Here is a 57313-nt window from a genome sequence, read left to right as displayed (position 1 = left end):
GCGAAGACGGGGCGAAGCGACGCAACATCAGCTACCTGCGCGCCAACCTGCTCGCGAAGCGATGGAACCTGCCGGACGCGCAGGCCAACGTCTTCGTGTGGGGCGGCCTCGGGCGCGCGACGGGCAACGATTTCGAAGGACCCGAGCTGTCGCGCAACGTCGGCGTCCAGGCCGACTACGAAACGCGGCGCGTGTATTCGTCGTTCCGGTCCGACCTGCACGATAGCGACCGGTTTTCCCACCGCATCGACACCGTGCAACTCGGGTGGGCGCCGTACGCGCACGATTACGACAAGCTGGCCACGTGGTTCGTCGTCCAGGGGCGCCGCTATACCGGCGGCATCTCCGAAGGCACCGAAACCGCCTTGCTCGTCCGCTTCTTCAAGGGCGGCACGTGGGTGGAATTCGGCGCCACGACCGACGGCAAGGTGCAAGCCATGGCCATGTTCAATTTCTGATTTCCAAGGACAAAGCACACATGAAGATTTTCAAAGCCCTGTTCTTCGCCGCGCTCATCGGCATTGCGCCGGGCGTGTTCGCGAAGACGATCGAGATGGACGTCAACGGCCTGGTGTGCGCGTTCTGCGCGCAGGGGATCGAGAAGACGCTGAAGGAATTCCCGGCCACGTCGCACGTGTTCGTCAGCCTCGAGCACCGCATCGTCGCCGTCGAACTCAAGGGCGGGCAGGACATCGACGACGCCGCGTTGAAGAAGGCGATCACCGATGCCGGCTACAAGCTCGTCACGATCCGCCGCACCGACGAACCGATCTCGGCGATCCGCGCGCGCGTGTCGAACGAGAAGGCGCAGCCGAAGGCCGATCCGGCGAAGCACCACCACGACGGCGCCATGCAGGACATGCCGGGCATGGGCACGCATGAGTGACGTCGTCGCGAACGCACCGCTCAAGCGCAACGTCGGTGTCGCCGCGCTGGCGTTGCTCGCCAGCACCGGCACGCTCGTGTGCTGCGTGCTGCCCGCCGTCATGGTGGCGCTGGGCGCGGGTGCGGCGCTGGCGGGGCTTGTCACCGCGGTGCCGCAACTCATCTGGTTGTCGGAGCACAAGGCGCTCGTGTTCGGCACCGCAACGGTGATGCTCGCCCTGTCCGGTGCGATGACGTGGCGCGCGCGATCGTTGCCGTGTCCCGCCGATCCGGCGGCCGCGGCGGCGTGCCGTCGCCTGCGCGCGGTCAGTGCGGTGCTGTGGTGGTTCGCGCTCGTCGCGGTCGCCACGGGCGCGGCCTTCGCGTTCGTGCTGCCGAAATTGATGGCCTGATCCAACGGCGCAGGGGAGGAGAATCGCTTCCCCTAGCGCGCGACGTGGTTCGACAATCTTCTCGCGAACTCCGCGATCGCCTCGAGGATCGGCGCCGTCTCGCCCAGCCACCACCAATGCGCGGTGCCGGGCCATTCGCGCCACTGTGCGCCGGGAATGGCGGTTGCGAGTTGGCGGCCGGCGCCGACGCGCACCGCGCGGTCGCCCGTGCGATGCATGACCAGCGTGGGCACGCGCACTTGCGGCAGCAACGCGCGCACATCGCTCAGCGCGAGCGTGCGCAGCACGGCCTGCATGCAGCGCGGACTGGATCCCAGGCGCAGCATCCGCGCCCACCAGCGTTGCAGCACCGGATCGTTGGCGTCGTCCGGCGCGAAGGTGTCGAGCGCCACCGGCCGTCCCCATTGCGCGACGAGCGCATCGAGCCAACGGTCGTATTGCGCGGCCGTCAGCGCCCACGGGTAATCGTGCGTGGACGTGCCGCGCGCGAGCGTGCCCCACAACGCCAGGCCCGCCACGCGTTCCGGATGCTCGACGGCCAGGCGGATCGCGATCGGCCCGCCTTCAGACACGCCGAACACGAGTGCACGGCGACTGCCCGCCGCGTCGAGGATCGCCAGCGAATCCGCGCTGCTCACCGACGTGTCGGCGGGATCGACGGTGCGATCCGAAAGCCCGACCCCACGCCGGTCGTACAGGATGAGCCGGAAGTCCCGCGCGATTGCGTGCAGGAAGTCCGCCGGCCCGCCGGGCTCCCACGCTTGCTCCAGGTTCGAAACGAAGCCGCTCACGAGCAGCACATCGAGCGGCCCATCGCCGACCACCTGGTAGGCGAGGTGCACATCGCCGCTGCGCGTGTAGCGCACCGCGACGGGCGTTGGCGTCTCTGCGCGCGGCGTCGCGCCGGCTTCGCGCGCGTGGATTTCGTCGGCGAGCTGCTGCGTCTCGGTTTCCGGTTCGACGCCGAGCTCGTCGTGCAGCACCTGCCGCAAGCGCGCGACCTGTTGCAAGGCTGCGTGCGGCGGTCCGACGGCGGCCAGCAACCGGATGACCTGGCGTTGCGCGATTTCGTTCAACGCATCGATCGCGACCAGGTCCTGCGCATGGTGGAGCGCGCGCGCGTGCTGTCCCGCGCCTTCGAGCCGCGTGGCGAGTTGCGAGAGCGCCTGCGCGCGCGCCTGGCGCAGCGATTCGCGTTGCCGGTCGAGCCATGCCGACAGTTCGTCGCATTCGTCGAGCACCAGGCCTTCCGCGAACTCCGCAGCGGCCAGTCGCGCCGATTCCTCGAGGGCTGCTAGCCGCGCCTCGCCCGTGTCCTCGTTCGTGCGATACAGGCCATCTGCCAGCGCGCGACGCAGCGCCGACAGATCGGTGTCGGCACTCACGTCGCCTGCAAGCGCAACGGTCTGCCGATCGACCACCAACGCGTCGTGCCTCACGTGGCGCGACAACGCATGCAACAACCGCCGCAGTCGCCCGCGCGCGTCGACGTCATCTGCGTCCGGCCACAGCATGGCCGCAAGGCGCGTACGACTCATCGGACGCGCTTCGGCAGCGAGCAGCGCGAGGACCGCCTGCTCGCGGCGCGCGCCGGGCTCGAACGCACCCGCTGCGTGCTCCAGCCGCACCGGGCCGAGCACGCGAAGCGCGGAATGCGCCGCGGCCTCAACGCTCATGCCGCGTCCCGCTCGACACACGCGTTGGCGACCCGGCGCGATCGTGCGCACGTCCAGGCGACGATCTCGGCGACCACCGCATCCGGATGCCGGGCCCACGAGAAGTGGCGGCGCCACGGTGCGTCGGTGGTGACGCCGTCGATCCGGCGCCGCGTGATCGTAGCGGACGCAAGCTTCGCGAGCAGTTCGCGCGTCGCGCCCGTCGGCGCCACGGGATCGTCGCGCAGTTCGACCGACAGCACGGGCAACGCGACGTCATGCAGCGCCTCCTCGTAATCGATTCTACTGCCGGCGATGCGATACCGGCCGGTGCTGGCGTTGTGACGCCAGTCGGCCATGAAGCGACGCGGCTGGTCGCCGCCGAAGCCCAGCAATCGGCCCGGATACCACGGCAACAACGCGGACACGAACCGCACGGCCTGCACCGTCATGCGCGCGCGCCACCGCAGCGCTTGTGGCCACGCGCGATAGTGCGCGGTGCCGCTCGCCACCAGGATCAAGCCCGACAACCGGCGCGCTGCGTGCACGGCCGCAAGACTGCCGAGCTGGCCACCGAGGCTATGGCCGACGAGGTACAGCGGCCTCCCGGGAAACTGCGCGGCGATCGCATCGAGCAACGCCGGAATGTCCTGCGCCACGATCTCGTGGTATCCGAACTGTGCACCGCGCCGTGCAAGCGCCGGACTGCTGCCTTGTCCGCGCAGGTCGGCGAGCACCGCCACGCCCGCGGTCGCCTTTGCAAGCGCTTCGGCGAACGGCGTGTAGAAGCTTGCGGCGACACCCATCGCCGGCAGGCACACGAACACCGGCGTGCGCGCGTGCGGTCGTGAATGGTTGAAGAGGGCGACGGTCGTCGCCGCATCGTCGTCGGTGAAGAAGGACGTGATGGATTCGAAGATCGCCATGGCGGACTCCAGGTTCCGGAAGGAGCCGCGAAGGTAAGGATCGTGCGTCCGCTGATCGTCCGCTGGCCTGCGCGCCGCGCCGTCAGCTCATCCGTTGGGATGCGCGTGCCAACACACCTCGTACACGCCGTCGCTCCGAAGGTGTGGCAGCGCGAAGCGACCTCGCGTTTCGAAGGAATCCTGTCATGGTCACCGCAACGGCCGAGCCGACGCACGCCGCGCCCCTGCACCCGGCGCACGCCTTCTTCCTGTCCGCGATGGTGCCGCTGTTCCTGGGCGCGGTGCTGAGCGACTACGCCTACACCACGAGCTACCAGGTGCAGTGGGTCAACTTCGCCATCTGGCTGATCGCCGGGGGCCTCGTGTTCGCGGGCTTCGCGCTGCTGTGCGAGGTGGCGAAATTCCTGCGCGCCGACCGGCGTCGCGGGCTTCGTCCCATCGCCTTGCTCGTCGTGCTGGTGCTGTGGGTGCTCGGCTTGATCGACGCCTTCGTGCACTCGCGCGATGCGTTTGCCACGATGCCGACGGGATTCGTGTTGTCCATCGTGGTGTTCGTGCTGGCCTGCATCGCGACGTGGCTCGGCTTCACCAGCTATCGCTGGAGGAGCACGCCATGAACCGCATGAAGCCTCTCGCCATTCTCGTTTCCGCAACGCTGCTGGGTGCGTGCGGCGGCACCGATCCCGACGTGCCGCAGGTCGGCGCCAACCCGAAGCTCCCGGAACAGCAAAGTGGCCTGTTGCCCGACATGGCGATCGCGAGTCCCGCGGCCTGGGGCAACGCGCGTCCCGCGGTCCCAGCCGGATACACGATCACCGCCATCGCCATCGATCTCGCGATCCCGCGGCAAACCCTGATCCTGCCCAACGGCGACATCCTCGTTGCCGAAGGCCGCGGCGGTGCCGACGAACCGAAGTTGCGCCCGAAGGATTTCGTCGCCGGGCGCATCAAGGCGAAAGGCACCAGCCCCGTAAAAGGCGGCAACCGCCTCACGCTGCTGCGCGACGCGGACAGCGACGGCAAGTACGAACTGAAGACCGTCTTCGCCGATCACCTCAACGCACCGTACGGCCTGGCGCTGGTCGAGGGACGCTTGTATGTCGCCGACCAGGATGCGTTGCTGAAGTTCGACTACCGCGACGGGCAAACGCACGCGAGCGGCAAGCCCGTGCAGGTCACCGAGTTGCCGTCGGCGATCAACCACCACTGGACCAAGTCGCTCGCCGCCAGCGCGGATGGGCGCTTGCTGTACGTCGGCATCGGCTCCAACAGCAACATCACCGAGCGCGGCATGGACGCCGAGCTCGATCGCGCGCGCGTGTGGGAAGTGGATGCGACGACGGGCGCGCACCGCAATTACGCTACCGGCCTGCGCAATCCCACCGCACTGGCGATCCAGCCGGGCACGGGCCGCTTGTGGGCCGTGGTGAACGAACGCGACGAACTCGGCCCGAACCTCGTGCCCGATTACCTGACGTCGGTGCGCGAAGGCGGCTTCTACGGCTGGCCCTTCAGTTACTGGGGCCAGAACGTCGACCCGCGCGTGCAGCCCGGTAATCCGGAAAAAGTCGCCTCGGCGATCCGTCCGGATTACGGCCTCGGCTCGCACGTCGCGGCACTCGGCGTGGCGTTCTCGATGCCGTCCATGGGCGCGCGGTTCGCCGACGGCGTGTTCGTCGGTGAACACGGCAGCTGGAATCGGCACAACCCCGTCGGCTACAAGGTCGTCTTCGTGCCGTTCCGCGATGGACGGCCCGCGGGCCCGCCGGTCGACTTCGTCACCGGCTTCCGCGGCACGGATGGCATGACGCGCGGCCGGCCGGTCGGCGTGACCGTCGATCCGCGCGGTGCGCTCATCGTGGCGGACGATCTTTCGAACACGATCTGGCGCGTGGCGCCGCAAGCGCCCGCAGGAGGTGGATGATGTCGACGTACACCGTGGGTGTCCTGGTGGGGAGCCTGGCGAAGGCCTCGATCAACCGTCTGCTCGCGCAGGCGCTGACCAAGCTCGCCCCGGACGCGAAACTCGTGCTCAAGGAAATCCCGATCCGCGAGTTGCCGCTCTACAGCTACGACTACGACGCGGACTATCCGCCGGTCGCGAAAGCCTTCAAGCAGGCGATCGCCGAGGTCGACGGGATCCTGTTCGTCACGCCGGAATACAACCGCTCGATCCCGGGCGCGCTGAAGAACGCCATCGATTGGGCGAGCCGCCCGTGGGGCACCAACTCGTTCGCGCGCAAGCCGACGGCGTTGATCGGCACCTCGCCGGGCGCGATCGGCACCGCGGTGGCGCAACAACACCTGCGCAGCGTGCTGTGCTTCTGCAACTCGCCGCTGATGAACACCGTGGAGGCCTACCTCCAGTTCAAGCCGGGCCTGATCACGGACAGCGGTGAAGTCACGGAGGCCTCGACCGAGGAATTCCTGCGCAACTTCCTGCGCGAGTACCACCTGTTCATCGCGCGCGTGCTGACCGTATTGCCGCGGGATGCCTGAGGCGCTGGACGCGCGCAGGCCCGTCAGCGGCGCTTAGTCTTGCAACGCGCCAGGCGCAGCGTGCCGTCCGCGTCCACGAGGATGTCGCCGCTCTGCGTGCGCACGAGCGACGTGTCGTCATCCACGCGCAACAGGTCCCGGGGCGCACCCGGAAGCCCCCGCCAGGCCGTGGCCTGCCATCGCCCATCGTCCCCGCGACGCACGTCGAGCAACATGCCGTCGTTGAGCGTCATGTGCGCGATGCCGCCGGCCGCGACGATGCGGTCGCCGATGCGTCCGAGGCCCTGGATGTTGCCGTCGCGGATCGTCTGTCGCAGGCCGTCGTCGCCGAAGAAGACGAGCTCGCCACCCCATTCGCCGCGATCGCCGCCGACCAGCCAGCCACCGTCGACACGTAGCCCGACCGACGGCACCTGCTCGATGTGTTCTTCGTTGCGCACCATGTTCTGCTCGGTCACGTGGATGATGCCGTCGACCGGCGCGGTGCCTTCCGCCGCGCCATAACCCACCACGGTCGATGCGTAGGCGAGCTTCTTCAACGCGGCGTCGTCGCGCTCGCTGCGCAGCTTGTCGCGGCGTCCCGGTTCGGCCACGCGCACGTCCACGACATCGCAGGCCGCGTCGGCGCCGAGCTGGTCGACAGTCCATGCGAACTCGTCCTGTTCCACCGCAGTGCCTGTCCGGATCGCGTCGATGGCGCGCCGGGCCTCGTCGCGAACGTCGGGATACCAGTGCGATGCCGCGGTGTGTTCGAGCGCCGGGATCGCTTGCGGCGCCTGCAATCGTCCGAGCGCCTCCGCGGCCGTCCAGTTCAACTTCACATCGCGCGGATCGTCGAGTAGCGGCACCAGTGCATCGACGCCCTGCGTGTAACCGATGCGGCCGATCGCATCCACCGCCTGCAGGCGCACGGCCGGATCGGCGTCGGCGAGCATCCGCACGAGATCCGGCCCGACGCCGCGCGCCGCCGGACCGGCGCGCGCGATGTCGCGCAGGATCCATTCGCGTTCCTCCGCGTTGGCCTTGCCCAGCCGGCTGGAAAGGATCTCGCCGCTGGGCGCGCCGATCGCGACCAGGGCCGAGTCGATCGCGTCCGTGATGGCCGGACGTCGTGCACGCAACGCGACAAGTTGGGGCGCCATCGCGTTCGCGTGGACTCCCAGCGCCGACAGCACCGAGACTGCGTCGCCCGCCAACGCGTCGGAGCTCGCGGCATCGTTCGCGATCGCCATCAGGCCGGGCGCTGCACCCGCGGCCTTGTCCTGCATCTCGTGCAGCAGTCCGGCCAGGCGCGCGGCGTCGGCGTGGTCGCAGCATCGCGCGTTGCGCGTCGCTTCGACCAGATGCGGGACGGCGAGCGCGCCCTCGCGCTTCACGCCTTCCGCGGCGGCGCCCCCCGGATAGGCATTGCTCGCCATGTAGTGGCGCACGAGGTGACGCGCGGCTTCGTCGGTATGGATCGAGCCGAGCGCGATCGGCAGGTTGCGGAGATCGCGGTCGAGGGCCGCGACGAGTTGCGGCAGGAAGCGCGGGTCGACGGCGGGTCCGGCGACGAGTGCCGTCGACGCCAGGTCCGCCATGCGCTTGTCGGGATCCGCCAGCAGCTCGACCAATCGCGCTTGCGCGCCCGCGAACGTGAGGACGCGTTTGGCCAGCACCCCGGCGGCATTCCAGTGCTGCACTTCGGCCGGGTCCTTGTCGCGCACGAACACGCGCATCGTCGCGACGCACGCGTCCAGTGATTCGCAGGTTTCCCCCGGCGGCGTCGCCGGCGGCGTCCACGCAGCGCAAGGCGCGGCGGCAAACGCACAGGCAAGCACACACCAGAGTCGCGTCGCGCGTACGAGTCGCATCATCGTGATCCCCTGCGCGGTCCCCCGACCGGCGCCCGTGCGCAGGGTAGCCTCAGCGCAACTCCGCTTCCAGCCGCGCCTTGAGCTGCGTCGCATCGCGCCGGTCTTCCGGCGTCGTCAGCGACGAGATGCGCTGGCTCGAGAGCCAGAAGCGCAGTTCGCGCGCGAGTTCGGGGAATTGCGCGTAGCTCGCCAGGATGGCGCGTGCGTGCGCCTCGTCGATGGGCGCGGGGCAGTCGACCATGCGCTGGTCGCGCGCGCTGCCCGGCAACAGCTGGAAGCAATGCGTCCAGATGTAGTCCTGCACCGGGATCGGCGTGACGCTGCGGATGTCCTGCCGGTATTGCGGGACGAGGTTCATGATCATGCTGTCCGCGAGCAGGTTGGTGTTGGATTCGTAATAGAACGCGAGCTGGCTGCGCACGCGCGGTTCGGCGATGAGGCCCAGGTCGCCGGCGTCGCGCATTTCGGCGAACGTGTTGCTTTCCCGCGAATACGCGTAGAACTGGCCCGCCTGGAAATAGGCAAGCACGGTCTTCCACGCCGAACCTTCCACCAATGCGCCGGTCTCCGCATGCGCGAGCGCCTGTTCGCCGTACGCGCGCACCTGCGCGAGGAAGCGATCGCGGTTGCCGTTGACCTGCAGGTCGGTGTCCAGGTCGGCGACGATGCGCGAGAGGTAAGCGTGCTTGCGCCGGGTGTCGCTGCGGTCCTGGTTCCAGTTGCTCACCTGCAGCGCGATCAGGATGCCGGCCACCACGATCGCCAGCTCGATGAGCGCGCCGATCCAGTCGTGGTTGCGCAGGCGCCGGGCGATTCGCTGGGGCATGCCGCAGGCAAACGCGCCAACCCCGGGCGCACGGCCACGTGACTTGTGGGGCATGGATTGTCATCACGCCGGCCGGCTAGGGTGGCGCCTCACCCGAGGGGAGATCCGAATGAAGACGCTCACGCTGGCGGTTGCCGTTGCCCTGTTTCTCGCCTTGCCGGCGCCCGTCCTCGCGCAGGCACAGGCGAAACCCGCCAGCGCCGCCCCGGCCAAGGCCCCGCCGGCGTGGGTCGCGCGCAGCAACGAATACACGAACATCCTCATCCTCGCGCAGGCGCCGTTCCAGCCGGAGACGGTGTCGTTCTTCGGCATCCCGGGCTACGACGACAAGGTGGCCGACATTGGCCCGGGCTATCCGCAGCGCTTCCGCGAAGCCACCGCGAAGGCGAAGGCCGACCTGCTCGCGAAGGCCGCGACCGAAACCGACCCGAACGTGAAGCAGGACATCGCGATCCTCGTGCAGGCCGCGGACGACCAGATTCAGGCCAGCGAGATCAACCAGCGCATGACGCGTCCGTGGTTCGACGCGGGCCAGACGATCTTCTCGGGCATCCAGTCGCTGCTGTCGGAACAGACGCCGGCCGATCGCCGCGCGAGCGCCGTGCTGCGCCTGCAGCGTTACGTCGGCGTCGCGCCGGGTACCACGCCGCTCGTGACGCTCGCGCGCCAGCGCTACGACGAGCGCAGCGAGAAAGGCCTGGTGCAGCCGACGCAGATCGAAGTGCAGCAGTCGATCGACAACGTGCAGACCTACCGCGCAGGCATCCGCGACCTGTTCGTGAAGTACAAGCTGGACGCGCAGGCCGCCTCGGCGCTCGCCGCGCTGGACAAGCAACTCGACGAGTACGCCGCGTGGTCGAAGGCCGCCGTGCTGCCCACCGCGCGCACCGACTACAAGCTGCCCGATGCGCTGTATGCGCTGGCGCTGAAGAACTACGGCATCGACATCGATCCGCGCGTGCTGATCGAACGCGCGCAGCTGGAGTACATGGAAACCCGCAACGCGATGCAGCAACTCGCGCCGCTGGTGGCGAAGGAAAAGGGCATCGCGGCCACCGATTACATCGGCGTGATCCGCGCGCTCAAGCGCACGCAGCTGAAGGACAACGAAGTCGAGCCGTATTACCGCAACACCGTGATGCCGGGACTCGACCGCCTGATCGCGCAGCACGACGTGGTGACGCTGCCCAACCGCCCGATGCAGATGCGCCTGGGTTCGCAGGCCGAGAACGCCGCGCAGCCCGCGCCGCATTTCCTGCCGGCGCCGCTGGTGGGCAACACGGGGCAGCAGGGCACGTTCGTCCTGCCGCTGGGCAATCCCAACGCCGGCGCCGATGGTCCGTACGACGACTTCAACTTTCACGCCGGCGCATGGACGCTGAGCGCGCACGAAGGCCGCCCCGGTCACGAGTTGCAGTTCACCGCGATGATCGAGCGCGGCGTCTCGCTGGCGCGCACGCTGTATGCCTTCAATTCGGTGAACGTCGAAGGCTGGGCGCTGTATGCCGAAGCCGAGATGGTGCCGTACGAGCCGTTGGAGGGGCAGCTGATCGCGCTGCAGTTCCGCCTGCTGCGCGCCGCGCGCGCGATGCTCGATCCGATGATCAACCTCGGCCTCACCGACCGCGACACCGCGTTCAAGGTGCTCACCGAACAGGTCGGATTCTCGAAGGCGATGGCGCGGCAGGAAATCGATCGCTACTCGGTGAACTCGCCCGGCCAGGCCGGCAGCTACTTCTACGGCTACTCGCGCATCATGCAGATGCGCGCGGAAACCGAGGTGGCGCTCGGCGACGACTTCAACCGCAAGGCCTTCAACGACTTCCTGCTCGACCAGGGCCTGCTGCCGCCGGCGCTGCTGAACAAGGCGGTGCGCGAGACGTTCGTGAAGCAGCAGCGCGCGAAGCGCTGAGCATCGGCGCTCCGTAGTTCTACTGAGCGCGTCCGCGAAATATTGCGGACGCGCGGACCTTGCGCCTGGCGGACAGTGCCGGGTGCAAGGAGACCGCGCCATGGCGACGACACACGTCGAGACATGCATCCAGGTGCGTCCGGTGCACGCCCTGCTGTCGTGCACGCTGCTCGGCGCGCTCGCGGCGTGCGCGGGTAGTGCCGTCGAACGCACGCCGCCGCCCGCCGCCGTCGCGCCGGTGCCCGAGTTGAAACCCGGCGTGCCGGCCGGTTACCTCGGTCGCGCATTGCCCGACAGCCTTGCGCTCGTGCCGCCGCCACCCGATCCGAAATCGCCCGCGTTCGCGCAGGACGAAGCGATCCACGCGACTGCACAAACGTTGCGCAGCACACCGCGCGGCGCACTCGCGACCGCCGACGCCGACCTCCATTTCCCCCACGCGCCCACCGCGTTCGACTGCGCCCTGGGAAAAACGATCACGCCGGCCGCCACGCCGCGCCTCTACCTGCTCATGCAACGCACGCTGGTCGATGCCGGCCTTTCGACGTATCGCGCGAAGGACCACTACCAGCACGAGCGGCCGTTCGTGCATTACAAGGAATCCACGTGCACGCCCGGCGATGAAGCGCAGTTGCGCAACGATGGCTCGTATCCGTCGGGGCATACCGCGATCGGCTGGACGTGGGGCCTGATCCTCGTGCAGGTCGCACCCGCGCGCACCGATGCGTTGCTGGCCCGTGCACGCGCGTTCGGCGAAAGCCGCCTGGTCTGCAACGCGCACTGGCAGAGCGACATCCTCGCGGGCCGCACGGTCGCCGCCGGGACCTTCGCGCGCCTGCAATCGGATCCCGCGTTCGTCGCCGATGTCGAAGCCGCGCGCAAGGAACTGGCCGCCGCCCCCGCCCCGGATCCCGCGAAGTGCACGGCCGAAGCGGCGCGCCTGGCGCCCATCACCGGGACGCTGTAGCCACATTCACGCACCCCGCATCCCCGCGATGACCTCCGGGCGTTGTCACGCCCGGAGCGGGTCCGTTACCCTCGGGCAGATGATCTTCCGCCGCCTCCAGCGCTCCCTGCGCGCCAGCTTGCTGGCGCTGCTGGTGCTGGGGCTGCTGATCACCCCGGTCATGCATTTCATGTGCGAAGTGCATTCGATCGAACACGCGCTGCTGGCGTCGGTGGATCGCACGCACACCGTGCACTTCGAAGGCGACCGCGACGATCCGGGTGACCAGGGGCAGTCCGGCAGCAAGCACACGCACGGCGCCAACTGGTACGAAGGCGGCAGCCCGTCGTTCACGCCGGTCGTGCCGGTCCTCGCCTTCACGCTCATCCATCCGCCGCGCATCGCGTTGCCGCCGATGGAAGCGTTCGCCATCGAGCCCCACGCCTCGACTTCACCGTTCCGGCCTCCGATCGCCTGACGCGCGTTCCGGCTGCCCTTGCGCAGCCCATCCCGTCATCCATCCGCTCCGGAGGTTTTCCCCGTGAATCCGTCTTGCCTGTCGGTGCGCGCGCGCGCCGCCGACGTGTCGTGCTCCAGTCCATCGCCAACGACGTCGCGATGGCGTCGTTCCCTCCTTGCGTGCGCCGTCGTCGCCGCGCTTTCGCCCGCACTCGCCTTCGCGCAGGACGCGGCGCCCACCGATCGGGTCTCCGCGCTCGAAGCGAAGATCAAGGCCCTCGAAGACGCCCAGGCCGCCACCGCGCAGGCCTTGCAGGACGCGCGCGCCGAAATCGAAGCGATGAAGGCCAACGCGTCGCAGCCGGTGGCGCAAGCCGAAGCGCCTGCGGAAGAAGCCGCGCCGCCCATCGACAACGCGGCCTCGAATCCGAACGCGTTCAACCCCGCGATCAGCGTGATCCTCAACGGCAGCTACGCGTACCACTCGCTCAACCCGGACAACTACCTGCGCGCGGGCTTCCCGCTCGCCGGCGGCGCCGGTCCCGGTCCGCAGGGATTCTCGCTGGGCGAAAGCGAGTTCGCGTTCTCCTCCAACATCGACGACAAGTTCTACGGGCAGGTGACGCTGTCGGTGGAGAACGAAGACGGGCAAGACAAGCTCGGCGTCGAAGAGGCGTACATCGACACCACCGCGATGCCCGCGGGCTTCTCGCTGCGCGCCGGCCGGTTCTTCTCCAACATCGGGTACCTCAACAGCCACCACGCGCACACCGACGCGTTCTCCGATCGTCCGCTGGCGTACCAGGCGTTCCTCGGCAACCAGTACGGCGACGATGGCGTGCAGTTGCGCTGGGTGGCGCCGACCGATGTGTTCTTCGAAGTCGGCGGCGAAATCCTGCGCGGCGATGCGTTCCCCAGCGGCGGGGCAGGGCACGCGGGCGCGGGCGTCAAGACGCTGTTCGCGCACGCGGGCGGCGATGTCGGCACCGACAACGAATGGCTCGCCGGCGTGTCGATGCTGCGCTCGCAGACCGATGGCGCGGAGGATGGCTTCCGCGGCGACGAAAACCTGTACCTGGCCGACTTCACCTGGAAGTGGGCGCCGGGCGGCAACACGAAGGACGGCGGCGTCACCGTGCGCAGCGAGTACTTCCACGAAGACCGCGACGGCGCTTACCACGATCCGGTGGATGCCACGCTCGACCAGCCGTGGAACGGCCAACGCCAGGGCGCGTACGTCGAAGGCATCTGGCGCATCAACCGCACGTGGGAAACCGGCTATCGCTACGACCGCCTGTGGGCCGACGAAGGCGGGCCGTTCGCCAGCCCGTTCGATCCGTTCCGCCACAGCGTGATGCTCACGTGGCGCAACAGCGAGTTCAGCCTGCTGCGCCTGCAACTCGGCCGCGATTACCCGAACGCGGCCGACACCGACAACATCATCAGCCTGCAATACCAGGCCACGTTCGGCGCCCACGGCGCCCACAAATTCTGATCGCGAGGTCAACCGACATGAAACGCCAACTCATCTGCTTCCTCCTCCTCGGCCTCGCGGCCGTGCCCGCCTTCGCCAAGCCGAAGGTCTTCGCCTGCGAACCCGAATGGGGCGCGATGGTCACCGAACTTGCGGGCGACAAGGTCGACCTCAGCGTCGGCACCACCGCGCTGCAGGACGTCCACCAGATCGAAGCCAAGCCCAGCCTGATCGCGAAGGTGCGCCAGGCCGACCTCATCGCCTGCACCGGCAGCGACCTCGAAGTGGGCTGGCTGCCGCAGCTGCTCAAGCAATCCGGCAACTCGCGCGTGGCCAGCGGCAACGGGTACTTCATGGCGAGCGAGCAGGTGCAGACGCTCGAACGCCCCACCGCGCTCGACCGCGCCAACGGCGACATCCATCCGCGCGGCAATCCGCACGTGCAGCTCGATCCGTATCGCATGCTGAAGATCGCGAAGGCGCTCGATGCACGATTGATCGTGCTCGATCCGGCGAACACAGCGGTGTACCAGCAGCGCCTCGCGGATTTCTCGACGCGCTGGCAGGCCGCCATCAAGCGCTGGGAAGCGAAGGCCGCGCCGCTGAAGGGCAAGAAGGTCGTCGTGCACCACATCAGCTGGGTGTACCTCAACACGTGGCTCGGTCTGCAGCAGATCGGCGCACTCGAGCCGAAGCCCGGCGTGCCGCCGACCAGCGGCCACCTGTCGAGCCTGATCGCGACGACGAAGGCCGCGGGCACGTACGCGATCATCGCCGCCGCCTACCAGGATCCGAAGCCGGCGCACTGGTTGTCCGATCGCACGGGCGTGCCCGTCGTCGTGCTGCCGTTCTCCGTCGGCGGCGATGCGCAGTCGAAGGACCTGTTCGGCATGTACGACTCCACGATCGACAAGCTGCTGGGTGCCGCCAAATGAACCTCGACGGCCTGGATGCCAGCATCCTCGGACCTGCGTGCGTCGCGGGGCTCATCGTGTTGTCCACGCACGTGCCGCTCGGGCGGCAGGTGTTGTCGCGCGGCATCATCTTCATCGACCTGGCGATCGCGCAGGTCGCCGCGCTCGGCGTGATCCTCGCGCAGTACCTCGGCGTCGACGAACACGGCTACGGCGTGGAGATCGCCGCCGCCGTGGCGGCGCTCGCCGGTGCGGGATTGCTGGCATGGACGGACAAGCGCTGGCCGAAACTGCAGGAACCGCTGATCGGCACGTTGTTCGTGCTCGCGGCCACCGGCGGCCTGTTGCTGCTCGCCAACAACCCGCAAGGCGGCGAACACCTGAAGGACCTCCTCGTCGGCCAGATCCTGTGGGTGAGCTACGACCAGTTGTGGCCTGCCGCGCTCCTGTCGGCGTTGCTGCTCGCGTTCGTATGGTGGCGTCGCAACACGTTGACGGGCCTGGCGTTCTACGGCGCGTTCGCGATCGCGATCACCGTGTCGGTGCAGCTGGTCGGCGTGTACCTCGTGTTCGCCAGCCTGATCATCCCGGCGCTCGCGACCGTGGGCGGCAACGGCAGCCGCAAGCAACTGATCACGGCCTACATCATCGGCATCGCGGGTTACGTGCTCGGCCTGGCGTTGTCGGCGGTGTTCGACCTGCCCAGCGGCGCGTTGATCGTGTGGTTGCTCGCGGCCTGCGGCTTGCTGGCGCAACTCGTGCCCGCGGTGCGGAAAATGCATCCCGCGCGATGAGTGTTCGGATGGCGATCATCGCGTCGATGATCGCCATCCTGCGTCACGCACCGTCGCTCACTTCGGAACGACTTCGTACAACGCACCGCCCAGGCCCGTGCTGCCCACCGCCTGGCGCTGGTTCACGACGAACTGGAAGTCCTTGAACCCACCGACGAAGAGCCGCTTGCCGGCCGGATCGGTGTTGATCGACGTGAAGAACAACGGCTGCGTCGACGTCAGGCCCGCAGCCGACAGGTCGACGTTGAACACGTGCACCGCATTGGCGCGTTGCAGCTTCGCGCGATTGACGCTGGCGTACATCAGCTGCCCTTGCGGCGGCGACTTGTCGAAGGTGATCCAGTCGATGAAGACCAGGTCGCCCTTCAGGCCGGGGATCCTGTCGCCGAGGTACAACGCCGACCCCGTGTTGGCGTGCGGATGGTTGGTGGCCGCATCCAGGTGCGAGTACACGACGAGCGGCCGGTAGTAGTTCGGCAGGTGCGTCGCTTCCACGGCGTACATGATCGTGCGCGCGGGATCGTCCGACGTGGCCGCGAGCGACGTCGGGAAGTTGCCCTCCCACGCGCGGAACCCGAAGTTGATGCCGTAGTGATCGAAGCCATGCAGGAATTCGATCGTGTCCTGCCCGGTGTTGGCGAGGTACTTGATCCAGCGGAAGCCGTCGCCCGCGGGCTCGCTGGTCTGCTCGTAGTGCACCTTGCTCGGATTGCGCAGGCCCTTCACCAGCGTCTTGAACGCATCGGCCGGCACGCCGCGCGCGGCGAGGTCGGCGAAGGTCGCAACGGGCGCGGTGTTGCGGAAGTCCATGCCCGCCAGCTTCGCCAGGTCGATCTTGATCAGCTTGCCCGACAACTGGCGGTCGTCCTGCGCGATGTTGTTCGGGTCGTACTCGCTGCCGCCGTCGCCGAGGCCGAGCACCAGCGTCTTGTGCTCCGGCGACCACACCAGCGACTGGAAGCCCGTGTGGTTGAAGTAGGGCCGCTTGAGCTTGAGCAGCGTGCGCATGAACTTCGGCACGCCGTCCACCACCTTGTATTCGTCGAGGTAATCGACGTGGTCGTAGCGCGCCATGTTCCAGGGCTGCGTGGTGGAGACCGTCCACTGGAAGAAGTTCGGCGGATTGCTGAACTGGCCGATGTTCGAATACCAGATCCAGAACCGGCCATTCGTCGCGAAGGCGGGATCGGCGACGAAGCCGAGCAAGCCACGCTCGTCGTACGTGCCCGGGGTGGGGTAACCCAACCCGGCGAGGGCCGGGATGCGCGCACCGAGCATGCCGACCTTCGGCCGGATGTCGAGGAACACCGACGCATCGTGCGTGCTGAGCGACGCCAGGTTCTTCCGCATCAGCACGCCGGGCTGCGTGCAGATGAAGACCCAGTTGCCGACGACGTTGATGTCGGTGACCAGGTGGAGCCTGTCGACGACGGGCACCAGCTTCACCGAGATCGCGGGGGATGCGTCCTGTGCGCGCGTGCCGGCCGGGCACAAGCCTGCAACAGCGATCGCGAGGGCGACCGCGATGGTGTTGAGTTGCTTCATGACACCTCTCCTTTGCGGCATCGACCCGGCCCTGCGAGGGAGGCAGGGCGCGGGCGAAGTGCCAAGGTGTCAGTAGCGGCGATCCGCGGATCGGTTCATCGCGGAACGCAGACCGGGCGGCTCATCCATTCGACGAGCCGCCCGGCGGTGTGGCGCTTACTCGGCCGACACGGCCTTGCGCGGCAGCTTTTCCGGACGCGTCGCCGCGTTGTATGCGAACGAAGCAACGATCGCGGACGCCTGCTTCAGGTCTTCGGCGACGATGTGGTCGAGCACGTCCAGGTCGCTGTGGTGGACGTTGGTGAAGTAGTCCAGGCCGTCCTGCACGAACTGGAAGCCCGGCAGGCCGATCGTGTCGAACGACACGTGGTCCGTGCTGCCCGTGTTGCGCTGGGTGACGATGGTGGCGCCCACGTCGTTGAAGGGCTTGAGCCAGGTTTCGAAGATCGGCGCGACTTCCATGTTTTCCTGCGCGTACACGCCACGGATCTTGCCGCCGCCGTTGTCGAGGTTGAAGTACGCGGCGAGCTTGCCGTAGTCGCTGCCCGGCTCGAACTTGCCGCGCGGGTTGCGCAGCATCACCGGCATCGCCTTTTCCTTCGGATCGGCCGGGTCGGCGAACTTGCCGAAGTGGCGCGACACGTAGTCGGCCGAGCCCAGCAGGCCCTGCTCTTCACCGGTCCACAGCGCGACGCGGATCGTGCGGTCGGGCTTGGCGCCGACGGCCTTCAGGATGCGCATCGCTTCCATCATCACCGCCACGCCCGCGCCGTTGTCGGCCGCGCCCGTGCCGGCATGCCACGAATCCATGTGCGCACCGATCATCACCACTTCGTTGCGGTGCGGGCCGGTGCCGGGGATTTCGGCGATGGTGTTGTAGGCGGGCTGGTCGGTGTCGGTGGTGAAGCGCGCATCGACGTTCATGCGCAGGCGCACCGGCGCCTTGCGGTCGAGCGCGCGCATCACGGCGTTGAAGTGTTCGGCGGCCATCGACAGCGACGGCACGCCGACGGATTCGCCGGCCTTGCGCGAGCCGCCACCGGACAACAGGATGATCCCGTTGTCCCAGCCGCTCTGCGTGACCGACGCGATCGCGCCTTCGTCGACGAGGAACTTGTTGAGCTGCGGCGCGAACTCAAGGCGCTGGCGACGGCGTTCGCGCGCTTCTTCGCGCGCGCCCGGCTTCTGGTCGGCCGGGACGGCGAGCGCCTTCATCGCGTCGAGCGTGGCGTCGGTCTCGCGATCCCAGTCGGGCTTTTCGCCCGGCTTGTACGCGCGCGCTTCGCCGAGGAAGACGATCTTGCCCTTCAGCTTGCCGCGGAACTTCTCGAAGTCTTCCTTCTTCTCGATCTTCGCGGCGACCACGTCGCCTTCGATCGGACCGTTGGTGCCTGGCGTCCACGCCTTCGGCAACGCATGCAGCGGGAACGCGCGCGGCGTGAGCATCTCCACGTCGGCCGAATGGAATTCCCAGCCGCGGCCGAAGGGCTCGGCCATGGCCTCGTCGTGCACGTTGGCCAGGCCCCACTCGTCGAACTTCGAACGCGTCCACGCGTTGGCCTGCACCATCGCCGGTGAATTGGTGAGGCGGGGCCCGACCTGCTCCGTCAGGTGATCCAGCAGCGCCATGGCCTGCGAATGGTTGAAAGCTTCCTGGCGGATCTTGCTGGTCATGGCCAGGTCGACGCGTTCTTCGGCGTGCAGCCCGCCGACCAGCATGACGGCCGCGGCCGCCAACAACATGCGCTTCATGGATTCCCCCCGAGGGAACGGCAAAGCAGCGAGTCTGCCATCGCAAGCGGCCGCGGCCGCTGGCCCATCAGTCATGGGCGGGCGTGACCCAGGTCCTCTACGCGGAGGCTTAACGGGCCTGCGGTAGGCTCCGCCGCTCAACCGAACGCCAGGAGGCCGCGCATGATCCCGAAGCTCCAGCCCTGCCTGTGGTACGACGGCACCGCCGAAGACGCCGCGCGTTTCTACGCCGCCACGTTCCCCGACAGCCACGTCGGCGACATCATGCGCGCCCCCGGCGACTACCCCGCCGGCAAGCAAGGCAACGTGCTGACGGTGGAGATGACGATCCTCGGCCAACCGTTCCTGCTGTTGAACGGCGGACCCGAATTCAAGTTCGACGAAGCGGTGAGCTTCCAGGTCGCCACCGACGACCAGGCGGAAACCGATCGCTACTGGAATGCGATCACCGGCAACGGTGGGCAGGAAAGCATGTGCGGCTGGTGCAAGGATCGCTGGGGCCTGTCGTGGCAGATCACGCCGAAGCGCCTCACCGAGTACATGAAGCAGGGCGGCGACACGGCCGCGCGCGCCTTCAAGGCGATGATGACGATGCGCAAGATCGACATCGCCGCGCTCGATGCCGCGGTGAAGGGCTGACGCGCCAGTAGTTCTACGGAAGCACGCCGCGTCCGACCGGCCTACAGTCCGCGATGAACCGATGCCGCCCGGGGCGGTATCTGCGTAGATCGGGGCCACTGTGGTCGAGTCGGCGAGGTGCGCCATGCGAACTCAACAACACACACTCCGCGCCTGGTGCGTGGTCGTGCCGGGGCTGCTGCTGTCGACGTCGGCGTTCGCGGCCAACCACGTCGTCAACGCGAACACGAACATGACATTCACGCCGGCCACGATCACGATCGCGGCCGGCGACACGATCACGTTCCACAACAACGGCGGCATCCACAACGTCGCGTCCGATCCGGGCGCGATCACCGGCTTCCGGTGCGCCAATGGCTGCGATGGCGCAGGCGGCAACGGCAACCTCAGCAGTGCGGCATGGAATGCGACCGTGACGTTCCCGACCGCCGGCACCATCCGTTACCACTGCGAACGGCATGGCGCTGCCGGCGGCGTCGGCATGTCCGGCGTCATCACCGTCACGCCCGCGGTGCGCAAGAGCGACTTCAACGGCAACGGCCGCTCCGACATCCTGTGGCGCAACACGAGCACGGGCGCGAACGTGATCTGGCTGTCGGCGGCATCGGGTTCGCCGCAGGCGGTGACGACGCTGGCGGTCGCGTGGCGCGCGGTGGGACTGGGCGATTACAACGGCGGCGGCCGCTCCGACATCCTGTGGCGCAACACCAGCACCGGCGCGAACGCGATCTGGCGGTCCGGCCTGTCGTCGACGCCGCAGACCGTCACCACGATGGCGAGCCAGGCGTGGATCGTCGCGGGCTCGGGCGACTACAACGGCGATGGGCGCGCCGACATTCTGTGGCGCAACACCAGCACCGGCGCGAACGTGATCTGGCGCTCCGCGTTGTCGAGCACCACGCAGGCCGTCACCACGCGCACCATCGCGTGGACCGTCGTCGGCAACGGCGACTACAACGGCGATGGGCGTTCCGACATTTTGTGGCGCGACAACAGCACCGGCGCGAACCTGATCTGGTTGTCGGCCAATTCGGCGACCACGATGGCGGTGACCACGCGCACGACGGCGTGGAGCGTCGTGGGCTCCGGCGATTACAACGGCGATGGCCGCAGCGACATCCTGTGGCGCAGCACCAGCGGCGCGAACCTGATCTGGCGCTCGGCCAATTCGGCGACGACGCAGGCGGTCACGACGATGGCGACCGCATGGCGCGTCGTGGGCTCCGGCGACTACAACGGCGACGGCCGCGCGGACATCCTGTGGCGCAACACCACCACGGGCGCGAACATCATCTGGCGTTCGGCGAGCTCGGCGACGACGCAAGCGGTCACGACGATGGCGAGCCAGGCGCAGACGGTGGTGGGCTTCACGGAGTAGCGCGGGACGATGGAACGTCGAGGCGCTGCGCGGGGTTCATGACGGGGCCCCGGGCGGCGCCTTTGCGCATGCCTTATCCTCCGCCGCACCTGCCCCCGAGGAGAGGAACCCCGATGAACCCCGTCCTGAAGCTTGCCGCGACCGTCGCCGTCGGCCTCGTCGCGTTCGCCGCGCCTTCGCTGGCGGCATTGAAGGTCGACACCAAGGCGCCCGATTTCAGCGCGCAGGCCTACCTCGCCGGCAAGCCGTTCAACTTCAAGCTCGCCGATGCGCTGAAGAAGGGCCCGGTGGTCGTGTACTTCTTCCCGGCCGCGCACACCTCGGGCTGCAACCTCGAGGCGCATTTGTTCTCCGAGGCCATCGACCAGTTCAAGGCCGCGCACGCCACCGTGATCGGCGTGACCGCCGGCAACGTGGACCAGCTGGCCGACTTCTCGAAGGAAACCGAACACTGCGGCGGCAAGTTCGCCGTCGCCGCCGATCCGGGCGCGAAGATCGCCAAGCAGTACGACGCGATCCTGGCGCAGAAGCCGGAATGGTCGGACCGCACGTCGTACGTCATCGCGCCGTCGGGCAACATCGCGCACGTGTATTCGGACCTCAACCCGAACAAGCACGTGAAGGAAACGCTGGACGCGGTGAAGGCGCTCGCACCGGCGAAGGCTGCGAAGAAGTAACGCGCATGATTCGCGTCGCGCCCGACGAACGGCGCGACGCGCAACATTTCCCTAACCCGCGCGGGCGAAAGGCTTCCTATCCTGTGCGCCCACCCGCGCACCGGGAATGCCGCATGCCCGCCAGCCGTTCGGAACTCGACGCCGCCCTGTACCAACTGCACGCCGCACTGCCGCTGTGGCGCGGGATGAAATCCGGTGACGCGCTCTTCGACCATTACGGCGAAAAGCTCGCGGAACTCGTGTCGGAGGTCGCGCCCACCGACCGGCATTACGCCGTCGCGCAGGCCAGCGACCTGATGGCGGCGGTCGACGCGCGCCGGACGAGCTAGCGCCGCGCATGAAGCCGCTCCGCGCGATCGACCCGGGCCGTCGCCTGCTCCTGGAAACGGCGGCGCTCGGCGTCGCGGCTTCCCCGTTCGGCTTCATGCAGGCGGCGAGGGCGCAACCGGACACACCGACTTCGATGCGCACTTTCGCGAACATGCAACAGGTACGCGCCGGCGTCCTCGACATCGCGTACGCCGAAGACGGACCGAAAACGGGCCCGCCCGTCGTGCTGCTGCATGGCTGGCCGTACGACATCCACAGCTATGTCGATGTCGCACCGCAACTGGCCGCGCGCGGCTATCGCGTACTCGTTCCGCACCTGCGCGGTTACGGCAGCACGCGGTTCCTGTCGCCCGACACGCTGCGCAACGGACAGCCTGCTGCGCTCGCCGAAGACGTGGTCGCCTTCATGGACGCGCTCGGCATCAAGCAGGCGGTGTTCGGCGGATTCGATTGGGGCGCGCGCTCGGCCGACATCGTCGCGGCGCTGTGGCCCGAACGCGTCAAGGCGCTCGTGGCGGTGAGCGGCTACCTGATCGGCAGCCAGCAGGCGGCGCAGGCGCCGCTGCCGCCCGAAGCCGAACTGCAGTGGTGGTACCAGTACTACTTCGCGACCGACCGCGGTCGTGCGGGCTACGAAAAATACCGCCACGACTTCGCGAAGCTGATCTGGAAACTCGCTTCGCCGAAATGGGCGTTCGACGACGCAACGTTCGATCGCAGCGCCCAATCGCTCGACAACCCCGACCACGTCGATATCGTGATCCACAACTATCGATGGCGGCTGGGCCTGGCGAAGGGCGAAGCGAAGTACGACGCCATCGAAGCGAAGCTCGCCGCCTTCCCGCCGATCACCGTCCCGACGATCACGCTCGAAGGCGACGCCAACGGCGCGCCGCATCCCACGCCCGAGAGTTACGCGAAGCGCTTCACCGGCAAGTACGCACATCGCTTGCTGACGGGTGGCATCGGGCACAACCCGCCGCAGGAAGCGCCCGCGGCGTTCGCGCAGGCGATCGTGGAGGCCGATCGCCTCTGACCGGCGTTACTTGCGCAAATACGCTTCGATCACCGGGATCAGCTGGCCCGGTTGTTCTTCCATGATCCAGTGCCCCGAATCCTTGATCACCGCACCGTCCACGTGCGTGGCCACCGTCGCGACTTCCGTCTGCATCGACTCGCCGTACGAGTGATCGCCGCCGATCGCCAGCACCGGCATCGGCAGTTTTCCGCCCTTCGCGAACAATGCCTGGTTGTCCTTCGCGTCCTGCGCGAATGCGCCGAACTGGCCACTGAAGGCATCGTGGATCGCACCCGGGCGCGCATACAGCGCGGCGTAGTGGTTGCGCGTCGCCTCGTCGATGCCGGCCGGGTTCGCCGACAGTTCGTTGTAGAAGCGATCGAGCAGGATGCGTTCGCGCCCAGCGACCAGGCGCTCCACGTCCGGCCCGCGGAAGTTGAAGTGCCACGTCTTCGGATTGGTGATCTGCTTGTCCCAGCTGCCGAGCCCCGGCAGCGGCGCATCGATCACGACCCAACGTGTGACGCGCGCAGGGAACTGCGCCGCGAGTGCGTAACCCACCATGTTGCCGATGTCGTGCGTCACCAGTTGCACGCGGTCGACCTTCAACGCATCGAGGATCCCGATGAGGTCGCGCGCCTGCGCGGTCTTCTCGTAACCCGTTTCCGGGTGCGACGACAGGCCCATGCCGCGGAGGTCGGGCACGATCACGGTGTGGTCCTTCACCAGCTTCTCGGCCAGCGGTTGCCACATGTCGCCCGTGTCGCCGAAGCCGTGCAGCAACAGCACCGCCGGCCCGTGCCCGCCGACGCGCACGTATTGCGTGCCGCCGGTGACTGCCATGTCGGTGCCGTGGAAGGCGGCCGAATACGGATGCACTTCGGCATGCGCGGGTGCGACCAGGGAGAACAGGCCCAGGCATGCGGCCAGGGCGCCACGCACCAGGGTGTCGCGGACATGCGCGTTCAGCAGGTTCATGCAGGGCTCCTCGGCCAGGACGTCCTCGGGCCGAGGAGCGCGTCGCCTCAATGTACGCCCTGCGCCGCCTGCGCGATGAGCCTGGCCACCGCCGCCGGCTGAGACACGTAGATCGCATGGCTGCCGGGCACTTCGACGACGGTGGCGCCTGCGCGCTTGGCCATCATCTGCTGCGCGGGCGGCGGGATCATGTGGTCGTCGGTCGCCACGAGATACCAGCTCGGCTTCGACTTCCACGCGGGCGTGGTCACCGCGCCCGCCAACGCTTCCACGCCCCACGGCACCTGCGAGTCCGCCATGAACTTCGCATCCTCGGCGGGGATGTCGCCGGCGAAGGATGCGGCGAACTTGTCGCGGTCGAGGAACAGGAACCCATCCTGCGGCGGCAGGATCGGCGGCACCGCTGCGCCCGGTGGTGGATTCGCGATCAAGGTCTGCACCGACTCGCCCTGGTCGGGGGCGAAGGCCGCGATGTAGACCACGCTCTGGACCTTCGGATCCGTCCCGGCCTCCGACACGACCACGCCGCCATACGAATGCCCGACGAGAACGACGGGACCATCCTGCTGTGCGATGGCGCGCTTCACCACGGCCACGTCGTCCGCGAGCGTCGTCGTCGGGTTCTGCGCGATCGTGACGTTGAAGCCGTCGTTCTTCAGCAGGTTGTAGACCTTCTGCCATCCGGAACCGTCGGCGAAGGCGCCGTGCACGAGGACGACATTCTTCGCGGCGTTCGAAGCGGCAGGCGTGGACGTTGCAGGCGACATGGCGATGACCGTTGCGGGGGAGGGAACCTGCGACGTTCCCGGGGCCACGCGGCGTCAGGCAATGACCCGAACGGGGGAGGGTCGGGCGGGGAGTGGACGACCATGATGGGTGACTACGCGTCGCGATCGGGAACGCCCATGCCCAGCCCGCTGGTCACCGAGCTCTACACCGCCCACGTCCGCACCGTCGGAGGTCGCGAAGGGGCAGGAAAGACCAGCGACGGCACGCTCGACCTGCAGTTCGCCACGCCCGGCAGCGGCAAGCCCGGCACCAATCCCGAACAACTCTTCGCGCTGGGCTACTCGGCGTGCTTCCTCAGCGCGATGCACATCGCCGCGTTGCAACGGAAGATCAAGTGGCCGAAGGACGCGGCGGTCGACGCCGACGTCACGCTCGGCAAGACCGCCAGCGACGAGTACCAGCTGCACGTCACGATGCACATCGACCTGCCCGGCCTGGACGACGAAACGAAAAAAGCGCTCGCCGAGGCAGGCCACCGGACCTGCCCGTATTCCCGCGCGACGCGCGGCGACATCGAAGTGGAATTCAAGGTGAAGTAAACGAGGAAACGACATGAAGGTTTCGATCGCGATGCAGACCGCCGTCCTCGGCGCCCTCGGCCTGGGACTCGGCGTCGCGTTCAACGCGCTGTCCGCACAGGGCCCGGACAAGTACTCGCTCAAGTCGCCGAGCGATATCGCATTCGCCGACTTCAAGGGCTACGAAGACTGGTCGCTCGTGTCGTCGGCGCGCACCGACGAGGTACTCAAGGTGATCGTCGCCAACCCGACGATGATCAAGGCCTACAAGTCCGGCATCCCCGGCAACGGCAAGCCGTTCCCGGAAGGGTCCAAGATCGCCAAGCTGCAGTGGTCGCCGAAGAAGAGCACCGACGCGCAGTTCGTCGTCGACGTGCCCGACCAGTTCAAGCAGGCCTTCCTGATGGAGAAGGACAGCAAGCGCTTCCCGAAGACCGGTGGCTGGGGCTACGCGGTCTTCAACTACGACGCGAAGACCGACACGTACACGCCCGACGCCACCAGCAAGGCCGACTGCGGGCAGGCCTGCCACCTCAAGGTGAAGGACAAGAACTACATCTTCCACCCGTACCAGAAGCGTTGATGCAGGCACGGCGCGGGCCGTGAGAGCATGCGCGGCCCAGGGGTGGAGTGCGGGATCCAAACGTGAATGGCCCGACGACAGCGTTCGACCCGATTGCGTTGCTGGAAGCGGTCGATTGGCGCAGCACGCCGCTCGGCGCCCGGTCGCAGTGGCCGGCCACGCTCAAGTCCTTGCTCGCGCTGATCCTGCGCAGCCACCGCCCGCAGTACCTGGTGTGGGGGCCGGATCGCCGGTTCTTCTACAACGCGGCCTTCCTGCCCGTCATGGGCATCAAGCATCCGCAGGGCTTCGGCCAGCCGATGTCGGAGGTCTGGCCCGAGGTCTGGCACGAGATCGAACCGCTGGTGTCTTCGTCCATCGACGAGGGGGCATCGCACTTCTTCGAGGATCGTCCGTTCGTGCTGCAGCGTCATGGCCACGATGAGCAGACGTATTTCAGCTTCTCGTACACGCCGGTCGAGGACGACGAAGGCCGCATCGCCGGCCTGATGTGCGTCCTCAACGAGCGCACCGACGCGATCGAAGCCGAGACGCGCCAGCGCGCGCAGATGCGGCGCATGCAGGAGCTGCTGCAGCAGGCGCCGGGCTTTGCGTGCGTGACGTACGGGCCGACGCACGTGATCACGATCGTCAACGATGCGTACGAACGCCTGGTCGGACAATCGCGCGATGCGCTGATCGGCCGGCCGGTCGCCGAGGCGTTGCCCGAAGTCATCGACCAGGGCTACGTCACCTTGCTCGACCACGTCTTCCGCTATCGCGAACCCTTCGTCGGCCGTTCGCTGCCCGTGCGCCTGGCCAGGCCCGATGCGACGACCGAGGAACGCATCCTCGATTTCGTCTACCAGCCCATCCTCGATGGCAACGGGTCGATGGACGGGATCTTCATCCAGGGCTCGGACGTCACCGCGCGCGTGCGTGCCGAGACGGAGCTGCGCCGGAGCGAACAGGCGCTGCGCGATGCCAACGCCAACAAGGACCGCTTCCTCGCCGTGCTGGGCCACGAACTGCGCAATCCGCTGGCGCCCATCCACACCGCGACGGAACTGCTGCGCCATCTCGTGCGCGATCCGCGCGCCACGCAATGCATCGACGTCATCGCGCGGCAGACACGGCACATGACGGCGCTGGTCGAAGACCTGGTGGACATGGCGCGGATCACCAACAACCTGATCGCGCTCGACCGCAGGCCGGTGGACCTCAACGCCATCGTGGAGGGGGCGGTCGAACAACTGCGCCCGAGTGCCGCGGCGCGCGACCACGCCGTGGTCACGCACCTGGCCGATCGCGACGTGGTGGTGGATGGCGATGGCGTGCGCCTGACGCAGGTCGTGACCAACCTGCTGTCCAACGCCATCCGTTACACGCCCGTCGGCGGCAGCATCCGGATCACCGTGTCACGCGACAACGCCCGCGCGCGCATCGACATCGAAGACAACGGCGAGGGCATCGCACCGGAATTGCTGCCCGAACTCTTCGAGCCCTTCGTGCAGGCGCACCGCGCCACGGATCGCGAGCACGGCGGCCTCGGCATCGGCCTGACGCTCGTCAAGCGCCTCGTCGAGGCGCATGGCGGGGAAGTCGAAGTGGCGAGCGAAGGGTTGGGGCGCGGCAGTCGCTTCACGGTGCGGTTGCCGCTGGCGTCCTGACGACGCCCCGCCACCGCAGCAACGCCCACCCCACTACCGCCATCCACGGATACGCGGCCAGCGCGAACCCGCGCTGCCACCACCCGACATTCCCGCGCGTCGCCAGGTCGCCCGCGCCGAACATCACCGCGAGCAACGCGAAGCCGGCGATGGCATTCAACGCGAGGATCAGCGCGACCCACCGCTGGTCGCGCGGTGCGTTGCACAACGCGATGGCGGCCAACGGCGCGCCCAGCAACACGAGCCGTCCCAGGTTGCATGCCGCCTGTGCGTCCGGCAGCGGGAACCAGCCGCCGAACAGGAACGCCACGCCGTTGGCCGCGACCACCACGGCCAGCAGCAGCGCGAGTACGTGGCCGGTGCCGACCGATCGCAACCCGCGATGCATGCCGATGGCCGCGAGCAACCCTGCAATGCCGCCCAGTAATGTTCCCGCGTGCGCGTTGCCCGGGGCCATCATCGCGGCCAGCAGCAACGTGCCGAAGTACAGGGCGGCCACGGCGGATCAGTCGCGTTGCGTGCCGCACTGGCACGGCTTGCCTTGCTGGCAACCGCAGGTGCAGGCGGACGCAATCTTCGGGGCGGCCTGGCAACCACACGTGCAGGCGGCGCCGATGCAGGCGGGGGTGCAGGGGCAGGACTTGGCGTCGGTGTTCATGGGAGATCCTCGTTAGGACTGGCAGGCCCGTTTGGCCTTGGTGCAGTCTGGCGATGGGCCCCGTCGTAATCTTGAACAAACCGGCTGACCGCATCGCGCGTATGGATGAGTCCCGCAAGCGTCCCGTCACGGGCATCGGCCGCGTCATCGGCTGGCCGGGCGGGAGCCTGTGGATCGGGCGGCATGTCGCGCAGGTGCAGGACCACGCGCACCACGCGATCCAGGTGTCGCTGGCGATGGCGGGCGACTTCCGCATCCAGGGTGCCGGGTGGCCCGAACCGCGCGCAACGCGGGGCGTCGTGGTGATGCCGGATCGACGGCATCGCTTCGATGGCGCCGGTGCGACGATCGCAACCTTGTTCGTCGAGCCGAATTCAAAGCGCGGTGCGGCCTTGCGCACGCGCTTCGCCGGTTTCGATCTGTGCCTGTTGCCGGACGACGAAGTGCGCGACGCCGTGCAATTCGTGCAGGCGCATTACGAAGCCGCGGCGCCCGACGCATTGTTGCTGCAGGCCGCGCAGGGCGCGGTGTGCAGCGTGGCCGGCAATCCGCCCGCGGCGCCGGTCGACGATCCGCGCATCACGTCGGCGATCGAATGGCTGCAGGCACGGCTTGCGACGCCGATCCGCCTCGATGACGTCGCCGCCGCCGTGCATCTGTCGCCCAGCCGCTTCCGCCATCTGTTCGCATCGCAAACCGGCACATCGCTGCGCGCGTGGTTGTTGTGGGCGCGGATGGAGCACGCGGTGGAGTCCGCGTTCCAGGGCCGATCGTGGACCGACGCCGCGCACGAAGCCGGCTTCGCCGATGCAGCGCACCTGACGCGCACGTGTCGTCGCGTGTTCGGATTGGCGCCGACGATGCTGGTGCCGGAGCAAGTCAGCGGGAAGTGACGCGTCTGTGCGTCAGCGCCGTCCAGTGCCGAACAGGGCCGATGCCGCGGCCTGCACGCCCTGCATCGCCGCGCGATACGGGCCGGGGCCATGGCTGATGCGCTTGACGCCGGCCTGCGTGAGCGCGGCGAGGTCGGGCAATCCCGGCCACATCATCACGTTCACCGGCAATGGCGTCGATGCGCAGAGCGCGCGGATCTCGTCGATGTTGGCGAGCCCCGGCGCGAAGAAGCCGGACGCCCCCGCGGATGCGTAAGCGGCCGCACGCGCCTTCGCCGCCTCGAGTCGTTGCTCCGGCGCGAAGCCATCGTCGAAGTACACATCGCTGCGCGCATTGATGAACATCGGGATCCCGCGCACTTCGGCCATCGCGCGGATCGCCGCGATGCGCGCGCTCTGCGCCTCGATGGAATACAGGCCCTTGCCCTTGACGACGCGGTCTTCGAAGTTGATGCCGACGACGCCCAGGTCCAGCAGCCGCGCGACGTTGTTCGCGACGGTCGCGCCGTCCTCGGCGTAGCCGCCTTCGAAGTCCACCGTGACCGGCACATCGGGCACCTTCGCGACGATCCGCGGCACGATTTGCGCGAGCACGTCGAGCGGCAACGCTTCCCCATCCTCGTAGCCCTGCGCCGCAGCGATCGCCCAGCTGCTCGTTGCGACGAGCGGCGACCCGGCCTCGCGGATCGCGCCCGCGCTGCCGGCATCCCACGCGTTGTAGACGACGAGCGGGGCGGCCTGTGCGTGGAGGGTCTGAAGGCGTAGGGCGAGGTCGGCTTGCATGGGCGTGCGTCCTGTGTGATCAGGCAGCCACGATAGCCGCGCCGCCGCGGCCCCGCTGTCGGAATCTTTAGGCCAATGGCTTCCGCATCCGCCACATCCGCCGGTAGTGCGGCAGCATGTGCGAGAAGGGCAGCATCGTTTCGCCGACGATGGAAAACCCATGCTTCTCGTAGAAGCGGATCGCGTCGAGGCTGCTGTCCATCACGTGCAGCCAGGCGTAGCGCTTGTGGCGTTGCTGCGCGACGTCGATCGCCGCGGCCAACATGAATCCGCCGAGGCCCTGGCCCGCGCAGTCCTGCGACAGGTAGATGCGTTCGACTTCCAGTCCGCCGGGTTCGCCGGCCAGGTCGCTGTCGAGTTTCAGTTTCAGATACCCGACGCGGCGGCCGTCGAGCGCGAGGAAATCGAAGCGCGCGTTCGGATCGCGCAACTCTTCCTGCATCTTCGCGACGCTGTACATCGCGTCCATGTACCAGGCGCCGGCGTCGTCCCACAGGTACGTGAACGTCTGCGGATAGATCTCGTAGCACAGCGCCGACAGCGCGGGCGCTTGATCTGCTTGGACCGGGACCAGCGCCACACCTCTCACACGCGTCGCACCCGGAACTTCTTCGCCTTGATCTTCCCGTCCTGCAACCGCTTCAACGCGCGCTCCGCGTGCGCGTGCTGGATCGCGACGTAACTGCGCGTGGCGAACACGTCGATCTTGCCGATCACGTCGCCCTTGAGCCCGCCTTCGCCAGTGAGCGCGCCGACGATGTCGCCCGGGCGCAGCTTGTCGGTGCGTCCGCCGTCGATGCGCAGCGTTGCCATCGGCGCACGCGGCCCGACGTTGGCGCGCAACGCGGCCATCGGCGGGCGCTGCGGCTGGACGCGCATGTGCAGGGCTTCTTCGATCACGCGCAGGCGCGGTTGCTCGCGCGGCGTGCACAGCGTGAGCGCCAGGCCATCGCGCCCGGCGCGGCCGGTGCGGCCGATGCGATGCGTGTAGGTGTCGGCGTCGTGCGGCACGTCGTAGTTGACGACCGCGCCGAGGTCCGCGATGTCGAGGCCACGTGCCGCGACGTCGCTGGCCACCAGCACCGTGCAGCTGCGATTGGCGAAGCACACCAGCACTTCCTCGCGATCGCGTTTCTCCATGTCGCCGTGCAGCGCGAGCGCGGAGAAGCCGAGGTGCGACAGCGATGCGACCACTTCTTCCGTATCGCGGCGCATGTTGCAGAACACGACGGTGTTGTTGGCGCCGTGCTCCAGCAGCAGGCCGGCGAGGGCGGCGGGTTTCATCGCCGGTTCGACTTCATAGAAGCGCTGTTCGATCGGCGCCGCCTCGGCCGCGCCCTCCACCGTGACTTCCACCGGTTCGCGCATCGTGGTGCGCGCCACTTCGCGCACGGCGTCGGGGAACGTCGCGGACAGCAACAGCGTCTGGCGCGTCTTCGGCGTCGCCTTCACGATCTCGCGGATCGGCTCTTCGAAGCCCATGTCGAGCAGGCGATCGGCTTCGTCCAGCACGAGCACCTGGATGCCGCGCAGGTCCAGCGCCTTCTTGCGCAGCAACTCCTGCACGCGGCCGGGCGTACCGACCACCACGTGTGGTGCATGCACATCGAGCGACGCGAGTTGCGGCCCGAGTGCGACACCGCCCGTCAACGTCAGCAGTTTCAGGTTCGGCATGCCGCTGCCGAGCTTGCGCACCTGCTTGGCCACCTGGTCGGCGAGTTCGCGCGTGGGGCACAGCACCAGCGCCTGCGCGCGGAACTGCGACAGGTCGATGCGCGACAGCAACGCCAGCCCGAACGCCGCGGTCTTGCCGCTGCCGGTGGGCGCCTGCGCGATGACGTCCAGGCCCGCGAGCAGCGAAGGCAGGCTGCGCGCCTGGATGGGCGTCATGCGGACGTGCCCCAGCGCCTCCAGGCCCTGCAGCAACGCGGGGTCGAGCGGGAGATCGGTGAATTCGAGGGCTTCGGTCATGGCGCCATGATAGGCGACGGGCCCGCTTTCACAGTCCCGCGCCCCAACGGTGTTGCCAGGCCATGCCGATCGCATCGAAGTTGTTGCCGGTGCGCGCCGAGACGCCACTGCTGGCGGAGAACTTGATCGAGTCCAGCCGGCCCAGCGGCATCGCCAGCGTGGCGCCCACGCGCCAGTTCTGCTGCAGGTCGTTGCCCACCACGCCGTCGATCTCCGAGCGGCCGCCGGCGAAGTACGTGACATCGAAGGACGTCCACACGCCCGAGGCGAACCCGTAGATCACGTGGCCCTGCAGCGAATAGAGCGGATCCTGCGATCGCGTCCTGCCGCGGTAGAAGTCGCGGTTGTCGGTGAAGAAGACCGCCGCCGCCTGTGCTTCGAGCGTCCAGGATCCGAGCGCCTTCGACACTCCGACCTCGGGTTTGAACGACCACCGGTTGCTGCCGATGTTGACGATGCGGCCGGGGTCGTACTGGCTCCAGGGCGGCGACACCTGCAGGCTCGCGCCGACGATCAGGTCCTGTTTCCACGCGCGGAACTCGCGCAAGCCCAACGCAGGCGCACCGAAGAAATTCACCGAAACCCGGAACGCCGGTTTGCCGAATCCGCTGATGTCGCGTTCCACCGACTGGCCCTGGTAGTCCGCCGTGCCGCGCAGGTGCGTGTACGGCACGATCATGTCGAACTTGCCGGAGCGGCCGCGCAGGTCGAACACCCGCGCATAGGCCACGACGGTCGACGTCGTGCGGAGGTCCGCATTGGTGATGGGCAGGGAATCGAGCGACAGTCCGCCGCGCGTCGCGACGCCGCCGGCGATGAAGAAATTGACCCCGACCGGCGCGTTGGAATACGCGCGCGGCTCGATGTCCTGTGCGCGCGCCGTCTTCGCCGCCAGGCAGGCCGCCAGCAAGCAGGCGGTGATGGCGAAATGCTTCAGCGCGGCGTACAGCGTGCCCGGCATGCGATCGACCGCCTTGCGTGGCGAACCTGGGCGTTACCTTACCGCAGCGGATTGAAGGCGACGTCGCGCGCCGGTATGGTGCCCCGCATGCACCGGTCCCGCCTCTGCGCCCTGCTGATCGATTGCCGCACCGACGACATCGACGCCGCCGCCCGCTTCTGGTCCCACGCCCTCGGCCGCGAGATCGACCGCGACCATCCCGGCACGCGCGGCAACTACGTCATGCTCGCCACGCGGCCCGAAGAACCGATCGTGCAGCTGCAGCGCGTGGCGCACGAAAGCCGCGTGCACCTCGATATCGAAACCGACGACATCCCCGCGGAAGTGGCACGCCTGGAAGCGCTCGGCGCGTCCGTCGTGCAACGCCTCGAACGCTGGGTGGTGATGCAGGCGCCGACGGGCCAGCGCTTCTGCATCGTGCGCGTGCAACGCCCCGGGTGGCCCGAAGGCGCGACCACCTGGGCGTGATTACAGCGCGGGGATGAGATCGCGCGTGAGCAGCTTGAACGTGAGCAGGTGCGGCTGGCGTTCGTTGTAGTTGGTGGTGGTGATCACGACGACGGCATGCTGCTCCGGCAACAGGAACACCGTGTTGCCGCCCGTACCCGCCATCGCCGGCAGCGTCATCACCTTGTCGCCAACGGGCACCTTCATCAGCCACCACAGGTATCCGTAGTCCGCTTCCTCGCCCTTGGTCGCCTGCGGCGACAACGACGCGCGCACCCACGCTTCGGGCATCACCTGCTTGCCGTTGGCGCGGCCGCCGTCGAGATACAACTGGCCGAGCTTCCACAGATCGCGCGTGCGCAATCCCAGGCCGCCGCCCGCCTGTGCCAGGCCCAGCGGCGAGAACTGCCACTCCGGCTTTTCGATGCCCAACGGATCGAACAACCTGCGCTGCGCGTACGCCTGCAGCGGTTCGCCCACGGCGGTCTGCACCACTTCGCCCAGCGTGGTCACGCCCGCGGTGCAATAGCGGAAGCTGCGGCCGTGCGGCGAATCGGCGGGCTTCGGCATCCACGCGGGGAAGCCCTGCACCGGCAGGTCCGCGTAGAACTGCACCCAGTCCTCGATGAGATACATGCGCTCTTCGTTGCCGCGCGAGAACTCGGTTTCGTCGTCGCACTCCACGATGGACGACATCGTGAGCAGGTCCTCCACCGTGATCGCATCCTTGCGCGGATCCGGATTGGCCATGCGTGCGCGGCGCGCCGGCGGCAGCACATCGAAGATGCGCGCGGACTTGCCCGGCAGGCGTCCGTCGGCGATCGCCAGGCCCGCGAGCATGCCGGCCACCGTCTTCGTCGCCGACCGCGTGTTGCGGCGGCCTTCCGCGCCATCCTTGTCGAAGTAGTGCTCGTAGACGACCTTGCCGTCCTGCGCCACCAGCACGCTGGTGATCGCCTTGAATTCGCCGGCCTCGATGGCCTTCTGCGCAGCCCCGAAACGCGCGGGATCGGCGGCGGATGCGTTGAACGTGACCGTTGCAAGACAAAGACACAGCAAAGCGCGATGCATGGGAGCCTCCTTGGCGATGGCGGGACTCTATCGCTTCGCCAGCCCCGCATCTTGTATCCGCGCAACCTCGGTGCGCCCCAGCGCCAGGCGACGGAACGCGCCCGGCGTCATGCCGAACTCGGCGACGAAGCAGCGATGCAGGTGGCTTTCGTCGACGAAGCCCAACGCCGCCGCCGTGCGGGCGAGCGTGCGGCCGCGCGCGATCTCCGACACCGCGCGATGCAGGCGACGCTTGCGCACGTACTCGCTGGGCGCCAGGCCGAAGCGCTTGCGGAATGCGCGCGCGAGGTACACCGGATGCAGGTCGGCGATCGCGGCGAGTTCGGCGAGCGTGGGCGGTGCGAGATCGCTTTCGAGGCGATCCAGCACGCGTTGCAGCTTGTCCTCCGCACCGGGCGCGGCGGGCTTGCGCTGCGCATCGATGACCAGTTCGCTGAAGACCGATTCGATCGCCAGCGGCGAGGCGTCGTCCCAGTCCCACACCTCGCGCAGCAACTGCATCGCGCGCGACAGCGAGGGGCGCGGCAGGCGCACTGCCTGGTCGCTGACCGGCACGCCATCGCTCAGCCGCGCGAATGCCGCCTGCGGCATCGTCAATGTCAGGAACAGGCCATCGCGCGACCGGAACCGGTCGCGATGTTCCGTGCCCGGCGGATTGAACAGCAGCGCAGGTTCCGCGCACACCGCCGGCATGCCCGCGGCGTCGCTCACGTAGTCGCCGGCCAGCAACAACACCAGGTGCATGTCGGTGTGCTGGTGGCGGTGGATGTCGTGTTCGGGGATCGTGGGGCGCAGGTGCGCGATCGCCAGCTCGCTGGTGGCCTGCTGGCGCAGGGCGAAACCGCGGACACCGAGTTGCGCTGCAGGCGAGGGCGGGGGCGGCATGCGCGCAGCATAGCGCCGCCCGGGACCGCACCGGCGGCCTGCGCGCGCAGGCCGTCCAGTGCAGGCGACGGCATCAGCCGGTCGTGGTGGCGTTGGCGGAGGCGTAGGCTTCGTTCAACTTCTTCGCGCAGTCCTCGCAGCACACCTCGACGGTCTGGCCGCCGATGCGCACCTGGATCGCGTTCTCGTCGAGCGGGTAGTCGCAGGCCGCACAGGTCTTCGTGTTGGTCATGGCAGTGGCTTCGTTGGTCGCCCGCGATTGGGCGACGCCATTGGACCGCCATGCGTCCGGCGCGACTATCACAATCTTTAGCGATCGCTAGCGGTGCAGCGCCGACTGGCGGAATTCCGACGGCGAGCGCCCGTACGCCTGCTGGAACGCGGCGCTGAAATGGCTGTGGCTCGAGAAGCCGAGGTCGAGTGCCAGTGCACTGAGATCGTCGTAGTCGGCGAGCAAGGCGAGCGCGCGCGCCAGGCGCAGGCGCAGCTGGTAGCGATACAACGGCACGCCTTCCACCTGCGCGAAACTCTGCGTGAGATACACGGGCGACACGCCGACTTCGGCAGCGACTTCCGCCAGTGTCCAGCGACGCGCGAGGTCGCTGGTGAGCACCAGCTTCGCGCGATCCACCAACCGTTGCCGCGCCACGCTCGCGCCCGCTGCGTGCGTGGTGCGCGGCCCGAGCGCGCGTTGCACCAGCGTCAACGCGAGGCTTTCGGCTTCCAGCGGTTCGGCGATGCCTTCGCGCAGGCTGTGCCGCAACAACGCCACCAGTGCCTGCGCGCGCGGATCGATGCGCAGGCGTGGCATGCGGAAGGCGAGGGCGTCGCCGTGGCGTAGCAGGTCCTTCGGCGCCATCTCGCGCAGCATCGCGTCGGCGACGTGCACGACGAGGCTGGCATCGCCGCCGGGGATCGGATGACTGACCTGGTAGGGATCGCCCGCGTTGAAGAACAACACCTGGCTCGCGTCGGCGACCACTTCGTCCTCGCCCACGTGCCGCACGTAGGTGCCGCGGTATGGGAACACCAGGTGCGTGCGCGCCGACGTCTCGACATCGCTGCGATGCGTCGACTCGCCCGCGCACACGACATCGCTGACGGTGACGGTCGGGGTCTGCAGCAGCACGTCGACGGAGAATCCGGACACGGGGCGGCTCGGGGGAAGCGCGGCCGACAGCTTGCCATCACCGGGCCATCACCGCAGCGGCGTTCAATGGCGGCATCGCACCGCTGGAGGCAACCGCCATGCGCACCTTCCTCGCAGGCCTGGGCCTGGCCCTGGTCGCCACCGTCGCGCTCGCCGCGGGCACGAGCAACAAATGGCGCCTGCAGTTCAGCGGCGGCGCGGACTCCGACGGCCGCATCGTCCTGGAAATCACGCCCGCCGAAGGCGAGCCGATGCGCGCGACGGCGGAGATCAGGAAGGGCCGCGGCGAGAACGCGGTGGCCCGCGACGTGCGCGATGCGTTGCGCGCGCAGGTCGGCAAGCGCTACCACGTGGAAACCGACGACGGCGAAGACGTGCTGGTCAAGAAGCGCCGCGGCGAACGCGACTTCATCGTCACCATCGTCGAGAACAGCGTGCAGGGCGTCCGGATCAATCCGGAAACCGAATAGCGCAAGATCCGGATAGCGGCCCGGGCGGGCGCCCGCGACACTGGCGCATCGCTCACGCCACGGTCCGCCGATGCTCACGCTCTACGACTACCTGCCTTCCCAGAACGCCTGGAAAGTCCGCCTGCTGCTCCATCACCTGGGCACGCCGTATCGCACGGTGCCCGTCTCGATCTTCGAGGGCGAAGGCCAGGCGCCGTGGTTCCTCGCGATCAACCCGACCGGCAAGGTGCCCGCGCTGCAACTCGAAGACGGCCGCACGCTCGCCGAATCGAACGCGATCCTCGCCTACCTCGCCGACGGCACGCCGTATCTGCCGAGCGATCGCTTCACGCGCGCGAAGGTGCACCAGTGGTTGTCGTTCGAGCAGGAAAACGTGGAGTCCGTGATCGGTGCGCTGCGGCACTGGACGTTGACGGGCAAGCTGGCGCGCCGCGCGCCCGACATCGTCGCGGCGAAGCGCGCCGGCGCCGCGCGCAGTTTGCAGCGGCTCGACGACGCGCTGTCACGCACGCCCTTCCTGGCGGGCGAGGACTACACGATCGCCGACATGGCGGTGTTCGCGTACGCCAGCCGTGCGGAGGAGGCGAACGTCCCGCTCGCCACGTTCCCCGCCGTGCGCGCCTGGATCGCGCGCGTCGAAGCGCAACCCGGCTTCCTGCACGAGATGCATCCGTATTCGATCGATCCGCACTCGGCGGAGGAGTTGCCCTAGACGAGCGAGCGGTGCCGCGTCGTCGGCATCGCTTTCGTCGCGAGCAGGAAGTACACGATCGGCACCAGTTCGGCGACGAACAGGCTGCCGACCGCGCCGCGCCAGCCGAACAGGCCGATGCCGACCACCGCGCCGGCGATGCGCAGGAACGCGCCCAACCAGTGCCCGCGCGAATACACGTTGCCGTGCCCCGACACGATCGCCGCATTGCCCAGCATGCCGCGCGCGAATCCGAGCAACGGCAGCCAGCACAACCACGTCGTCACGGATGCGGCCATCCCATAGTCGGGCCCCAACGCGCGCAGCAGCGGCGCCGCGGCCAGCAACACGCCGCCCACGAGCACGGCATACAGGCCCGAGGTAAGCGTCTCCTTCCGCCACAACGCGCGACGGACCTGCGGGTCGGCGTGCAGCAGCTGGGGCAGGGCGTCGGCGACGGTCGCATGCAGGGGCACGCACAACAAATCCACCAGGCGTTGCGCGAGGAACAACGACCCCGCGCCGCCCGGCGCGATCATCCGCATCGCGAACGGCTTGTCCGCATCGTTGATCACGCGGTTGGCCGCGCCGCCGCTGTCGTAGCGGAACCCCGTACGTAGCAGGCGGAACAACGCATCGAACGCACGCGGCGCATTGCGGCGCGGCACGCTGCGCATCCCGACGACCGCCGCGACGAGCGCGATCACGAACGACACGCCGACCCACATCGGCAGTGTCAGCTCGATCGCGGCCACCAGCGCCACGATCGCCACGAGCAGGCGCACCGCATGCGGACCCACGCGCCAGGCCGCCATCGCCTTGCCGTGGCCGATCGCCTGGAAATGCCGCACGACCATCTCAATGAAGCCGGCGAGCACGATCTCCGTCAGGCCCACCACGAACCACAGCGCCGCGTGCTCCCACTCGCCCGCGAACGCGCCCATGCACACCGGCACCAGCGCCGCGCAGCCCGTGCCCATGACCAGCAAGGCGCGCTGCCACACGTTGCCCAGGCCCTCGCGGGAACAGCCGAAGGCCGGATGGCTGTTCAGATAGACGAAGGCGGGGCCGGCCACCAGCAGCGGCGCGAGCATCGAGGCGATGGCGTAGGCCGTGGCGTAGCGCCCGTAGTCGTCGAGCCCCAGCAACCGGACGATGAGCAGCAAGGTGGCCGCCTGCAGCGCGGCGGACAGCCACGGCCAGCCCGCCAGCCGGAAGGCGCGCACGTTCAAGCAGGCATCCGGGATGTCATGCCGTCCATGGTAGGGGTATCCATCCGGGGATCGAGTAGGTTCAACCCTCCAACGTGAAAGCGGCGGGAGGCAGGCCGTTTGGGGACATCCCCAGGTCCCCGGTCCCCGGTCCCTGGTCCCGAATCGCACTGCATCCACATTCGCAACACCACCGTATCCAACGCACATCCATCGAAAGGACGCACATGCCCCACCCGACGCGCCGCTGGGCGTGGGCGATCGCCATCGCCGCGCTGTTCGCTTCGGGGTGCGAGCGTGCGCTGTTCGCGGTGGTCAATCGCAACGCGGCGCCGCCGGCGACGAGCGTGGTGTTCGACGCCGCCCACGACCTCTCACTCGATGTGTACCGGCCGGCCGTGTCCGCGACGGCGGCGCCCGTGGTCGTCTTCTTCTACGGCGGTGAATGGAAGCGCGGCGCGCGCGCGGACTATCGCTTCGTCGGGCAACGCCTGGCGCAGGCCGGCGTGGTCGCGATCGTCGCCGACTACCGCACGTATCCGCGCACTACGTTCCCCGGCTTCATCGAAGACGGCGCGCACGCGGTCGCGTGGGCGCGCGCGAATGCCACACGCTTCGGCGGCGATCCGGCGCGCCTGTTCGTCGCCGGGCATTCGGCCGGCGCGCAGATCGCCGCGTTGCTCGGCACCGATGCGCGTTACCTGCAACACGTCGGCATGCAGCCGCGCGATCTCGCCGGCGTGATCGGGTTGTCGGGGCCGTACGACTTCAACATCGGCCCCAACCTGCAACCCGTGTTCGGCACGCGCGGTGCCGATGCGCAACCGATCGCGTTCGTCGACGGCGACGAGCCGCCATTCCTGCTGGTCCACGGGCGCAAGGACCGCACCGTCGAAGCGGTGGACAGCGAATTGCTGGCGGCGCGATTGCGTGCGCACGGTGATGCCGTGCAACTCACGATGCTCCCGGACGGCACGCACACCACGCCGCTCGCGGCGTTCTACGACCCGCGCCGCGCGCCGCAGGTCATGCCAGCGCTCCTCGCATTCATCGCGCATCCCCGCGCCCACGGCTGAGCTTGCGCAACGCGCGCAACGCGCGTTCGTCGCCGCAACTGCATCCGCCACCGACATCGCCGCGTAAAGCCGACAACGCCTCTTGCATCGCACCTGATGCGAGCCCGCGAAGCAGCCAACGACGAGCGACTGCTTCCGACGTTGTCCCCCGGCCCGTCCGCCATTGGAAGCCCACCCATGAAACGCATCACGCTCACCGTCGCCTGCCTGGCCCTGCTCGCAGGCGGCGCCGTGCAGGCCTCGAGCCATCGCGAAGCACCCTTGCTCACCAAGACGCCGAAGGTCGACGGCACCGACTTCTACCTGTTCCGCAGCTACGAAACCGGCCGCGCCGGCTACGTCACGCTGGTCGCCAACTACGACCCGCTGCAGGATTCGTACGGCGGTCCCAACTACTTCAGCCTCGACCCCGCCGCCGCCTACGACATCAAGATCGACAACAACGGCGACGCACTGCCGGACGTGACGTTCCGGTTCCGCTTCACCAATACCTACCGCAACATCAAGATCCCGGTCGGCGGCGAACAGGTCGCCGTGCCGCTCAACAACGTCGGCGCGTTCTCCTCCAGCAAGGATCCGACGCTCAACCTGGTCGAGAGCTACACGGTCGAAGTCATCCGCCCGGGCAAGCCGACGATCAAGGCCACCAACGCCGCGACGGGCGCGAGCACCTTCGTCAAGCCGCACGACAACATCGGCACGAAGTCCATTCCCGATTACGCGGCCTACGCCAACAAGTACATCAGCAAGCTCGATTTCGCCGGCTGCGCGAGCCAGTCGAAGGTGTTCGTCGGCCAGCGCCGCGAAGGCTTCTCGGTGAACCTGGGCGAGGTGTTCGACCTGATCCACACCAACCCGGTCGGCGACACGCACGGCGAACAGAACACGCTCGCGAAGAAGAACGTCACCTCCATCGCCATCGAAGTCCCGATCGCCTGCCTCACCGCCGGCAATCCGATCATCGGCGCATGGACGACGGCGAGCACGCCCGACGGCAGCGCGTGGAAGCAGGTGTCGCGCCTGTCCGCGCCGCTGGTCAACGAAGTCGTCATCGGCTTGCCGGACAAGGATCGCTTCAACGCCTCCAATCCGCGCGACGACGGCCAGTTCGCGAAGTACGTGACCAATCCGACGCTGCCTGCGTTGATCGAAGTGCTGTTCCCCGGAGTGAAGGCACCGACGCTGTTCCCGCGCACGGACCTGGTCGCGGCGTTCCTCACCGGCGTCGACGGCCTCAACCAGCCCGCGGGCGTGCGTCCGGCGGAAATGATGCGACTCAACACCTCGATCGCACCGAAGACCGCGAGCATGCAGAAGTCGCTGGCGGTGCTCGCCGGCGACACGGCCGGGTTCCCGAACGGCCGCCGCCCCGGCGACGACGTGGTGGACATCGAACTGCGCGTGGCGATGGGCGTGCTGCTCACCGATGCGCAGGCGCCGTCGCGCACCTTGCCGTACACCGATGGCGCGGCGGTGAGCGCGGTGGAATTCCGCAACACGTTCCCGTACCTCAACACGCCGCTGCCCGGCGCGACGGACTGACGATGCTCCGGGAAGACGACATGGCCGGCGGGGTGCGTGCAGTCCGCCGGCCGTGGCGGGCCCTGGTGCAGCGGGGGCTGCAACCGGTGGTCGTCGTCCTGTGCTGCGCGTTCGCGTCCAACGCGTTCGCGCAGCGCCCGCCACTGGAACGGCCGAACGCGGCGGCCACCATCGTCGAGCGCCTGCCGCGTGGCTATGCGGCGCTCGAATCCGCGAAGCAGCAACCGCCCGTCGTGCAGGCGGCCGCGTTGTTGTCCGCGGCGGCGGCGACGGGGGATGCGCGGCTTGCGACGCGTGCCGAATCGCTGCTCCCCACCACGCGGGCCGACGCCAACCATCTCGACGTGCTGCGCTTGCGGGCCTTCGCCGCGCAACACCGACATGCCTTTTCCGACGCCGCGCGCATGCTCGATGCCGTTGCGGCACGTGCGCCACGCGACGGCGAGACACGCCTGGCGCTCGCGCAACTCCATCTCGTCCAGGGTCGGCTGGATCTCGCCCGCCGCGATTGCGCGACGCTGGTGCTCGGCATCGATGCGCAGGACGGGATGTTGTGCATCGCGTCGGTCGCGTTGCGACGCGGCGATCTTGCGCAGGCCGCCAACGCGGCCGATCAATGGCTGGCGCAGCCTTCCACCGATGCGGGCACGTTGCGCTACGTGCTGGTCATGCGCGGCGAGATCGCGGCGCGGGCACGCGATCCGGCCGCGGATGCCTGGTTCCGCAAGGCGCTGGTCCTGTCGCCCGGGGATGTACGAACACGCTCGGCGTACGCGCGCTACCTGCGGGCATCGGGGCGGCATCGCGAAGTCGTTGCACTCGTCGGCACCGCGCCGGCCACCGAAACGCTGGCCTTGCAGCAAGCCCTGTCCGCGACGGCGTCGAACGATCCACGCGCGGCCGCGATGACGCGCATGCTCGCGGATCGCTTCGCGCGTGCGCATGCGATCGGGGTGCAGCCGGAATTGCGCGACGAGGCCGAGTTCAAGCTGGCGCAGCATGATCCCGCCGGCGCGTTGGCGTTGGCGCAGCGCAACTTCGCCACCCAGCGCGACTGGGAAGACGTCGACCTGCTGCTGCGGACCGCGACGGCCGCACGCCAACCCGAAGCGCTCGTGCCGCTGCGCCAATGGGCGGCAGCGCAATCGTTGCCGATCGCGGTGCCGCGATGATGCGTCGCCTGCTCGCGGGTGCATTGCTGCTGTGCGCGCTGGCGTCGCCGGCACGTGCGCACTCGCTGTCCGTGGCCTACGTCGATGTCGAAAAGCCGGCACGAGGCCCCACGCGCGCCGAGATCGACGTCTCCGTCCGCGACCTCGCGCTCACGCTCGCGCTGGACGCCAACCACGACGAGATCGTGACCTGGGGCGAAGTGCAGGGCAGCGAAGCCGCGTTGCGCCAACTGCTGCAGGCCAACGTCGTCTTCCACACGCGCGCAGGCCGGTGCACGCCGCAATTCGCATCCGTCGCCCTGCGCCGCTACGACGAAGCCGCCTACATCGCGATGCCCTTCACCCTCGATTGCCCCGGCAGCGGCGCCGTCACCGTCGACTACCGCCTGCTGTTCGATCGCGACGCACGCCATCGCGCGCTGGTCACCTATCGCGAAGGCGCGCAGGTGACGAACACCGTCGTGACGACATCGCAGCGCCAGGTGGTGCTCGGCGATCCCGCCAACGGATCGTTCCTCGCGTTCCTGCGCGAAGGCATCCACCACATCCTCACCGGTTACGACCATCTCGCGTTCCTGCTCTCGCTGCTGTTGCCTGCCGCGCTGGTGTGGAACGGCAAGGCGTGGCGCCCCGGCACCGGCCTGCGCGACAGCCTCGCCGGCACGATGGCGGTGGTCACCGCGTTCACCCTCGCGCATTCGCTCACCTTGAGCCTCGCCGCGCTCGGATGGGTGGTGCCCGCGTCGCGCTGGATCGAAGCGGCGATCGCCGCGAGCGTGCTGCTTGCCGCGCTCAACAACCTGCGCCCCGTCGCCACGCGGCGGCTGTGGACGATCGCGTTCGGCTTCGGACTCATTCACGGGTTCGGCTTCGCCGGCGCGCTCACCGAACTCGGCCTGCCGACCGGCGCGCGGCTGGCATCGCTGGTGGGCTTCAACCTCGGCGTGGAAATCGGACAACTCGCCGTCGTCGCGCTCGTGCTGCCGCTGTTGTTCGCGCTGCGCCATCGCGCGATCTACGCACGCGCCTTGATGCCCGCGATGTCGCTGGGGATCGCGGCCATCGCCGGCATGTGGTGCGTGCAGCGGCTCGCCGCATTCAGCTGACGCACGCGGAAGCTCAGCAATAACGCACGCATGTTTCGTTCCAACGGCGCGCGGCGCATCCGCCGGCGCAAACGCATCCGCGCTCGTCCGGCCGGCGAGCCCGCCCGTCCGTCCCATGCCCGTATCGCGCGCCGGTCGGCGTAGTAATCCCCATGCGCGATCCCCTGCGCGCACCGAGGCAACCCGCATGCGTCCGAAGCATTCTTCCGGCGTAACGCTCATCGAGCTGATGGCGGTGATCGCCGTGCTCATCATCCTGGTGATCCTGGCGGTGCCGTCGTTCTTCGACTTCTTCGATCGCCACCGCGTGCGCGGCGCGGCCGAAGACATTGCGAGCATGATCAGCAACGCGCGCGCCGAAGGCGTCAAGAACGACCTCGACGTGAGCATCGCCGCCACGGGCTCGGGCACCACCTGGTGCATCGGCGGCAACGCGGCCACCGCGCCCACCGGCGGCAATTCCGCGGGCGGCGCCACGGATTGCGATTGCAGCGACGCGGCCCAGTGCCGCATCTCGGGCCAGCGCATGGCGGTGGACAGCGCCGACTATCGCGGCGTCAGCATCGGCGCATTGCCCGCGTCGCTCACGTTCAACAGCACGCTGGGGATGATCGTGCCGCTGGGCTCGCGCGAGATCCCGCTCGTGTCGTCCTCGGGCAAGTACGAAGTCACCGTCGAGGTCAACGCGCTCGGCCAGGCGCGGGCGTGCACGAAGCCCGACAAGCCGACGATGACGGGGGTCGCCGTATGTTGATGCGCGCCTTCCCCCGCAACGTGCGCGGCTTCAGCATGATCGAGCTGATGGTCGCGCTGGTGCTCAGCCTGCTCGTGGCCGGCGCGGTGCTCGCGCTCGTGCTGGCGATCATCAAGTCGAACCGGCTGACGCTGCAGGCCACGCGCCTCAACCAGGAACTGCGCGCCACGCTGGCCGTCGTCGCCGCCGACGTGCGGCGCGCGCGCTCGGTGGATGATCCGCTGTCCTCGGCGGTGCTCGGTGCCAACCCCATCGGTGCGATCAGCACCGCCACGGCGGGTTGCATCATCTACGCGTACGACGGCGCGGCCGGCGGACGCTGGCACCTGATGAAGCTCAACGGCGGACGCGTGCGGTTGCAGGCCTTCGCCGATCGCCCCACCGCCGGCGACTGCACGTCCGCCGCCGGCGAAATCATCGGCTCGCGCCAGGTCGAGATCACGTCGATGACGTTCTCGCCGACGACCACCAGCAACACGCCGCCGCTCGCGACCGACGAAACCGTCGCGCGCCAGTTCACCGTCACCGTCACCGGCCGCCTGATCGACAACGACCCGGACCTGGTGGCCACCACGCGCACGATGACCAGCACGGTGTACGTGCGGTCGGTCGGCGCGGGCATCTGATGTTGCAGGAGCCTGCCATGCGTACTTTCGAACGCCGCGTGATGCCGCAACGGCCCTCGGGCAGCATCCTGCTCGTCGCGCTGGTGCTGCTGTTGCTCGCGGGCCTGCTGACGGTGATCGCGCTGAAGGCCGGCGTGATCGAACAGCGCAGCACCGGCAACGACGTGCGCGCGAAAGTGGTGGGCGAAGTCGCCGAGGCCGGCCTGGCGCAGGGCTTCGAATACCTCACGCGGCAACACGCGGCGATGCTGAAGAACGCGGCGTTGTGGGAGCGCTGCGCCGCCAACGACAACACCTTCCCGTGCGGCGCCGTCAGCGCCGCGACGTTCGACGACGACGGCGACCCGGACACCGCGCCCGTCTCGCGCCGCGCGCAGATGTTCCGCCTGCGCGCCGACACCACGAACGTCATCACCGGCATCGACAGCGCGCTGTCGCGCTACATGCTGCCGATGCCGGCGAGTTCGAAGATCGCGTCGATGGCCAACGGCGCCGTCGTGTCGTATGGCGTGGCGCCGGTGGTGTGCTTCGCCACGCGGCCCGCCAATGCGGGCGCGACCGGCATCCCATGCGGCAACGTGGGCGCCAGCAGCACCAGCATCGCCACCTTCGTGAGCGTGGCGCGCATGCAGGGCGAGAACGCGAGCAGCACGCTGGTGCAGACCGTGGGCCAGTACCCGAAGATCGGCGACGACCTGCTCACCAAGCCCCCGATCACCACCAGCGGCTCGTCGGATGTCACCGGCGGCCTGGAGATCGTGACCAATCCCAACGCCGGCGGCCCCGGCGTGCCCGTGTCCGTGTGGACGCGCCACGACGTGGACAAGCACGGCACGCCCAACACCTGCTACGCCGACGAATTCTTCCGCTACACGCAAGGCAACCACACGCCGACGGTGTACCAGTCGACCATCCGCTGCGACGACTGCAAGTGCGATGCGAACGGCGCGCCGAAGACCCTGAGCTTCGATACCAGCGGCGTCAACCGCTGCACGGGCCCGAGCTCGGACTGCGAAGGCATCGACGTGCTGGACGTCGAGACGGGCACCAACTCCACCACCGGATACAACACCGGTGGCCATACGGGCACGAACTACAACGTGCGCTCCGACGCGCAGTCCTTCCCGACCTGCGAATTCCCGCCCGACATGTTCCGCTACGTGTTCGGCGTGCAGGCCTGGACCGACACCGACAACGATTGCTTCGCCGAAACCAAGGCCGCTTCGGTCGTCTACCAGAATCCCGACAACGCCACCGCCATCGCCACCGTGGGGCCCGACGAGGCGTACCTGTACAAGATCGCCGACCACATCATCGCGAAGGCATCGAACGTCCCGTTGCTGAAGGTGGGGCAGCAGGCCACGTCCGCGATGCTGTCGGATGAAAACAGCAGCGGCGTGATCTGGTGCCAGGCCGGCGCGCCCGGCGGCTGCGACATCCCCAATGGCCAGGTCGGTACGCCCAACGCGCCCGTGTTGCTGATCCTCGATGGGCCCGTGCAGATCCACGGCGTGATCTTCGGCTTCGTCTTCATCCGCGAGACCGCCAGCACGCTCAATCCCGTGACCGGCAGCAGCCTGAGCGGCAACTGCCCGAGCAACTGCATGCTGCAGATGAACGCAGGTTCCGCCATCTACGGTGCGCTCGTGCTGCAGGGACAGATGAAGGTCAACGGCACCGCGGCGGTGATCTACGACGGCACCGTGCTGCGCGGCGTGATCGACGAAGCCGGACTGGTGTACGCAACGCTGCCGGGCGCCTGGTCCGACCAGCGTTCGTACTGAGTGGAGGACGCCATGAAGCACCGCATCCTGCGTCGCCACGACTCCGAAGGCTTCAGCCTGCTCGAAGTGCTGATCGCGATCGTCGTGTTGTCCGTCGGCCTGCTCGCGCTGGCCGCGCTGCAAGGCAGCCTCTCGCGCGCATCGTCCGAAGCGAAGGTGCGTGGCCGCGTCGCCGCCATGCTGGCGGGGCGCATGGATGAACTGCGCAGCGGCGGTTACGGCGGGCTGACGCCGGAAGGCGCGGCGACGCCGGTCACCAGCACCACCGGCGACTGCGATCCCGCAACGCCCGACGCCACCGACTGGATCGACTGCACGCGCGCGCAGGCCGCGCTCGGCAGCCTCACCACGACGCAGCGCGTCGACACCTGGTACGGCGCATCGACGTTCGCCACCCCGGCGCCGGCGCTGGGTTCGCAGGATCCGCGCGTCGCGCAGTTCAAGCGCATCACGCTCACCGCGGCGTGGACCGATGCGACCAACGGCGCGCATTCGATGGCGATCACCTCCGACGTCAGCGCGATGGCGCTGACCAACAACATCATCGTGCCGCCCGATCCGATCGGCGTCGGCGGCACGGGGCCGATCGTGCGCACGCGCGATCCGGCGACCGCGGGCGTCATCCCGATCGCCCTGAGCACCGAATCCACCAGCGCCACGACCAACCCGGTGCCCGAACTGGTGGGCCAGACCGGCAACCAGATCATCGGCACGCGCTTCACGGTGCTCAACTACACGCCGCCGTTCGCAAGCTCGGTGGTCGTGCAGAAGCGCTTCGAGAACGAAGTGGTCAAGTGCAAGTGCAAGTACGGCGCGGGCGGCAACAACCTGCCGGAGATCTTCCGCACCGCGCAGTGGCCGGCCATCTGGACGGGCGACCGCTACGACGTGCACGTGCCCGACACCGCGGCCGCCGCGCCCGGCCAATCGCTCGCCTCGGGCCCGAAGAACGGCGTGGACCAGAGCGCGCTGTGCCAGGAGTGCTGCCGCGACCACCACGACACGACGTCGACCACCGACGTGAAGTTCGACCCCGAACGCGACGATGGCTCGGTGGCGAAGTACGACCTCAACAATTCCAACGCGCTGGTGATCGTCAACAACACCAACAACGGCGACTACGTGGACTCGTGCCGGCTCGTGCGCATCGATGGCTTCTGGCGCACGGCGTCGGACCTGTACGCGCGGCAGTTCGGGTTGCTGGAAACCGAAACGGTGTCGGGTGAAACCGCGAAGACCGGCGTGCCGACGACCGCAGCGGTCAACCTGTACACGAACTTCGTCAAGAGTTTCCTCGCGCAGTACACCGGCAGCTCCGGCTTGCCGCCCACCGATGCGCAGGCCGCGTTCACGGCGAACACCGCGTTCGACGTGCCGACGGTGGTCGCGATCCCCACCGCGTCGAACACCGACTACCGCTACATGCATGGCCGTGCGTTGTACGTCGACCACCTGGAGCAGAAGGCGCGCGATGCGTTGACCAAGGCGCTGGCCGACACCGGCACGCGCGGCGAGTGCCCCACCGGCACGGCCGCCGAAGACTGCGTCATGCCGCACTTGCCCTTCGTCACCGCCAACCTCACCGAGATCGCGAAATGGACGGCCAGCAACACGGCCATCCTGACGATCAACAGCGGCAACCTGCTGTCGACCACGCCCGCGCAACCCTCGGGCGGCCGCACCATCGGCAAGGCGAACGGCGCGGCGAACAACCTGGCCAGCATCCGCCGGTCCAACTCCGGCGCGGCGGTGAACTCCGTGCAGGCCAACATCGCCGGCGTGGATCCCAACGACGACACGCAGACCTACGCCGACCAGCAACCCTTCACCGTGGGCGGCGGACCGTCCGGCGCGACGTTCGACGTGCGCGTGACCGGCGGTTCCGGCACGCCGTTCGTGTTCTTCACCCTGGGCACCGACACGGATCGCGAATGCCTCAAGCCCGCGGGCGCCGACCACCATTGCGTGACCAGTTCCGGGACCGTGTTGCCGCAGTCGGGCACGGTGCGCGTGTCGAACTACTGGTACGAGAACACGACGTCGCAGTCCGTCACGGCGACCTGCGGCACGCGTTCGGCCACCGACACGCTCGCGGTGCCGACCTTCCACAACTACGTGGTGTCATCGGCGAGCGTCAACGCGGTGGCCGGCACGATCGGCCTGCCGTTGAACGACGGCAAGATCACCGAGTCGACCACGATCACCTTCAGCGCGATCCCGCAGGGCGGCCTGGTCCTGGTGGGCCTGACCGAACAGACGGGCAGCCCGGTCTACGCGACGATCTCCAGCTGCACGACCAATGGCGGCGGCAACAAGATCAGCAACGTGGTCTGGAACAAGCCCTGGACCTTGCCGTAAGTGCGAACGCATGCGCGCGTCGCGATCCCCCGATCGCGTCGCGCGTTCGCGCAACGGGTCGCAGCGGGGCGACGCGAACACGCGCTCGGACTTGCCACCGCAGGTCAACAGGTGACGTGCGACGTCAGTCACAGACGCGACCCGTCAACAAAACACCCATTCGTCAATGAGAGAAGCCTCGTTCTGTGACGGGGGTTTGCTACGGATGAGTTGGTCTGTCACAGTCCGCCTCGCACAGGGGGCTGTACACGGATTGTGAAGAACCCGGGGAGTGCAGGGTTTTACTCGGGGGAAGTCCATGTTCAGCCGTCTCATCCGTGCGATGGGCGCCACGCTTGTGGTGCTCGCGGCACTCATCGCTGCGCCTGCTAACGCGAACAACAAGACCGTCAACGGCATCACCGTCGAGACAAACTGGAGCCAGATCCAGCGTGGTCTCCCGTACTCCTACCAGATCGCCCCGAGCGGGCCGTCCGGGTATGTCGGCACCTACAACTTCAGCCAGCTGAGCGGCACGTTGCCCCAGGGCATCACCGTGTCGCCGACCGGGCTGGTCACCGGCACCACGTGCGAGAACAACGGCAACTACGCCGGCATCGGCCTGCGCATCTCGACGAACCAGGCCACGCCGACGGTCGCCGACTTCACCGCCGGCAACGCGCATTCGGTCAACGTCACGACGTCGCCGACCGGCAGCTGCGCCGTCACCGTCGCGGGCACGCCGCCCAACGGCGTCGTCGGTGTGTCGTACGCGGGCGCGGTCACGGCGAGCGGCGGCGTTTCGCCGTACGTGTACGCGCTGACCTCCGGCACCTTGCCGCCCGGCGTGGTGTTGAACACCGCGACCGGCGCGCTCACCGGCACGCCGACCACCGCCGGCACCTACACCTTCAGCATCTACGTCACCGACGTGGGCGCGCGCACGGGCGTGGGCACGTTCACCGTCACCATCGCCCCGGCCGCGACGATCACCGTCGCGCCGGCGACGCTGCCCAACGGCACGACCACCGTTGCGTACAGCCAGACGGTCTCCGCGAGCGGCGGCACCGCGCCGTACACCTTCGCGCTCTCCGCGGGCACGCTGCCGACGGGCCTGGCCCTGTCGGCGAGCGGCGCGATCACCGGCACGCCGACGGTCGCGGGCACCTACAACTTCACCGTGCGCGGCACCGACAACGTCGGCAACACCGGCACGCGTGCGTACACCGTGGCCATCGCCGGCAGCGCCACGCTGACGGTCAATCCGGCGACGCTGCCGGGTGGCACGAACGGCACGGCGTATTCGCAGAACATCACGGCGACCGGTGGCACCGCGCCTTACACGTTCGCAGTCACCGCGGGTTCGCTGCCGACGGGTTTGGCGCTGACGTCCGGTGGCGTGCTCTCGGGCACGCCGACGGTTGCGGGCTCGTACACCTTCACCGTCACCGGCACGGATGCGAACGGTAACTTCGGTACGCGCAGCTACACGGTGGTCGTCGCGGGTGCTTCGACGCTGACGGTCAATCCGGCGACGTTGCCGGGTGGCACGAATGGTTCCGCGTATTCGCAGAACATCACTGCGACTGGCGGCACCGCGCCTTACACGTTTGCTGTCACCGCGGGTTCGCTGCCGACGGGTTTGACGCTGACGTCCGGTGGCGTGCTCTCGGGAACGCCCACTGCAGCTGGCTCGTACACGTTCACCGTCACCGGCTCGGATGCGAACGGTAACTTCGGTTCGCGCAGCTACACCGTGGTTGTCGCGGGCGCCTCGACGCTGACGATCAATCCCGCAACGCTGCCTGGTGGCACGAATGGATCTGCGTACTCGCAGAACATCACTGCAACGGGCGGCACTGCCCCTTACACCTTCGCCGTCACGGCGGGTTCGCTGCCGACGGGTTTGACGCTGACGTCGGCCGGCGTGCTCTCTGGAACGCCGACTGCAGCCGGCTCGTTCACGTTCACCGTCACCGGCTCGGATGCGAACGGTAACTTCGGTTCGCGCAGCTACACCGTGGTTGTCGCGGGCGCCTCGACGCTGACGATCAATCCGGCGACGCTGCCTGGTGGTACGAACGGCTCCGCCTATTCGCAGAACATCACCGCAACGGGCGGCACCGCGCCTTACAGCTTCGCCGTCACCGCGGGTGCGTTGCCGAACGGGTTGACGCTTTCGTCCACTGGCGTGCTCTCGGGCACCCCGACGATCGCGGGTTCCTACACCTTCACCGTCACCGGCACCGACGCGAACGGCAACTTCGGCGCGCGCAGCTACACCGTCGCGATCGCCGGGGCCAACACGTTGTCGATTTCGCCGGCGACGTTGCCGGCCGCCGCCAACGGGGCCGCGTACAGCCAGTCGCTCAGCGCGACGGGCGGCACGGCGCCGTACACGTACTCGGTGTCGAGCGGTGCGCTGCCCGCGGGCATGACGGTTTCCGCCGCCGGTGTCGTCAGCGGCACGCCGACGGTGGCGGGCACGTACTCGTTCACCGTGTCGGTGGTCGACGCGAACGGCAACTTCGGCACCCAGTCCTACAGCATCGTCGTCGGTGGCGCGGCCACGCTCACCCTCGCGCCGGCCTCGCTGCCGGGCGGCACGAACGGATCGGCGTACGCGCAGACCATCACTGCGACCGGCGGCACCGCGCCGTACACGTACGCGGTCACCGCGGGTGCGCTGCCGGCCGGCCTGGTGCTCGCGTCGAACGGCGCGCTCTCCGGCACGCCGACCGTCGCGGGCACGTCCACCTTCACCATCACCGGCACGGATGCGCTCGGCAACTACGGCACGCAGGCGTACACCGTCGCGATCGCCGGTGCGAACACGTTGTCCGTCTCGCCGACGACGCTGCCGGCCGCGACGAACGGCACGAGCTACAACGAAACGTTGAACGCCACTGGCGGTACCGGCCCGTACACCTACGCGGTGTCGAGCGGTGCGCTGCCGGCCGGCATGACGTTGTCTTCGACCGGTGACATCACCGGCACGCCGACGGTCGCGGGCACGTACACGTTCACCGTGTCGGTGGTCGACGCCAACGGCAACTTCGGCACGCAGGCGTTCACCGTGACGGTCGCGGGTGCGAACGCGCTGACGGTCACGCCGCCCACGCTGCCGAACGGCACCAACGGCACCGCCTACGCGCAGTCGATGGCCGCCACCGGTGGCACCGGCCCGTACGCGTACACGGTGTCTGCCGGTGCGTTGCCGACCGGCCTCACGCTCGCCGCGGGGGGCGCGCTGTCCGGCACGCCGACGGTCGCGGGCACGTCCACGTTCACCGTGTCGGTGGTCGATGCGAACGGCGATTTCGGGTCGCAGGCGTACACCGTCACGATCGCGGGCGCGAACACGCTGTCGGTGTCGCCGACCACGCTGCCGGCCGCGACGAACGGCACCAGCTACAACGAAGCCTTGAACGCGACCGGCGGCACGGGCCCGTACACCTATTCGGTGTCGAGCGGTGCGCTGCCGGCCGGCCTCACGCTGTCGCCGACCGGCGGCATCACCGGCACGCCGACGACGGCGGGCACGTACACCTTCACCATCCAGGTCATCGACGCCAACGGCGACTTCGGCACGCAGGCGTTCACCGTCGCCGTCGCCGGCGCCGCGACGCTGTCGATCGATCCGGCGACGCTGCCGGGCGGCACGAACGGCACCGCGTACTCGGCGTCGCTGGTCGAATCCGGCGGCACCGCGCCTTACACCTTCGCCGTCACCAGCGGCGCATTGCCGGCGGGCCTGGCGCTGGATTCGGCGGGCCTGCTCTCGGGCACGCCCACGATCGCTGGCAGCTACACCTTCACCGTCACCGGCACGGATGCGAATGGCGACTTCGGTTCGCGCAGCTACACCGTGTCGATCGCCGGCGCGGACGTGCTGGCGATCTCGCCTGCGACGCTGCCGGCGGGGACGAATGGTTCGGCTTACAACGAAACGCTGACGGCTTCGGGCGGGACTGGTCCTTACAGCTACTCCGTGTCGAGCGGTTCGCTGCCGACTGGCGTCACGCTGTCCTCGACCGGTGATCTGACCGGTACGCCGACGGTTGCCGGCACCTACACCTTCACCGTGTCGGTGATCGATGCGAATGGTGACTTTGGCTCGCAGACGTATTCGGTGACGGTTGCCGGCGCGAATGCGCTGACGATTTCCCCGTCGACGCTGCCGGCCGCAACGAATGGCACCCCGTACAACCAGACGCTTACGACTTCCGGTGGCACCGCGCCTTACACCTACTCGGTGTCGAGTGGTTCGTTGCCGACCGGCGTGACTTTGTCTTCGACCGGTGATCTGACCGGCACGCCGGCGACCGCCGGCACCTACACCTTCACCGTGTCGGTGATCGACGCCAACGGCGACTTCGGTTCGCAGACGTATTCGGTGACGGTTGCCGGCGCGAATGCACTGACGATCTCGCCGGCGACGCTGCCGGCCGCAACGAATGGTTCGGCTTACAACGAAACGCTGACGACCTCGGGCGGCACGGCTCCTTACACCTACTCGGTGTCGAGCGGATCGCTGCCGACGGGCGTCACGCTGTCTTCGACCGGTGATCTCATCGGCACGCCGACGACCGCCGGCACCTACACGTTCACCGTGTCGGTGATCGATGCGAACGGCGACTTCGGATCCCAGACGTACTCGGTCACGGTTGCCGGCGCGAATGCGCTGACCATCTCCCCGTCGACGCTGCCGGCTGGCACCAACGGTTCGGCGTACAACGAAACGCTGACCGCTTCGGGCGGAACTGCTCCTTACAGCTACTCGGTGTCGAGCGGTTCGCTGCCGACTGGCGTCACGCTGTCCTCGACCGGTGATCTCACCGGCACGCCGACGACCGCCGGCACCTACACGTTCACCGTGTCGGTGATCGATGCGAACGGCGACTTCGGATCCCAGACGTACTCGGTCACGGTTGCTGGCGCGAACGCCCTCACGATCGCTCCGGCTACGCTGCCTGGCGCAACGAATGGTTCGGCTTACAACGAAACGCTGACCGCTTCGGGCGGCACCGCTCCGTACAGCTACTCGGTGTCGAGTGGTTCGTTGCCGACCGGTGTGACGTTGTCCTCGACCGGTGATCTCACCGGCACGCCGACGACCGCCGGCACCTACACGTTCACTGTCTCGGTGATCGACGCCAACGGCGACTTCGGCTCGCAGACCTACTCGGTGACGGTTGCCGGTGCGAATGCGCTGACGATCTCGCCGTCGACACTGCCTGCCGCAACGAATGGTTCGGCTTATAACGAAACGCTGACGACCTCGGGCGGCACTGCTCCTTACACCTACTCGGTGTCGAGCGGCTCGCTGCCGACCGGTGTCACGCTGTCCTCAACCGGTGTTCTCACCGGCACGCCGACGGTGGCTGGCACCTACACCTTCACCGTGTCGGTGATCGATGCGAACGGTGACTTCGGTTCCCAGACGTACTCGGTCACGGTTGCTGGCGCGAATGCGCTGACGATCTCGCCCGCAACGCTGCCCGCCGCAACGAACGGCACTGCGTACAACCAGACGCTGACGACCGCCGGTGGCACCGCGCCCTACACCTACTCGGTGTCGAGCGGCTCGCTCCCGACCGGCCTGGCGCTGTCGTCGACGGGTGGCATCACCGGCACGCCGACGACCGCCGGCACCTACACCTTCACCGTGTCGGTCATCGACGCCAACGGCGACTTCGGTTCGCAGACGTATTCGGTGACGGTTGCCGGCGCGAATGCGCTGACGATCTCCCCGTCGACGCTGCCGTCCGCAACTAATGGCACCGCGTACACCCAGACGCTGACGACTTCCGGTGGCACCGCGCCTTACACCTACGCGGTGTCGAGCGGCTCGCTCCCGACCGGCCTGGTGCTTTCGTCGACCGGTGACATCACGGGCACGCCGACGACCGCCGGCACCTACACCCTCACCGTGTCGGTGATCGATGCGAACGGTGACTTCGGTTCCCAGACGTACTCGGTCACGGTTGCTGGCGCGAATGCGCTGACGATCTCCCCGTCGACGCTGCCGGCCGCAACGAATGGCACCGCGTACAACCAGACGCTGACGACTTCCGGTGGCACCGCGCCTTACACCTACTCGGTGTCGAGTGGTGCGTTGCCGACCGGTGTGAGTTTGTCTTCGACCGGTGATCTCACTGGCACGCCGACGGTTGCTGGCACCTACACGTTCACCGTGTCGGTGATCGACGCCAACGGCGACTTCGGCTCGCAGACCTACTCGGTAACGGTCGCCGGTGCCAACACGCTGACGGTCACGCCGCCCACGCTGCCCAACGGCACCAACGGCACCGCGTACGCGCAGTCGATGGCGGCGATCGGTGGCACGGGTCCGTACACCTACGTCGTCTCCAGTGGCACGCTGCCGACCGGCCTGTCGCTCGCTTCGGGCGGTGCGCTCACGGGCACGCCGACGGTGTCGGGCTCCTCCACGTTCACCGTGTCGGTCACCGATGCGAACGGCAACTTCGGTTCGCAGGCGTACACCGTCGCGATCGCCGGCGCCAACACGCTGACGGTCACGCCGCCCACGCTGCCCAACGGCACCAACGGCACGGCGTACGCGCAGTCGATGGCGGCGGTCGGTGGCACGGGTCCGTACACCTACGTCGTCTCCAGCGGCACGCTGCCGACGGGCCTGTCGCTCGCTTCGGGCGGTGCGCTGTCGGGCACGCCGAGCGTCGCGGGCACCTCCACGTTCACCGTGTCGGTCACCGATGCCAACGGCAACTTCGGTTCGCAGGCCTACACGGTGGCGATCGCGGGTGCGACCAACCTGGCCATCACGCCGGCGACGCTGCCGGCCGGCACCAACGGTGCGCCGTACACGCAGGCGATCACCGCGACCGGCGGCACGCCCACCTACGCGTACACGATCACCAGTGGTGCGCTGCCGTCGGGCCTGACGCTCACGAGCGCCGGTGCGTTGTCGGGCACGCCGACGACGTCGGGGTCGTACACCCTCACCGTCGGCGTCACCGATGCGAACGGCAACTCCGGCACCCAGGCCTACACGCTCGTCGTGGCCGGCGCGCAGTCGCTGACCATCAACCCGGGCACGCTGCCGAACGGCAACGCCGGCGCGCCTTACTCGCAGGCGTTCAACGCAGGTGGCGTCGCTGCGACGTACACCGTGGCATCCGGTGCGGTGCCTCCGGGCCTGGTGCTCGGCAGCAACGGCGTGTTGTCCGGCACGCCCACCGCGGCCGGCACGTACACGTTCACCGTGCGCGGCGACGATGCGAACGGCAACTTCGGCACGCGCACCGTCACGCTGTTGATCGGCGATTCGCTGCGCGCCGATCCGACGCGCGATCCGGGCGTCAGCGATGGCATCCAGGGCCAGGTGGACGCCGCACGCCGCGCCGGCGAGCTGCAGATGGGCCACGTGTTCCGCCGCCTCGCGTCCTCGCCGACCAACTGCACCGTGCGCGAAGGCGAGGCGTCGAACGACGACGCCTGCGACGACCGAATCCAGGTCTGGGCGACCGGCACGCGCGAACAGCACTACAACCGCGATGGCAGTTCGTACCTCGGCGCGTTCACCGTCGGCGGCGACGTCGCCGTCGGCACGGGCCGCTTCGGTGTCGCGCTGGGTTCGGGCTGGGATGCGGCGACGCGCGCCTCGGGCGTGCGCGGCGACGTCGACAGCCGCGCGATGATGGTCTACGGCCGCATCCCGGTGCAGGACGCGATCGCCATCGACGTGGTGGCCGGCAAGTCCTCGCTCGACCTGGACAACCGCCGCACCACCACCGGTGGCACGGCGCTGGGCAACCGCGATGGCGACACCACGTTCGGCGGCATCGGCATCGCGGCGGACTGGACCATCGGCGCCGCCACGCTCGCCCCGTACGCGCGTTACGAGTTCGCCAGCACGCAGCTCGACGGCTATGCGGAAGCGGGCCCGAACGCAGTGGCGCTGTCGTACAGCCAGCTGCGCACGCGCACCACGTCCTTCGTGTTCGGCACGGAGCTGGGCTACGGCCTGCACTTCGACTGGGGCACGCTGACGCCGCGCCTGCGCATCGAGATGCGCCAGCGCAACGGCGACGACGTCAGCCAGGCGATGGCGTACGTCGACCGTCCGGCCACGCAGTACCTGCTGGTCCGCCCGGGCGTGGACGATCGCGCGGTGCTGGCGGCGTTCGGTGTCGAGGCCGCCTTCCACGGCGTGACCCTGCAGCTGGAATACGGCACCGCGGGCAGCGCGCTGGACAACTTCGAAGGCCAGACCCTCCGCTTCGGGCTGCGCGCCGGCTTCTGACGGCACGGCCAGCGGGACAACGCGACAGGCACGGGATCCGTCCC

Annotated in this window: 51 protein-coding genes (1 of these 51 running past the window's edge); 33 read left to right on the top strand and 18 right to left on the bottom strand. The window is 68.4% G+C overall.

Features of this window, described 5'->3' with window-relative positions; translation table 11 throughout:
* The 3 genes in view from LYSHEL_RS03640 to LYSHEL_RS03630 are tightly spaced (at most 20 nt apart) and all read left to right on the top strand, a layout consistent with a single transcriptional unit that may run on beyond the window.
* Window positions 1–458, top strand: partial view of a hypothetical protein gene (locus LYSHEL_RS03640; RefSeq protein ID WP_213435764.1) — the 3' portion only. It extends 196 nt beyond the left edge of the window; the window shows 458 of its 654 coding nt (coding positions 197–654); its start codon lies off the left edge, out of view; it ends in the stop codon at window positions 456–458.
* Window positions 459–478: 20 nt separating this feature from the next.
* A complete protein-coding gene (locus LYSHEL_RS03635; RefSeq protein ID WP_213435762.1) occupies window positions 479–886 on the top strand; it encodes a heavy-metal-associated domain-containing protein in 408 nt (135 codons plus the stop codon).
* A complete protein-coding gene (locus LYSHEL_RS03630; RefSeq protein WP_213435760.1) occupies window positions 879–1277 on the top strand; it encodes a hypothetical protein in 399 nt (132 codons plus the stop codon). Before LYSHEL_RS03635 ends, LYSHEL_RS03630 begins: the two co-directional genes overlap by 8 nt.
* A gap of 32 nt (window positions 1278–1309) precedes the next feature.
* Here LYSHEL_RS03630 and LYSHEL_RS03625 read toward each other — a convergent pair whose 3' ends face one another.
* Window positions 1310–2953, bottom strand: coding sequence for a bifunctional AfsR/SARP family transcriptional regulator/alpha/beta hydrolase (locus tag LYSHEL_RS03625; protein ID WP_213435758.1), 1644 nt, complete (start codon window positions 2951–2953; stop codon window positions 1310–1312).
* Window positions 2950–3858: an alpha/beta hydrolase family protein gene (locus tag LYSHEL_RS03620; protein ID WP_213435756.1), complete on the bottom strand. Its 909-nt coding sequence runs from the start codon at window positions 3856–3858 to the stop codon at window positions 2950–2952. Before LYSHEL_RS03620 ends, LYSHEL_RS03625 begins: the two co-directional genes overlap by 4 nt.
* A gap of 185 nt (window positions 3859–4043) precedes the next feature.
* On the opposite strand from LYSHEL_RS03620, the gene LYSHEL_RS03615 reads away from it, so the two are divergent.
* From LYSHEL_RS03615 to LYSHEL_RS03605, 3 genes are read left to right on the top strand one after another with little or no spacing between them, the layout of a single operon-like run.
* Window positions 4044–4475 carry a DUF2231 domain-containing protein gene (locus LYSHEL_RS03615; protein ID WP_213435754.1) on the top strand — a complete coding sequence of 144 codons (432 nt, stop codon included), beginning with the start codon at window positions 4044–4046 and terminating at the stop codon, window positions 4473–4475.
* The gene (locus LYSHEL_RS03610; RefSeq protein ID WP_213435752.1) at window positions 4472–5782 is read left to right on the top strand and encodes a PQQ-dependent sugar dehydrogenase; all 1311 of its coding nucleotides are present in this window, start codon (window positions 4472–4474) and stop codon (window positions 5780–5782) included. The genes LYSHEL_RS03615 and LYSHEL_RS03610 overlap by 4 nt, the downstream gene beginning before the upstream one ends.
* Window positions 5782–6357, top strand: a complete 576-nt coding sequence (locus tag LYSHEL_RS03605) for an NADPH-dependent FMN reductase (protein ID WP_213435750.1) — start codon at window positions 5782–5784, stop codon at window positions 6355–6357. The genes LYSHEL_RS03610 and LYSHEL_RS03605 overlap by 1 nt, the downstream gene beginning before the upstream one ends.
* Before the next feature lie 23 nt (window positions 6358–6380).
* Here the strand turns inward: LYSHEL_RS03605 and LYSHEL_RS03600 are convergent, their stop codons facing one another.
* Both LYSHEL_RS03600 and LYSHEL_RS03595 read right to left on the bottom strand, forming a co-directional pair.
* Window positions 6381–8063 carry a HEAT repeat domain-containing protein gene (locus tag LYSHEL_RS03600; RefSeq protein WP_213435748.1) on the bottom strand — a complete coding sequence of 561 codons (1683 nt, stop codon included), beginning with the start codon at window positions 8061–8063 and terminating at the stop codon, window positions 6381–6383.
* 199 nt (window positions 8064–8262) lie between these two features.
* Window positions 8263–9039 (bottom strand): hypothetical protein, encoded by a 777-nt coding sequence (locus LYSHEL_RS03595; protein WP_213435746.1) that lies wholly within the window; start codon window positions 9037–9039, stop codon window positions 8263–8265.
* A 109-nt stretch (window positions 9040–9148) separates the two neighbouring features.
* On the opposite strand from LYSHEL_RS03595, the gene LYSHEL_RS03590 reads away from it, so the two are divergent.
* The 6 genes from LYSHEL_RS03590 (at window position 9149) to LYSHEL_RS03565 (ending at window position 15538) form a co-directional block, all read left to right on the top strand.
* The gene (locus LYSHEL_RS03590) at window positions 9149–10951 is read left to right on the top strand and encodes a DUF885 domain-containing protein (RefSeq protein WP_213435744.1); all 1803 of its coding nucleotides are present in this window, start codon (window positions 9149–9151) and stop codon (window positions 10949–10951) included.
* A gap of 100 nt (window positions 10952–11051) precedes the next feature.
* Window positions 11052–11918, top strand: a complete 867-nt coding sequence (locus tag LYSHEL_RS03585) for an acid phosphatase (protein ID WP_213435742.1) — start codon at window positions 11052–11054, stop codon at window positions 11916–11918.
* Window positions 11919–11997: 79 nt separating this feature from the next.
* The gene (locus LYSHEL_RS03580) at window positions 11998–12375 is read left to right on the top strand and encodes a hypothetical protein (RefSeq protein ID WP_213435741.1); all 378 of its coding nucleotides are present in this window, start codon (window positions 11998–12000) and stop codon (window positions 12373–12375) included.
* Between the two features lie 63 nt (window positions 12376–12438).
* Window positions 12439–13851 (top strand): hypothetical protein, encoded by a 1413-nt coding sequence (locus LYSHEL_RS03575; protein ID WP_213435739.1) that lies wholly within the window; start codon window positions 12439–12441, stop codon window positions 13849–13851.
* Window positions 13852–13868: 17 nt separating this feature from the next.
* The gene (locus tag LYSHEL_RS03570; protein WP_213435737.1) at window positions 13869–14765 is read left to right on the top strand and encodes a metal ABC transporter substrate-binding protein; all 897 of its coding nucleotides are present in this window, start codon (window positions 13869–13871) and stop codon (window positions 14763–14765) included.
* Window positions 14762–15538 (top strand): metal ABC transporter permease, encoded by a 777-nt coding sequence (locus tag LYSHEL_RS03565; protein WP_213435735.1) that lies wholly within the window; start codon window positions 14762–14764, stop codon window positions 15536–15538. Before LYSHEL_RS03570 ends, LYSHEL_RS03565 begins: the two co-directional genes overlap by 4 nt.
* A 57-nt stretch (window positions 15539–15595) precedes the next feature.
* On the opposite strand, the gene LYSHEL_RS03560 is transcribed toward LYSHEL_RS03565, so the two are convergent.
* Complete coding sequence (locus LYSHEL_RS03560) at window positions 15596–17083, bottom strand: PQQ-dependent sugar dehydrogenase family protein (RefSeq protein ID WP_213435733.1); 1488 nt, start codon at window positions 17081–17083, stop codon at window positions 15596–15598.
* Window positions 17084–17239: 156 nt separating this feature from the next.
* On the bottom strand, window positions 17240–18835 hold the full coding sequence (locus LYSHEL_RS03555) for a M20/M25/M40 family metallo-hydrolase (RefSeq protein ID WP_213435731.1): 1596 nt from the start codon (window positions 18833–18835) through the stop codon (window positions 17240–17242).
* A gap of 162 nt (window positions 18836–18997) precedes the next feature.
* Here LYSHEL_RS03555 and LYSHEL_RS03550 point away from each other — a divergent pair, with 162 nt between their 5' ends.
* The 5 genes from LYSHEL_RS03550 (at window position 18998) to LYSHEL_RS03530 (ending at window position 22895) form a co-directional block, all read left to right on the top strand.
* Complete coding sequence (locus tag LYSHEL_RS03550) at window positions 18998–19474, top strand: VOC family protein (protein ID WP_213435729.1); 477 nt, start codon at window positions 18998–19000, stop codon at window positions 19472–19474.
* Between the two features lie 124 nt (window positions 19475–19598).
* A complete protein-coding gene (locus LYSHEL_RS03545) occupies window positions 19599–20852 on the top strand; it encodes an FG-GAP-like repeat-containing protein (RefSeq protein WP_213435727.1) in 1254 nt (417 codons plus the stop codon).
* Between the two features lie 113 nt (window positions 20853–20965).
* A complete protein-coding gene (locus LYSHEL_RS03540) occupies window positions 20966–21529 on the top strand; it encodes a peroxiredoxin (RefSeq protein ID WP_213435725.1) in 564 nt (187 codons plus the stop codon).
* A 113-nt stretch (window positions 21530–21642) separates the two neighbouring features.
* Entirely contained in the window at window positions 21643–21858 is a 216-nt protein-coding gene (locus tag LYSHEL_RS03535) for a hypothetical protein (protein WP_213435723.1), read from the top strand.
* Between the two features lie 8 nt (window positions 21859–21866).
* Entirely contained in the window at window positions 21867–22895 is a 1029-nt protein-coding gene (locus tag LYSHEL_RS03530; RefSeq protein WP_213435721.1) for an alpha/beta fold hydrolase, read from the top strand.
* 6 nt (window positions 22896–22901) lie between these two features.
* Here LYSHEL_RS03530 and LYSHEL_RS03525 read toward each other — a convergent pair whose 3' ends face one another.
* A complete protein-coding gene (locus LYSHEL_RS03525; protein ID WP_213435719.1) occupies window positions 22902–23855 on the bottom strand; it encodes an alpha/beta fold hydrolase in 954 nt (317 codons plus the stop codon).
* A gap of 47 nt (window positions 23856–23902) precedes the next feature.
* Window positions 23903–24622: an alpha/beta hydrolase gene (locus LYSHEL_RS03520; protein ID WP_213435717.1), complete on the bottom strand. Its 720-nt coding sequence runs from the start codon at window positions 24620–24622 to the stop codon at window positions 23903–23905.
* Window positions 24623–24760: 138 nt separating this feature from the next.
* Between LYSHEL_RS03520 and LYSHEL_RS03515 the strand changes: the two genes are divergently transcribed.
* The 3 genes from LYSHEL_RS03515 to LYSHEL_RS03505 all read left to right on the top strand — a co-directional run bounded on the left by LYSHEL_RS03515 (window position 24761) and on the right by LYSHEL_RS03505 (window position 27394).
* Window positions 24761–25183: an organic hydroperoxide resistance protein gene (locus tag LYSHEL_RS03515; RefSeq protein WP_213435715.1), complete on the top strand. Its 423-nt coding sequence runs from the start codon at window positions 24761–24763 to the stop codon at window positions 25181–25183.
* A 13-nt stretch (window positions 25184–25196) separates the two neighbouring features.
* Entirely contained in the window at window positions 25197–25745 is a 549-nt protein-coding gene (locus LYSHEL_RS03510) for a cytochrome P460 family protein (RefSeq protein WP_213435714.1), read from the top strand.
* Between the two features lie 62 nt (window positions 25746–25807).
* Window positions 25808–27394 carry a sensor histidine kinase gene (locus LYSHEL_RS03505; RefSeq protein ID WP_213435712.1) on the top strand — a complete coding sequence of 529 codons (1587 nt, stop codon included), beginning with the start codon at window positions 25808–25810 and terminating at the stop codon, window positions 27392–27394.
* Here LYSHEL_RS03505 and LYSHEL_RS03500 read toward each other — a convergent pair.
* The gene (locus LYSHEL_RS03500) at window positions 27366–27893 is read right to left on the bottom strand and encodes a hypothetical protein (protein ID WP_213435710.1); all 528 of its coding nucleotides are present in this window, start codon (window positions 27891–27893) and stop codon (window positions 27366–27368) included. The genes LYSHEL_RS03505 and LYSHEL_RS03500 overlap by 29 nt on opposite strands.
* A gap of 260 nt (window positions 27894–28153) precedes the next feature.
* Here LYSHEL_RS03500 and LYSHEL_RS03495 point away from each other — a divergent pair, with 260 nt between their 5' ends.
* Entirely contained in the window at window positions 28154–28945 is a 792-nt protein-coding gene (locus tag LYSHEL_RS03495; protein WP_213435708.1) for a helix-turn-helix transcriptional regulator, read from the top strand.
* Window positions 28946–28957: 12 nt separating this feature from the next.
* Here the strand turns inward: LYSHEL_RS03495 and LYSHEL_RS03490 are convergent, their stop codons facing one another.
* The 4 genes from LYSHEL_RS03490 to LYSHEL_RS03475 form a co-directional block, all read right to left on the bottom strand.
* The gene (locus tag LYSHEL_RS03490; RefSeq protein WP_213435706.1) at window positions 28958–29728 is read right to left on the bottom strand and encodes an isocitrate lyase/PEP mutase family protein; all 771 of its coding nucleotides are present in this window, start codon (window positions 29726–29728) and stop codon (window positions 28958–28960) included.
* Between the two features lie 67 nt (window positions 29729–29795).
* Window positions 29796–30308 (bottom strand): GNAT family N-acetyltransferase, encoded by a 513-nt coding sequence (locus tag LYSHEL_RS03485; RefSeq protein ID WP_213435704.1) that lies wholly within the window; start codon window positions 30306–30308, stop codon window positions 29796–29798.
* A gap of 5 nt (window positions 30309–30313) precedes the next feature.
* A complete protein-coding gene (gene dbpA, locus LYSHEL_RS03480) occupies window positions 30314–31699 on the bottom strand; it encodes an ATP-dependent RNA helicase DbpA (RefSeq protein ID WP_213435702.1) in 1386 nt (461 codons plus the stop codon).
* 28 nt (window positions 31700–31727) lie between these two features.
* Window positions 31728–32660, bottom strand: coding sequence for a transporter (locus LYSHEL_RS03475; protein WP_213435700.1), 933 nt, complete (start codon window positions 32658–32660; stop codon window positions 31728–31730).
* An 87-nt stretch (window positions 32661–32747) separates the two neighbouring features.
* Here LYSHEL_RS03475 and LYSHEL_RS03470 point away from each other — a divergent pair, with 87 nt between their 5' ends.
* A complete protein-coding gene (locus LYSHEL_RS03470) occupies window positions 32748–33128 on the top strand; it encodes a VOC family protein (protein WP_213435698.1) in 381 nt (126 codons plus the stop codon).
* Here the strand turns inward: LYSHEL_RS03470 and LYSHEL_RS03465 are convergent, their stop codons facing one another.
* From LYSHEL_RS03465 to LYSHEL_RS03450, 4 genes are all read right to left on the bottom strand, one after another.
* Window positions 33129–34178: a serine hydrolase domain-containing protein gene (locus tag LYSHEL_RS03465; protein ID WP_213435696.1), complete on the bottom strand. Its 1050-nt coding sequence runs from the start codon at window positions 34176–34178 to the stop codon at window positions 33129–33131. It abuts the gene before it with no gap.
* Between the two features lie 27 nt (window positions 34179–34205).
* Complete coding sequence (locus LYSHEL_RS03460) at window positions 34206–35063, bottom strand: helix-turn-helix transcriptional regulator (protein ID WP_213435694.1); 858 nt, start codon at window positions 35061–35063, stop codon at window positions 34206–34208.
* 73 nt (window positions 35064–35136) lie between these two features.
* Window positions 35137–35295, bottom strand: a complete 159-nt coding sequence (locus tag LYSHEL_RS03455; RefSeq protein ID WP_213435692.1) for a hypothetical protein — start codon at window positions 35293–35295, stop codon at window positions 35137–35139.
* An 87-nt stretch (window positions 35296–35382) separates the two neighbouring features.
* The gene (locus tag LYSHEL_RS03450; RefSeq protein WP_213435690.1) at window positions 35383–36213 is read right to left on the bottom strand and encodes a helix-turn-helix transcriptional regulator; all 831 of its coding nucleotides are present in this window, start codon (window positions 36211–36213) and stop codon (window positions 35383–35385) included.
* A gap of 98 nt (window positions 36214–36311) precedes the next feature.
* On the opposite strand from LYSHEL_RS03450, the gene LYSHEL_RS03445 reads away from it, so the two are divergent.
* Window positions 36312–36683 (top strand): hypothetical protein, encoded by a 372-nt coding sequence (locus LYSHEL_RS03445; RefSeq protein ID WP_213435688.1) that lies wholly within the window; start codon window positions 36312–36314, stop codon window positions 36681–36683.
* 70 nt (window positions 36684–36753) lie between these two features.
* Window positions 36754–37395, top strand: a complete 642-nt coding sequence (locus tag LYSHEL_RS03440; protein WP_213435686.1) for a glutathione S-transferase family protein — start codon at window positions 36754–36756, stop codon at window positions 37393–37395.
* Here the strand turns inward: LYSHEL_RS03440 and LYSHEL_RS03435 are convergent.
* Window positions 37392–38606 carry a lipopolysaccharide biosynthesis protein gene (locus tag LYSHEL_RS03435; RefSeq protein WP_213435684.1) on the bottom strand — a complete coding sequence of 405 codons (1215 nt, stop codon included), beginning with the start codon at window positions 38604–38606 and terminating at the stop codon, window positions 37392–37394. The genes LYSHEL_RS03440 and LYSHEL_RS03435 overlap by 4 nt on opposite strands.
* Before the next feature lie 206 nt (window positions 38607–38812).
* On the opposite strand from LYSHEL_RS03435, the gene LYSHEL_RS03430 reads away from it, so the two are divergent.
* The 9 genes from LYSHEL_RS03430 (at window position 38813) to LYSHEL_RS03390 (ending at window position 57269) form a co-directional block, all read left to right on the top strand.
* Entirely contained in the window at window positions 38813–39661 is an 849-nt protein-coding gene (locus LYSHEL_RS03430; protein WP_213435682.1) for an alpha/beta hydrolase, read from the top strand.
* 177 nt (window positions 39662–39838) lie between these two features.
* Window positions 39839–41203, top strand: a complete 1365-nt coding sequence (locus LYSHEL_RS03425; RefSeq protein ID WP_213435681.1) for a DUF4331 domain-containing protein — start codon at window positions 39839–39841, stop codon at window positions 41201–41203.
* A 2-nt stretch (window positions 41204–41205) separates the two neighbouring features.
* A complete protein-coding gene (locus LYSHEL_RS03420) occupies window positions 41206–42375 on the top strand; it encodes a tetratricopeptide repeat protein (protein ID WP_213435679.1) in 1170 nt (389 codons plus the stop codon).
* On the top strand, window positions 42333–43481 hold the full coding sequence (locus LYSHEL_RS03415; RefSeq protein WP_213435677.1) for a HupE/UreJ family protein: 1149 nt from the start codon (window positions 42333–42335) through the stop codon (window positions 43479–43481). Before LYSHEL_RS03420 ends, LYSHEL_RS03415 begins: the two co-directional genes overlap by 43 nt.
* A gap of 187 nt (window positions 43482–43668) precedes the next feature.
* A complete protein-coding gene (locus tag LYSHEL_RS03410) occupies window positions 43669–44235 on the top strand; it encodes a GspH/FimT family pseudopilin (protein WP_213435675.1) in 567 nt (188 codons plus the stop codon).
* Window positions 44235–44861, top strand: a complete 627-nt coding sequence (locus tag LYSHEL_RS03405; RefSeq protein ID WP_213435673.1) for a prepilin-type N-terminal cleavage/methylation domain-containing protein — start codon at window positions 44235–44237, stop codon at window positions 44859–44861. The genes LYSHEL_RS03410 and LYSHEL_RS03405 overlap by 1 nt, the downstream gene beginning before the upstream one ends.
* A 17-nt stretch (window positions 44862–44878) precedes the next feature.
* Entirely contained in the window at window positions 44879–46645 is a 1767-nt protein-coding gene (locus LYSHEL_RS03400) for a hypothetical protein (RefSeq protein ID WP_213435671.1), read from the top strand.
* Window positions 46646–46657: 12 nt separating this feature from the next.
* Window positions 46658–49003 carry a prepilin-type N-terminal cleavage/methylation domain-containing protein gene (locus LYSHEL_RS03395; RefSeq protein ID WP_213435669.1) on the top strand — a complete coding sequence of 782 codons (2346 nt, stop codon included), beginning with the start codon at window positions 46658–46660 and terminating at the stop codon, window positions 49001–49003.
* Between the two features lie 298 nt (window positions 49004–49301).
* Complete coding sequence (locus LYSHEL_RS03390) at window positions 49302–57269, top strand: putative Ig domain-containing protein (RefSeq protein ID WP_213435667.1); 7968 nt, start codon at window positions 49302–49304, stop codon at window positions 57267–57269.
* The last annotated feature ends 44 nt before the right edge of the window (window positions 57270–57313 follow it).

The sequence above is a fragment of the Lysobacter helvus genome, assembly GCF_018406645.1.
Taxonomy (GTDB): Bacteria; Pseudomonadota; Gammaproteobacteria; order Xanthomonadales; family Xanthomonadaceae; genus Noviluteimonas; species Noviluteimonas caseinilytica.
Note: the sequence above shows the minus strand (reverse complement) of the source record. Positions and strands in the feature narration are given on the sequence as shown.

Coding starts and splice junctions, on each gene's coding strand:
- LYSHEL_RS03630 (WP_213435760.1), top strand. CDS start 879: ATGAGTGACGTCGTCGCGAACGCACCGCTCAAGCGCAACGTCGGTGTC.
- LYSHEL_RS03470 (WP_213435698.1), top strand. CDS start 32,748: ATGCACCGGTCCCGCCTCTGCGCCCTGCTGATCGATTGCCGCACCGAC.
- LYSHEL_RS03530 (WP_213435721.1), top strand. CDS start 21,867: ATGAAGCCGCTCCGCGCGATCGACCCGGGCCGTCGCCTGCTCCTGGAA.
- LYSHEL_RS03610 (WP_213435752.1), top strand. CDS start 4,472: ATGAACCGCATGAAGCCTCTCGCCATTCTCGTTTCCGCAACGCTGCTG.
- LYSHEL_RS03395 (WP_213435669.1), top strand. CDS start 46,658: ATGAAGCACCGCATCCTGCGTCGCCACGACTCCGAAGGCTTCAGCCTG.
- LYSHEL_RS03440 (WP_213435686.1), top strand. CDS start 36,754: ATGCTCACGCTCTACGACTACCTGCCTTCCCAGAACGCCTGGAAAGTC.
- LYSHEL_RS03595 (WP_213435746.1), bottom strand. CDS start 9,039: ATGCCCCAGCGAATCGCCCGGCGCCTGCGCAACCACGACTGGATCGGC.
- LYSHEL_RS03625 (WP_213435758.1), bottom strand. CDS start 2,953: ATGAGCGTTGAGGCCGCGGCGCATTCCGCGCTTCGCGTGCTCGGCCCG.
- LYSHEL_RS03460 (WP_213435694.1), bottom strand. CDS start 35,063: ATGCCGCCCCCGCCCTCGCCTGCAGCGCAACTCGGTGTCCGCGGTTTC.
- LYSHEL_RS03415 (WP_213435677.1), top strand. CDS start 42,333: ATGGGCGGCAGCGCAATCGTTGCCGATCGCGGTGCCGCGATGATGCGT.
- LYSHEL_RS03550 (WP_213435729.1), top strand. CDS start 18,998: ATGATCCCGAAGCTCCAGCCCTGCCTGTGGTACGACGGCACCGCCGAA.
- LYSHEL_RS03605 (WP_213435750.1), top strand. CDS start 5,782: ATGTCGACGTACACCGTGGGTGTCCTGGTGGGGAGCCTGGCGAAGGCC.
- LYSHEL_RS03390 (WP_213435667.1), top strand. CDS start 49,302: ATGTTCAGCCGTCTCATCCGTGCGATGGGCGCCACGCTTGTGGTGCTC.
- LYSHEL_RS03560 (WP_213435733.1), bottom strand. CDS start 17,083: ATGAAGCAACTCAACACCATCGCGGTCGCCCTCGCGATCGCTGTTGCA.
- LYSHEL_RS03580 (WP_213435741.1), top strand. CDS start 11,998: ATGATCTTCCGCCGCCTCCAGCGCTCCCTGCGCGCCAGCTTGCTGGCG.
- LYSHEL_RS03430 (WP_213435682.1), top strand. CDS start 38,813: ATGCCCCACCCGACGCGCCGCTGGGCGTGGGCGATCGCCATCGCCGCG.
- LYSHEL_RS03635 (WP_213435762.1), top strand. CDS start 479: ATGAAGATTTTCAAAGCCCTGTTCTTCGCCGCGCTCATCGGCATTGCG.
- LYSHEL_RS03545 (WP_213435727.1), top strand. CDS start 19,599: ATGCGAACTCAACAACACACACTCCGCGCCTGGTGCGTGGTCGTGCCG.
- LYSHEL_RS03465 (WP_213435696.1), bottom strand. CDS start 34,178: ATGCATCGCGCTTTGCTGTGTCTTTGTCTTGCAACGGTCACGTTCAAC.
- LYSHEL_RS03445 (WP_213435688.1), top strand. CDS start 36,312: ATGCGCACCTTCCTCGCAGGCCTGGGCCTGGCCCTGGTCGCCACCGTC.
- LYSHEL_RS03555 (WP_213435731.1), bottom strand. CDS start 18,835: ATGAAGCGCATGTTGTTGGCGGCCGCGGCCGTCATGCTGGTCGGCGGG.
- LYSHEL_RS03490 (WP_213435706.1), bottom strand. CDS start 29,728: ATGCAAGCCGACCTCGCCCTACGCCTTCAGACCCTCCACGCACAGGCC.
- LYSHEL_RS03495 (WP_213435708.1), top strand. CDS start 28,154: ATGGATGAGTCCCGCAAGCGTCCCGTCACGGGCATCGGCCGCGTCATC.
- LYSHEL_RS03400 (WP_213435671.1), top strand. CDS start 44,879: ATGCGTACTTTCGAACGCCGCGTGATGCCGCAACGGCCCTCGGGCAGC.
- LYSHEL_RS03615 (WP_213435754.1), top strand. CDS start 4,044: ATGGTCACCGCAACGGCCGAGCCGACGCACGCCGCGCCCCTGCACCCG.
- LYSHEL_RS03590 (WP_213435744.1), top strand. CDS start 9,149: ATGAAGACGCTCACGCTGGCGGTTGCCGTTGCCCTGTTTCTCGCCTTG.
- LYSHEL_RS03570 (WP_213435737.1), top strand. CDS start 13,869: ATGAAACGCCAACTCATCTGCTTCCTCCTCCTCGGCCTCGCGGCCGTG.
- LYSHEL_RS03620 (WP_213435756.1), bottom strand. CDS start 3,858: ATGGCGATCTTCGAATCCATCACGTCCTTCTTCACCGACGACGATGCG.
- LYSHEL_RS03475 (WP_213435700.1), bottom strand. CDS start 32,660: ATGCCGGGCACGCTGTACGCCGCGCTGAAGCATTTCGCCATCACCGCC.
- LYSHEL_RS03405 (WP_213435673.1), top strand. CDS start 44,235: ATGCGCGCCTTCCCCCGCAACGTGCGCGGCTTCAGCATGATCGAGCTG.
- LYSHEL_RS03540 (WP_213435725.1), top strand. CDS start 20,966: ATGAACCCCGTCCTGAAGCTTGCCGCGACCGTCGCCGTCGGCCTCGTC.
- LYSHEL_RS03425 (WP_213435681.1), top strand. CDS start 39,839: ATGAAACGCATCACGCTCACCGTCGCCTGCCTGGCCCTGCTCGCAGGC.
- LYSHEL_RS03525 (WP_213435719.1), bottom strand. CDS start 23,855: ATGAACCTGCTGAACGCGCATGTCCGCGACACCCTGGTGCGTGGCGCC.
- dbpA (WP_213435702.1), bottom strand. CDS start 31,699: ATGACCGAAGCCCTCGAATTCACCGATCTCCCGCTCGACCCCGCGTTG.
- LYSHEL_RS03535 (WP_213435723.1), top strand. CDS start 21,643: ATGCCCGCCAGCCGTTCGGAACTCGACGCCGCCCTGTACCAACTGCAC.
- LYSHEL_RS03510 (WP_213435714.1), top strand. CDS start 25,197: ATGAAGGTTTCGATCGCGATGCAGACCGCCGTCCTCGGCGCCCTCGGC.
- LYSHEL_RS03585 (WP_213435742.1), top strand. CDS start 11,052: ATGGCGACGACACACGTCGAGACATGCATCCAGGTGCGTCCGGTGCAC.
- LYSHEL_RS03565 (WP_213435735.1), top strand. CDS start 14,762: ATGAACCTCGACGGCCTGGATGCCAGCATCCTCGGACCTGCGTGCGTC.
- LYSHEL_RS03410 (WP_213435675.1), top strand. CDS start 43,669: ATGCGTCCGAAGCATTCTTCCGGCGTAACGCTCATCGAGCTGATGGCG.
- LYSHEL_RS03520 (WP_213435717.1), bottom strand. CDS start 24,622: ATGTCGCCTGCAACGTCCACGCCTGCCGCTTCGAACGCCGCGAAGAAT.
- LYSHEL_RS03455 (WP_213435692.1), bottom strand. CDS start 35,295: ATGACCAACACGAAGACCTGTGCGGCCTGCGACTACCCGCTCGACGAG.
- LYSHEL_RS03420 (WP_213435679.1), top strand. CDS start 41,206: ATGCTCCGGGAAGACGACATGGCCGGCGGGGTGCGTGCAGTCCGCCGG.
- LYSHEL_RS03515 (WP_213435715.1), top strand. CDS start 24,761: ATGCCCAGCCCGCTGGTCACCGAGCTCTACACCGCCCACGTCCGCACC.